The 56,935-nt window shown below is 73.1% G+C and carries 51 protein-coding genes and 1 pseudogene (2 of these 52 only partly in view); 25 read left to right on the top strand and 27 right to left on the bottom strand.

All coding sequences use genetic code 11. From position 1 onward, the window contains the following. Together IO36_RS26420 and IO36_RS47005 are read left to right on the top strand one after the other, a co-directional pair. Positions 1–206, top strand: partial view of a hypothetical protein gene (locus tag IO36_RS26420; RefSeq protein ID WP_037623533.1) — the 3' end only. 433 nt of this gene lie to the left of the window's left edge; only the last 206 of its 639 coding nucleotides appear in the window; the start codon falls outside the window, past its left edge; it ends in the stop codon at positions 204–206. 258 nt (positions 207–464) lie between these two features. Continuing rightward, positions 465–656: a hypothetical protein gene (locus tag IO36_RS47005; RefSeq protein ID WP_158997518.1), complete on the top strand. Its 192-nt coding sequence runs from the start codon at positions 465–467 to the stop codon at positions 654–656. Positions 657–760: 104 nt separating this feature from the next. Here the strand turns inward: IO36_RS47005 and IO36_RS26430 are convergent, their stop codons facing one another. Next, the gene (locus IO36_RS26430) at positions 761–1,093 is read right to left on the bottom strand and encodes a hypothetical protein (protein WP_037623461.1); all 333 of its coding nucleotides are present in this window, start codon (positions 1,091–1,093) and stop codon (positions 761–763) included. A 204-nt stretch (positions 1,094–1,297) separates the two neighbouring features. Here IO36_RS26430 and IO36_RS26435 point away from each other — a divergent pair, with 204 nt between their 5' ends. From IO36_RS26435 to IO36_RS26450, 4 genes are all read left to right on the top strand, one after another. After that, positions 1,298–1,816, top strand: a complete 519-nt coding sequence (locus IO36_RS26435; RefSeq protein WP_051900963.1) for a MarR family winged helix-turn-helix transcriptional regulator — start codon at positions 1,298–1,300, stop codon at positions 1,814–1,816. 89 nt (positions 1,817–1,905) lie between these two features. After that, the gene (locus IO36_RS26440) at positions 1,906–3,351 is read left to right on the top strand and encodes an MFS transporter (protein WP_063764902.1); all 1,446 of its coding nucleotides are present in this window, start codon (positions 1,906–1,908) and stop codon (positions 3,349–3,351) included. 1 nt (position 3,352) lies between these two features. Further along, positions 3,353–3,940 (top strand): hydrolase, encoded by a 588-nt coding sequence (locus IO36_RS26445; protein ID WP_037623462.1) that lies wholly within the window; start codon positions 3,353–3,355, stop codon positions 3,938–3,940. 37 nt (positions 3,941–3,977) lie between these two features. After that, positions 3,978–4,883, top strand: a complete 906-nt coding sequence (locus tag IO36_RS26450; protein ID WP_037623463.1) for a LysR family transcriptional regulator — start codon at positions 3,978–3,980, stop codon at positions 4,881–4,883. 19 nt (positions 4,884–4,902) lie between these two features. On the opposite strand, the gene IO36_RS26455 is transcribed toward IO36_RS26450, so the two are convergent. Continuing rightward, positions 4,903–5,811 carry a ketopantoate reductase family protein gene (locus IO36_RS26455; protein WP_037623464.1) on the bottom strand — a complete coding sequence of 303 codons (909 nt, stop codon included), beginning with the start codon at positions 5,809–5,811 and terminating at the stop codon, positions 4,903–4,905. 146 nt (positions 5,812–5,957) lie between these two features. Beyond that, positions 5,958–6,731 (bottom strand): MBL fold metallo-hydrolase, encoded by a 774-nt coding sequence (locus IO36_RS26460; RefSeq protein ID WP_037623465.1) that lies wholly within the window; start codon positions 6,729–6,731, stop codon positions 5,958–5,960. 102 nt (positions 6,732–6,833) lie between these two features. On the opposite strand from IO36_RS26460, the gene IO36_RS26465 reads away from it, so the two are divergent. Beyond that, positions 6,834–7,070 (top strand): DUF2277 domain-containing protein, encoded by a 237-nt coding sequence (locus IO36_RS26465; RefSeq protein ID WP_037623466.1) that lies wholly within the window; start codon positions 6,834–6,836, stop codon positions 7,068–7,070. Between the two features lie 191 nt (positions 7,071–7,261). Here the strand turns inward: IO36_RS26465 and IO36_RS26470 are convergent, their stop codons facing one another. From IO36_RS26470 to IO36_RS26480, 3 genes are all read right to left on the bottom strand, one after another. After that, positions 7,262–7,900 carry a DedA family protein gene (locus IO36_RS26470; protein ID WP_037623467.1) on the bottom strand — a complete coding sequence of 213 codons (639 nt, stop codon included), beginning with the start codon at positions 7,898–7,900 and terminating at the stop codon, positions 7,262–7,264. A gap of 204 nt (positions 7,901–8,104) precedes the next feature. After that, positions 8,105–9,775 (bottom strand): alkaline phosphatase D family protein, encoded by a 1,671-nt coding sequence (locus IO36_RS26475; RefSeq protein WP_037623468.1) that lies wholly within the window; start codon positions 9,773–9,775, stop codon positions 8,105–8,107. A gap of 142 nt (positions 9,776–9,917) precedes the next feature. After that, positions 9,918–10,562, bottom strand: coding sequence for an HNH endonuclease family protein (locus tag IO36_RS26480; protein WP_037623469.1), 645 nt, complete (start codon positions 10,560–10,562; stop codon positions 9,918–9,920). 575 nt (positions 10,563–11,137) lie between these two features. Here IO36_RS26480 and IO36_RS26485 point away from each other — a divergent pair. Both IO36_RS26485 and IO36_RS26490 read left to right on the top strand, forming a co-directional pair. Beyond that, positions 11,138–11,719, top strand: coding sequence for a TMEM165/GDT1 family protein (locus tag IO36_RS26485; RefSeq protein ID WP_037623470.1), 582 nt, complete (start codon positions 11,138–11,140; stop codon positions 11,717–11,719). A 721-nt stretch (positions 11,720–12,440) separates the two neighbouring features. Then, on the top strand, positions 12,441–13,103 hold the full coding sequence (locus IO36_RS26490; RefSeq protein ID WP_037623471.1) for an HAD-IA family hydrolase: 663 nt from the start codon (positions 12,441–12,443) through the stop codon (positions 13,101–13,103). A gap of 317 nt (positions 13,104–13,420) precedes the next feature. Here the strand turns inward: IO36_RS26490 and IO36_RS43850 are convergent, their stop codons facing one another. Beyond that, positions 13,421–14,755: a peptidoglycan-binding domain-containing protein gene (locus IO36_RS43850; RefSeq protein WP_245173495.1), complete on the bottom strand. Its 1,335-nt coding sequence runs from the start codon at positions 14,753–14,755 to the stop codon at positions 13,421–13,423. A 167-nt stretch (positions 14,756–14,922) separates the two neighbouring features. Between IO36_RS43850 and IO36_RS26500 the strand changes: the two genes are divergently transcribed. Next, on the top strand, positions 14,923–17,094 hold the full coding sequence (locus IO36_RS26500) for an MDR family MFS transporter (protein ID WP_078943451.1): 2,172 nt from the start codon (positions 14,923–14,925) through the stop codon (positions 17,092–17,094). A gap of 30 nt (positions 17,095–17,124) precedes the next feature. Here the strand turns inward: IO36_RS26500 and IO36_RS26505 are convergent, their stop codons facing one another. Then, entirely contained in the window at positions 17,125–17,655 is a 531-nt protein-coding gene (locus IO36_RS26505) for a GNAT family N-acetyltransferase (protein WP_037623473.1), read from the bottom strand. 172 nt (positions 17,656–17,827) lie between these two features. On the opposite strand from IO36_RS26505, the gene IO36_RS43855 reads away from it, so the two are divergent. Together IO36_RS43855 and IO36_RS48380 are read left to right on the top strand one after the other, a co-directional pair. Beyond that, a complete protein-coding gene (locus tag IO36_RS43855) occupies positions 17,828–18,688 on the top strand; it encodes a hypothetical protein (protein WP_037623474.1) in 861 nt (286 codons plus the stop codon). 14 nt (positions 18,689–18,702) lie between these two features. After that, positions 18,703–19,461: a hypothetical protein gene (locus IO36_RS48380; protein WP_245173496.1), complete on the top strand. Its 759-nt coding sequence runs from the start codon at positions 18,703–18,705 to the stop codon at positions 19,459–19,461. Between the two features lie 134 nt (positions 19,462–19,595). Here IO36_RS48380 and IO36_RS26520 read toward each other — a convergent pair whose 3' ends face one another. After that, positions 19,596–20,018 (bottom strand): DnaJ family domain-containing protein, encoded by a 423-nt coding sequence (locus IO36_RS26520; RefSeq protein WP_037623475.1) that lies wholly within the window; start codon positions 20,016–20,018, stop codon positions 19,596–19,598. Between the two features lie 120 nt (positions 20,019–20,138). Here IO36_RS26520 and IO36_RS26525 point away from each other — a divergent pair, with 120 nt between their 5' ends. Continuing rightward, a complete protein-coding gene (locus IO36_RS26525) occupies positions 20,139–20,534 on the top strand; it encodes an FHA domain-containing protein (protein WP_037623538.1) in 396 nt (131 codons plus the stop codon). A gap of 51 nt (positions 20,535–20,585) precedes the next feature. On the opposite strand, the gene IO36_RS26530 is transcribed toward IO36_RS26525, so the two are convergent. Together IO36_RS26530 and proP are read right to left on the bottom strand one after the other, a co-directional pair. Then, the gene (locus IO36_RS26530; RefSeq protein WP_037623476.1) at positions 20,586–21,257 is read right to left on the bottom strand and encodes an O-methyltransferase; all 672 of its coding nucleotides are present in this window, start codon (positions 21,255–21,257) and stop codon (positions 20,586–20,588) included. 230 nt (positions 21,258–21,487) lie between these two features. Then, positions 21,488–22,888, bottom strand: coding sequence for a glycine betaine/L-proline transporter ProP (gene proP / locus IO36_RS26535; RefSeq protein WP_037623477.1), 1,401 nt, complete (start codon positions 22,886–22,888; stop codon positions 21,488–21,490). Positions 22,889–23,333: 445 nt separating this feature from the next. Between proP and IO36_RS26545 the strand changes: the two genes are divergently transcribed. Further along, positions 23,334–25,379, top strand: a complete 2,046-nt coding sequence (locus IO36_RS26545) for a bifunctional glycosyltransferase 87/phosphatase PAP2 family protein (protein WP_037623479.1) — start codon at positions 23,334–23,336, stop codon at positions 25,377–25,379. A gap of 570 nt (positions 25,380–25,949) precedes the next feature. On the opposite strand, the gene IO36_RS26550 is transcribed toward IO36_RS26545, so the two are convergent. Continuing rightward, on the bottom strand, positions 25,950–27,194 hold the full coding sequence (locus IO36_RS26550; RefSeq protein ID WP_037623480.1) for a cytochrome P450: 1,245 nt from the start codon (positions 27,192–27,194) through the stop codon (positions 25,950–25,952). Positions 27,195–27,487: 293 nt separating this feature from the next. On the opposite strand from IO36_RS26550, the gene IO36_RS26555 reads away from it, so the two are divergent. Next, positions 27,488–28,657, top strand: coding sequence for a steroid 3-ketoacyl-CoA thiolase (locus IO36_RS26555; protein ID WP_037623481.1), 1,170 nt, complete (start codon positions 27,488–27,490; stop codon positions 28,655–28,657). Between the two features lie 74 nt (positions 28,658–28,731). On the opposite strand, the pseudogene IO36_RS26560 reads toward IO36_RS26555, so the two are convergent. The 7 genes and pseudogenes from IO36_RS26560 to IO36_RS26590 all read right to left on the bottom strand — a co-directional run bounded on the left by IO36_RS26560 (position 28,732) and on the right by IO36_RS26590 (position 36,623). Continuing rightward, positions 28,732–29,347 (bottom strand): annotated as a pseudogene (locus IO36_RS26560) (YoaK family protein). 485 nt (positions 29,348–29,832) lie between these two features. Then, entirely contained in the window at positions 29,833–30,252 is a 420-nt protein-coding gene (locus IO36_RS26565) for an aggregation-promoting factor C-terminal-like domain-containing protein (protein ID WP_037623482.1), read from the bottom strand. A 379-nt stretch (positions 30,253–30,631) separates the two neighbouring features. After that, complete coding sequence (locus IO36_RS26570; RefSeq protein WP_037623483.1) at positions 30,632–31,465, bottom strand: ECF transporter S component; 834 nt, start codon at positions 31,463–31,465, stop codon at positions 30,632–30,634. Then, a complete protein-coding gene (locus IO36_RS26575) occupies positions 31,462–33,162 on the bottom strand; it encodes an ABC transporter ATP-binding protein (RefSeq protein ID WP_037623484.1) in 1,701 nt (566 codons plus the stop codon). Before IO36_RS26575 ends, IO36_RS26570 begins: the two co-directional genes overlap by 4 nt. Beyond that, on the bottom strand, positions 33,159–34,253 hold the full coding sequence (locus tag IO36_RS26580) for an energy-coupling factor transporter transmembrane component T (RefSeq protein WP_051900970.1): 1,095 nt from the start codon (positions 34,251–34,253) through the stop codon (positions 33,159–33,161). The genes IO36_RS26575 and IO36_RS26580 overlap by 4 nt, the downstream gene beginning before the upstream one ends. A gap of 463 nt (positions 34,254–34,716) precedes the next feature. Continuing rightward, positions 34,717–35,385 carry an SCO2322 family protein gene (locus tag IO36_RS26585; RefSeq protein ID WP_051900964.1) on the bottom strand — a complete coding sequence of 223 codons (669 nt, stop codon included), beginning with the start codon at positions 35,383–35,385 and terminating at the stop codon, positions 34,717–34,719. Next, positions 35,382–36,623 (bottom strand): prenyltransferase/squalene oxidase repeat-containing protein, encoded by a 1,242-nt coding sequence (locus IO36_RS26590; RefSeq protein ID WP_037623485.1) that lies wholly within the window; start codon positions 36,621–36,623, stop codon positions 35,382–35,384. Before IO36_RS26590 ends, IO36_RS26585 begins: the two co-directional genes overlap by 4 nt. A 310-nt stretch (positions 36,624–36,933) precedes the next feature. On the opposite strand from IO36_RS26590, the gene IO36_RS26595 reads away from it, so the two are divergent. Beyond that, positions 36,934–37,596: a phosphotransferase gene (locus IO36_RS26595; protein WP_037623486.1), complete on the top strand. Its 663-nt coding sequence runs from the start codon at positions 36,934–36,936 to the stop codon at positions 37,594–37,596. 115 nt (positions 37,597–37,711) lie between these two features. Here IO36_RS26595 and IO36_RS26600 read toward each other — a convergent pair whose 3' ends face one another. Then, entirely contained in the window at positions 37,712–38,791 is a 1,080-nt protein-coding gene (locus IO36_RS26600) for an MBL fold metallo-hydrolase (protein WP_037623487.1), read from the bottom strand. 201 nt (positions 38,792–38,992) lie between these two features. Between IO36_RS26600 and IO36_RS26605 the strand changes: the two genes are divergently transcribed. Continuing rightward, entirely contained in the window at positions 38,993–40,450 is a 1,458-nt protein-coding gene (locus IO36_RS26605) for an aldehyde dehydrogenase (RefSeq protein ID WP_037623488.1), read from the top strand. A gap of 2 nt (positions 40,451–40,452) precedes the next feature. Next, positions 40,453–40,686, top strand: coding sequence for a ferredoxin (locus tag IO36_RS26610; RefSeq protein WP_037623489.1), 234 nt, complete (start codon positions 40,453–40,455; stop codon positions 40,684–40,686). A gap of 134 nt (positions 40,687–40,820) precedes the next feature. On the opposite strand, the gene IO36_RS26615 is transcribed toward IO36_RS26610, so the two are convergent. Then, the gene (locus IO36_RS26615) at positions 40,821–41,420 is read right to left on the bottom strand and encodes a TetR family transcriptional regulator (protein WP_051900971.1); all 600 of its coding nucleotides are present in this window, start codon (positions 41,418–41,420) and stop codon (positions 40,821–40,823) included. 338 nt (positions 41,421–41,758) lie between these two features. On the opposite strand from IO36_RS26615, the gene IO36_RS26620 reads away from it, so the two are divergent. From IO36_RS26620 to IO36_RS26630, 3 genes are read left to right on the top strand one after another with little or no spacing between them, the layout of a single operon-like run. Then, positions 41,759–43,228, top strand: a complete 1,470-nt coding sequence (locus IO36_RS26620; RefSeq protein WP_037623491.1) for a glycosyltransferase family 4 protein — start codon at positions 41,759–41,761, stop codon at positions 43,226–43,228. Next, positions 43,222–43,971 (top strand): class I SAM-dependent methyltransferase, encoded by a 750-nt coding sequence (locus IO36_RS26625; RefSeq protein ID WP_037623492.1) that lies wholly within the window; start codon positions 43,222–43,224, stop codon positions 43,969–43,971. The genes IO36_RS26620 and IO36_RS26625 overlap by 7 nt, the downstream gene beginning before the upstream one ends. Continuing rightward, positions 43,968–45,050, top strand: a complete 1,083-nt coding sequence (locus IO36_RS26630; protein ID WP_037623493.1) for a prenyltransferase/squalene oxidase repeat-containing protein — start codon at positions 43,968–43,970, stop codon at positions 45,048–45,050. Before IO36_RS26625 ends, IO36_RS26630 begins: the two co-directional genes overlap by 4 nt. 76 nt (positions 45,051–45,126) lie before the next feature. Here the strand turns inward: IO36_RS26630 and IO36_RS26635 are convergent, their stop codons facing one another. Further along, a complete protein-coding gene (locus IO36_RS26635; RefSeq protein ID WP_037623494.1) occupies positions 45,127–45,420 on the bottom strand; it encodes a hypothetical protein in 294 nt (97 codons plus the stop codon). Positions 45,421–45,624: 204 nt separating this feature from the next. Between IO36_RS26635 and IO36_RS26640 the strand changes: the two genes are divergently transcribed. Continuing rightward, positions 45,625–46,188 carry a hypothetical protein gene (locus tag IO36_RS26640; RefSeq protein ID WP_037623495.1) on the top strand — a complete coding sequence of 188 codons (564 nt, stop codon included), beginning with the start codon at positions 45,625–45,627 and terminating at the stop codon, positions 46,186–46,188. Positions 46,189–46,216: 28 nt separating this feature from the next. On the opposite strand, the gene IO36_RS26645 is transcribed toward IO36_RS26640, so the two are convergent. The 5 genes from IO36_RS26645 to IO36_RS26665 all read right to left on the bottom strand — a co-directional run bounded on the left by IO36_RS26645 (position 46,217) and on the right by IO36_RS26665 (position 51,824). Continuing rightward, positions 46,217–47,227 carry an LLM class F420-dependent oxidoreductase gene (locus tag IO36_RS26645; protein WP_037623496.1) on the bottom strand — a complete coding sequence of 337 codons (1,011 nt, stop codon included), beginning with the start codon at positions 47,225–47,227 and terminating at the stop codon, positions 46,217–46,219. 115 nt (positions 47,228–47,342) lie between these two features. Further along, positions 47,343–48,110, bottom strand: a complete 768-nt coding sequence (locus tag IO36_RS26650) for a DUF5336 domain-containing protein (RefSeq protein ID WP_037623497.1) — start codon at positions 48,108–48,110, stop codon at positions 47,343–47,345. A 205-nt stretch (positions 48,111–48,315) separates the two neighbouring features. Continuing rightward, positions 48,316–49,284, bottom strand: a complete 969-nt coding sequence (locus IO36_RS26655) for an N-acetylmuramoyl-L-alanine amidase (RefSeq protein ID WP_037623498.1) — start codon at positions 49,282–49,284, stop codon at positions 48,316–48,318. A gap of 22 nt (positions 49,285–49,306) precedes the next feature. Next, positions 49,307–49,957 carry a class I SAM-dependent methyltransferase gene (locus tag IO36_RS26660; protein ID WP_037623499.1) on the bottom strand — a complete coding sequence of 217 codons (651 nt, stop codon included), beginning with the start codon at positions 49,955–49,957 and terminating at the stop codon, positions 49,307–49,309. Between the two features lie 121 nt (positions 49,958–50,078). Continuing rightward, positions 50,079–51,824, bottom strand: coding sequence for an MFS transporter (locus tag IO36_RS26665; protein ID WP_037623500.1), 1,746 nt, complete (start codon positions 51,822–51,824; stop codon positions 50,079–50,081). A gap of 348 nt (positions 51,825–52,172) precedes the next feature. On the opposite strand from IO36_RS26665, the gene IO36_RS26670 reads away from it, so the two are divergent. The 3 genes from IO36_RS26670 to IO36_RS26680 form a co-directional block, all read left to right on the top strand. Further along, entirely contained in the window at positions 52,173–54,524 is a 2,352-nt protein-coding gene (locus tag IO36_RS26670) for an acyl-CoA dehydrogenase family protein (protein ID WP_037623501.1), read from the top strand. Between the two features lie 9 nt (positions 54,525–54,533). Further along, the gene (locus IO36_RS26675) at positions 54,534–55,727 is read left to right on the top strand and encodes a lipid-transfer protein (RefSeq protein ID WP_037623502.1); all 1,194 of its coding nucleotides are present in this window, start codon (positions 54,534–54,536) and stop codon (positions 55,725–55,727) included. A 134-nt stretch (positions 55,728–55,861) separates the two neighbouring features. Then, positions 55,862–56,935, top strand: the 5' portion of a protein-coding gene (locus IO36_RS26680; protein WP_037623503.1) for an MFS transporter. 354 nt of this gene lie beyond the right edge of the window; only the first 1,074 of its 1,428 coding nucleotides appear in the window; it begins with the start codon at positions 55,862–55,864; its stop codon lies off the right edge, out of view.

Raw genomic sequence — 56,935 nt, forward strand, 5'->3', positions numbered from 1 at the left:
AGGAGATCGCATCGGTCGACAGGACCAGCGGACGCAACCTGCGCCCCGCCACGGCGATCGACGCCGACGTCTGGATGGACGAGAAGGGCCGGATCGTACGCGTACGCCAGGACATCCACTTCGCGTCCGAACCCGATATCCGGAGCACGCTCACGCTGACCGACTTCCGGGACGCCGTCCCGGTGAGCGCCCCGTCCGCGAAGTGAACGACGCCCCGCGGGCGTTGGGGCGCGGCCGGAGCCGGGGGAGCGCGCCTTGAACGTGCGGACATCCTGGCAGGTCAGGCTTTACCCGGTCGTGGGATCTTCCGAACCGGTACGGAGATACCCTCCCGGCGGAGGGGTGTCATGAGCGCGTTGATCATGTTGGCCTGTGGGTTCTTGATGGCGTTTCTCGGGGTGCTGACCTTGAGCGGGCGGCGTCCGGTGCGGACCGTGCGTCCTCGCTGGGCAGGGTGGGGATTCGTGCTGATCGGTGCCGGGTTCGTCCTCGACGGAGTGCCGAGGACGGCCGGTTGGTCCTCCGAGGTGGGCGCTCGGCTCGCCGGTGTGGCCATGGTCCTCATCCTGCTGGGCGGGGTGCTCGGCGTTCTCGGCGGACGGCCCGTGAAGCGCCGCGATGCCGCAGACGCGGACCTGGGGCGTACGACTCCGTAGGAGTCATCGGTCGTGCCACGTCGACTCCGGTCGGCCGGAGCAGGCTCATGTGCCTCGGGCCGGGCGGGGCCGGGGAGCCGCGCCCGGCGCCCCGGACGGGGCCTTCACGACGGCACGTCCCGTGTGTGCTTCAGCCTCATCCGGGCGTCGACCTTCTCCGCCGTGGCGACCTCCGACCAGAAGCGGTGGCCGGAGACGAACACCGTCAGCTCGCGTTCGCGACAGCGGAGTTTCTCCACCTCCGCCTGCTCGTCGTCGGTCCAGCCCGGGGAGGCGGGGCGCTCCACCTTGCGCCAGCCGCCGGTGTCGCTGAAGCCGTCCAGGGGCTCCACCGACCAGGGGAGTCGTTTCAGCAGGGCCAGCAGCTCGGCCCGGACCTGATGCAGCTCCTCCTGACCGGCGAGGAGGTCACTTGGAAAGTCATAGGTCGATGCCACGCGGCAATGCTACGCCTGTTCGATTTTGTGGTGCGAGTTCCTTCGGGGAGTTCACGCGAACGGGTGTTCCGAACGAGTGTTCGGGAAGTGGAGGGTTGGCTGGTTCGGGTGGGGTGAGTGTGGCTGGTGTGAGACGTGAGGTGGACAGGTGAAACTGTGCAGTTTCGACTGGACAGTTTGTGCTGGGTGTTTTAGCGTGGCGCCATGGAACAGAGCGGCGACCGGCCCGGTGACGTGGGCGTCTCGGAATCCGCGGCACGCGCCGCGCAGGACCTTCGCGTCGCCTTCAGCCTGCTCCGGCGGCGCATCCGCGAGGTGTCCGAGACCCCGGACCAGGCGCAGGCGCAGGGGCGGACTCCAGGCGGGGAACGGGGACCGGCGCAGGACCTGACGCCCTCGCAGATCTCCGCGCTCACCCTCGTGAGCAAGAGCGGCGCCGCCACGGCCAGCGCCCTCGCCGCGGCCGAAGGCGTACGACCGCAGTCGATGGCCGCCACCCTCGCGGCCCTCGACCAGTACGGACTCATCCAGCGCAACCCCGACCCCGGAGACGGCCGGCGCCAGCTGGTCACGCTCACGGACGCCGGGCGCGAGCGCGTCGAAGGCACCCGGCAGGCCCGCTCGGAATGGCTCGCCCGAGCCTTCGAGGAGCGCTGCACGGAGGACGAGCGGCAGACCGTCATCGCGGCGATGGCACTGCTGGAACGGCTCACCCGGTCGTGATACCCGCCCTCCGGGACTGGCTCCAGCACCGGCTCACCCCCGCACGGCACCGCCCGCCCGACCGGTTCGACCGCCGCCTGATCGCCCCGATGGTCCTCGGCACCGTACTGAACCCGGTCAACTCCTCCATGATCGCCGTCGCGCTGGTGCCGATCGGCCGGGCGCTCGGCGCGTCCCCCGCGGAGACCGCCTGGCTGGTCTCCGGGCTCTACCTCGCCACCGCCGTGGGGCAGCCCGTCATCGGACGGCTCGTCGACCTGTACGGCCCCCGCCGTCTCTACCTCTTCGGTACGGCCCTGGTCGGCGTCGCCGGGCTCCTCGGCGCCCTCTCCCCGAACCTCGGCGCGCTCGTCGCCGCCCGGGTCCTGCTCGGATTCGGCACCTCGGCCGCGTATCCCGCCGCGATGCATCTGACCCGCAGCGAGGCCGAACGCACCGGGCAGAGCAGTCCGGCCGGCGTCCTGACCGCGCTCGCCGTCTCCGCCCAGACCGTCGCCGTCGTCGGACCCACCCTCGGCGGCCTGCTCATCGGCGTGGGCGGCTGGCGCACCATCTTCCTCGTCAATGTGCCGCTCTCCCTGGCCTGTATGGTCCTCGGCGCCCTGCGACTGCCGAAGACCACCAGGAAGCAGAGGGGGCCGGCGGCCGCCCGTTCCGCTCGTCCCGGGGCGACCGGCCCGACGGCCGACGGGGCGACGGCCGACGAGGCGAAGGCTGCCGGGCCGGCCGCCGAACCGGCCACGCCCTCCCCGGCCTCTCCGTCCGCCACCCCCGGCGTCGACCTCCCCGGCATGCTGCTGTTCGCCGCCCTGCTCGTCTCGCTGATGCTGTTCCTCATGCGGCCGCGCGCCGACGACTGGTATCTGCCGGTGCTCGCGCTCGTCGCGGGCGCCGCCTTCGCGCGGCGGGAACTGCGGGTCCCGGGCCCCTTCATCGACCTGCGGGTTCTCGGCGGCAACGCCCCCATGCTCGCCACCTTCCTGCGCCAGTTCCTCAGCTACACCACCGCGTACGCCTTCCTCTACGGATTCACCCAGTGGATGGAGGAGGGGCGCGGGCTGCACGCGGCGAGCGCCGGACTGGTCCTGCTGCCGCTGTCCCTGAGCGGACTCGTCGTCTCCGGGATCACCGGGCGCCGGGAGGCCGTCCGCGCCAAGCTCGTGGTCGGCAGTCTCGTCCAGATCGCCGGGTGCACGGCCCTGCTGACGATGAACTCGACCAGCGCGATCTGGCTCCTGGCCGGCGTCGGCGCCCTCATGGGTGTCCCACAGGGTCTCAATGGCCTGGCCAATCAGACCGCGCTGTACCGGCAGGCCGAACCCGCCCGCATGGGCTCCGCGGCGGGGCTGCTGCGCACCTTCACCTACCTCGGCGCGATGGCCGCCTCCGCCGCCGACGCCGCCTTCTTCACCCACGGCGCCGACACCGGCGGGCTGCACCGGCTCGCCCTCTTCATGCTCGCCGGAGCCGTGCTGCTCCTGGCGGTGACCCTCATCGACCGATCCCTCCGCGATCCCGCCCCCCGAAAGGCCTGACATGGCAGTCACCACGCTCGACCCCCGCACCGCGCTCGTCGTCATCGACCTGCAGAACGGCATCGTCGGCAACCCCGGCCTCGCCCCCCACCCCGCCGCCGACGTCGTACAGCGCTCCGTCCGGCTCGCCGACGCCTTCCGCGGCCACGGCCTCCCCGTCGTCCTCGTCCGGGTCACCTCGGCCGCCGACGGCGCCGACGCCGTCCCCGGCCGCATCGACGGCCCGCGCCGCGCCCGCTCCTTCCCGGAGGGCTGGGACGTCGTCGTCGACGAACTGGCCGGGCACCCCGGGGACATCACCGTGACCAAGCGGAACTGGGGCGCCTTCCACGGCACCGACCTCGACCTCCAGCTGCGCCGCCGCGGGATCACCCAGATCGTGCTCACCGGCATCGCCACCAGCATCGGCGTGGAGTCCTCCGCCCGCGCCGCCCACGAACACGGCTACCACGTCACCCTCGCCACCGACGCCATGTCCGACCTCGACCCCGAGACGCACCGCAACAGCGTCGAGCGGATCTTCCCCCGCCTCGGCGAGAGCGGCACCACCGAGGAGATCCTCGAACTGCTCGACAAGACCCGGGCCTGACCGGCCAACTCCAGGAATCCGCGGGTACCTTGGGCCCGTGACCCTGGATGATCTTCGTGTGTTCGTCGCCGTCTGCCGGGCCGGGAGCCTGAGCGCCGTCGCCCGGGAACTCGGCTGCACGCAGTCGGCGGTGAGCCAGCACGTACGCCGGCTCGAACGCGAGGTCGGACTCGGGCTCGTCGAACGACAGGCCCGCGGTGTGGTGCCCACCCGCGCCGGGCGCGTCCTCGAACAGGCCGCCGCCGACGGCATCGCCGGACTCGACCTCGCGCTGCGCCGGCTCGACGAGCTGGTGCGCGGGGGCGGCGGTACGGTGCGGATCGCCACCGGCGGCACCACCGTGCGGCACTTCATGGCCGGGGCCGTGGTCGAGTTCCGGGGCCGGTACCCCAAGGTCAGCCTCGAGTTCCAGACCGAGAACTCCAGCCGGAGCTGCTTCGACGCGCTCGCCGACCACGGACTCGACCTCGCCTGGGTCACCCTCGGCCCGCCCGTGCGGGGCATCGAGCAGCGGCTCGTCGCCGAACTCCCCTGGGTGCTCGCCGTGCACGCCGACGACGAACTCGCGGGCCGGGAACGGATCGAGGCGGCGGAACTGGCCGGACTGCGGATCGTGGGGCTGCCCGAGCACTCCACCTCCCGCGCCCATCTCGACTCCGCCTACCGGGAGTTGGGGATACCCGCAAGCGCCTCCGACACCAGCGTCGCCGACTGGGACACCGCGATCCTGCTCGCCGAACTCGGCCTCGGCCACGCCGTCGTCCCCGCCCTGCCGGGCCTGCCCGGACCCGGCCACCCCGGCCTCCGCTTCCTGCCCGTACCGGCCCTGCCGCCCCTCGCGGTCGGCTGGGCCGTACGCCGCTGGGACGCCCTGTCGCCCGCGGCCCACGCCTTCGCCGACACGGTGGCCCGGCACTGCGCGGGGGGCGGGGCGGGCCAGTAGGACGGGCCGTCCGGCGCCCTCAGGCCCCGGCGATCGCCCGCAGGCGCCCGACGAGTTCGCTCGCCACGGGTACCGGCACCCCGGTCCGCTCCGCCGCGCGCAGCAACGCGCCGCCGATCGCGTCGAGTTCGAGGGGGCGGCCCGCCTCGGCGTCCCGTTGCATCGAGGACTTGGTGGCCGCGGGGAAGGCGTCGTACCGGGCGAGGGCGGTCGCCGGATCGGTGGCGGCACCGCACGCGCGGCCCACCGCGGCCGTCTCCTCGACCAGGGCGGCCAACTCCTCGCGGTGCAGGGTGCGTACGTCGCCCACCGGCACCCCGTACCGCGTCGTCAGCAGGGCGAACGGCGCGAGGAACGACATCTTCGCCCACAGCGCCGCCGACTCCCCCTCCTCGACCCGCGCGCGCACCCCGGCCCACTCAAGGGCCCCGGCGAACGCCTCGACCCGGGCCCGGGGGGCCGTCTCGGCGGTCAGGTCGACCTCGGCGAACGGGCTGCCGTGCTCGACCACCCCCGGGGCGATCCGCGTCGACTCCACGCGGATCACGGCGGGGGCCACCTGCCCGGAGCCGTAGCGCTCGCGCAACAGGGCCGGGTGCTCGACGCCGTTCAGGAACGGGACGACCAGGCCCTCCTCACCCAGGGCCTTCGCCGGGAGCCGTTCCAGCGCCGCGTCCAGGGCCGTCGCCTTGACCGCGATCACGCACACGTCGACCGGCTCGCGCAGTTCGGTGTCCGCCTCGACCCGGGCCGTGAAGTCGCCGAAGTGACCGCTGCGCACCTCGATGCCGTCCGCGGCCAGCCTGCCCGCCGTCTCGTCCCCGGCGATGCAGACGACCCGGTGGCCGGCCCGGGAGAGCAGCGCCGCAAGCAGTCCGCCGACCCCTCCCGGACCCAGCACCGCCACCGTCAGCGCGTCGTTCGTCATGGTTCCTCGCTCCTCTCGGCGGGACCCCGGAACGGGCCCCGGAGATCGTCACAAGTCCCGGTCGTCCGAGTCAATCCTCGGAGATCCTTGCCCAACTCCAAGATTTCGCTGGGGTGTTCCGTCGAACGGCGAGGCGGCGGACACCGTCACGGCACCTTGACCGACGCCCCGGGTTCGAGCAGCCGCAGCCGGTCACCGAGCCCGGCCCGCTCGTACGCCGCCGTCAGGGCCGCACCGTCCTCGGTGAAGTGTCCCCAGTGCTCGAAGTGCAGCGGGACCACCCGGGCGGCGCCGAGGATCTCCGCCGCCCTTGCCGCGTCCTCGCTGGTCAGGGTGAGCGGCGCGTCCGGAACCAGCGGGGTCTGCGCCGCACCCGCGAACAGCACGGCGACGTCGAAGGGGCCCTCACAGTCCGCGATCTCCCGTACGACGTCCAGGGACGCGTTGTCACCGCTCACGTACACCCGGGGCAGTCCCTCCCCGGACAGCGCGAAACCGGTCACCTCGCCCACGAGGGGCAGCGAGCCGTCGGGCCCGTGCTGCGCCGGGACGGCCGTCACCCGCAGCGACCCGCCGTCCGGACGCGGCAGCTCGACGGACTCCCAGGGACGAAGGGCCCGTACGGGCGCTCCGATCCGCTCCCGCGCGGACGCCGTCGACAGGGTCACCGGGACGTCCTCGAGGAGCGCGCGCCCGGACGCGTCCAGGTTGTCGGGGTGCTGGTCGTGCGAGAGCAGGACCGCGTCGACCGGTCCGACCTTCCCGGCGGGGAGCGCGGGGCCGGCGGTCTTCACCAGCTTCCGGGTTCCGACGGGGTACTCGCCGGGAGCGTCGAAGGTCGGATCGGTCAGCAGCCGCAGGCCGCCGATCGCGATGAGGGCGGTGGGCCCGCCGACGTAGGTGATCTCCACTGAGGTCATGTTCTGATCAATCCGCCGGACCGGCGGGGCTATTCCCGGCCGTGGCGCGCCCTGTTTCGCGAGCGGTGACCACGACGGCGCCGGACGCGCGAGACTGGACTCATGTGCCGCAGCATCAAGACACTCCGTCCGCCCGCCATCCCCGAGGAAGCGACCGAGGAGGAGATCCGCGCCGCCGCTCTGCAGTACGTCCGCAAGGTCTCCGGGTTCCGCGCCCCGGCCGCCCACAACCGTGAGGTCTTCGACCGGGCCGTCGAGGCGGTCGCGCTGGCCACGGCCGAGCTGCTGGACGACCTGGAGGTACGCGGGGCCCGCTCCGGCGCTCCGGTCGGCGCGTAGCGCGGCCGCCGCGAGCGGAGGGTGCTCGGGGCCCGAGGGTCCTTGCCGCCGATGGGCGGGGCGCGTGCGGGCCCGTCACGCCCGTCGCCCCGGGCCCCGCGGGGCGTGTGTGCCCGTACCGGCCGTGGCCGCGGAGGCCACGGCGTGCGTGCCTGCGTGCTCCGTATCGCCCGTCGCCGGGGTGCCGTCGCTCAGGCGCCGGTCTTCGGCTCCCGGATCGCGGGGCTGCGGACGAGGTAGGCCGCGCCCGCCCCCGCGATGAACAGGGCGCCGACCGAGACGGCCGTCGCCAGCCAGGTCGCGCCCAGCCAGTGGCCGCCGAAATAGCCGAGGGCCACGCTGTAACCGGCCCACGCCAGGCCGGCCAAGACCGACCAGGGCAGGAACTCACGGATCCGGCGGTGCGCGGCACCCGCGCCGAGCGAGACGACCGAGCGGCCCGCCGGGGCGAAACGGGCGACGACCACGAGCAGACCGCGGGCGCCGCCGCCGCGCGCCAGGACCTCGCCGAGACGTTCCTGCGCCCGGGTCAGCCGGCGCGACCGGGCGATGGCGCGATCCAGACGGTCGCCGCCGCGCCAGGCGAGGCGGTACGCCACCATGTCGCCGAGGACCGAGGCCGTGGCCGCGCAGAGGGTGAGCACCAGGATGTCGGGCACGCTGTGGGGGACGGCGCCGGTCGCCGTGGCGGAACCGGCCGCGGCCGTCGCCGCCGTGATGACCAGGACGCCGCTCGGCAGGACGGGCAGGAACACGTCGAGGACGATGGACACGGCGATCACCGCGTAGATCCATGGGCTGCCTGTCAGCGACCCCAGACTCTCCAGCACCGAAACTCTCCCCCGACCGCCCCGCCCCGTGAGTCCGTCCGCGCCGCTCCTCGCGGGAGTGGCGTGGCGGCCTGTGACAGCCATACAGCGTACGCCGCGGATGGGGCTGGAGATCCTCCGGGGACGCATGTGTCGGTCACATCACGTTCACGGTTCCGCACGCTGCGGTATGCGAGCGGGCTTCGGGGACCGTGAGGAAGGCGGTTATTCCGGGGTGATCCGGGACTCCGACACCGTGGTCAGCCGGGCGCGCGCCGCCGTGCGGCCGGCGCCTCCGCCCCGGGTCCGCCGCGCCTGTTCCAGCCGCAGCGAAGCCGAACGGCCTTGCAGGGTCAGGGTCATGAGCTGATTGCCGAACCAAGGGCCGCCGGTCTTGCGCCAGTCGACCGGCGGCGGTGCGCAACGGCCGTGCCGGGCGAGGAGGTTGCCGAGCAGCCGGGCGGGGCGGCTCCAGCCGAAGCGGAAGCCGAGCCGGATCGTGAGCGGGATCGAGTTGTGGACGGGGGAGCAGGTCAGCTGGAGGACCCGGGCGGCGGGCTGCCGGGCGGGGTCGGCCCAGACAGGATCGGCGACGTAGGCGTGGTGCACGTCGCCGGAGAGCACGCACACGGTCGCCGGCGCGTTCTCGCCGGAGCCGGCTTCGGCGATCAGGTCGGCCAGCTCGCCGAACGACTCCGGGAACGCCGCCCAGTGCTCCAGGTCGGCCGCGCGGCGCAGCTTCTCGCCGAACCGGGCCCAGCGCCGGCCCCGCTCGCCCCGGCACAGGGCCGCGTCCCAGGTCTCCGCCCGGTGGATCAGCGGGGGCAGCAGCCAGGGCAGCGACGTGCCGATGAGGAGGTGGTCCCGCGACCGGGGTGACTGGAGGGCCTGCTCGCGAAGCCAGGCCGCCTCCCCGGGATCGAGCATCGACCGGTCCTTCTCCTCCAGGACGCGGGCCGCGCGTGTGTCGAGCATCAGCACCCTGGTCCGGCCGAAGTCGCGGCGGTAGCTCCAGCGGACCGAGGCCGGGTCGGCGTCGGCCTGGGCGGCGAAGGCGCGCAGCACGTCCGTGCCGTCGGGGGTCTCACGTACGGCCGCGTACAGCAGGTCGGCGGCGAGTTCGGCGGGGGAGAGGTTGCCGAGGTGCTGGTGGACCCAGTACGACATCAGACCGCTCAGCACCCGCTCGCGCCACCACGGGGTGGCCCGGATCTCGGCGAGCCAGGCGGCGCTGGTGTTCCAGTCGTCGATGACGTCGTGGTCGTCGAAGATCATGCAGCTGGGCACCGTGGACAGCAGCCAGCGGATCTCGGGGTCGAGCCAGGACTCGTAGTAGAGGCGGGTGTACTCCTCGTAGTCCGCGACCTGATGGCCCGGGGGGTCCTCCAGGCCCCGGCGCGCGGCGATCCACGCGCGGGTCGCCGCGGAGACCTCGTCCGCGTACACCTGGTCGCCCAGCAGGAGCAGTACGTCCGGGCGTTCGTCCTCGGGGGCGGAGGCGATCCGGGCGGCGAGGGTGTCCAGGGCGTCCGGTCCGACCGGGTCGCGCTCGTCCGCGGGCGGGGCGGCCCAGCGGCAGGAGCCGAAGGTGACGCGGACGGCGGTGTCGTCGCCGGCGGGGGTGTGAACCGCCGAGGGCGGGAACGGCGAGTCCGGCAGCGGCCACACGGTCATGCCGTCCAGCAGGATCTCGTACGCGGTGGCGGTGCCCGGTGTCAGTCCGCTCACCGGAACCAGTGCGTAGTGGTGGCCCGCGATCTGGAAGGTCCGGGCGGCTCCGCGGGTACCGTCCGCGCAGCGCACCTCGGCGGTGCACGGGCGGCTCGTCTCGACCCAGAAGGTCGCCGACGAGTTGTCCACGTACCTCAGCAGCGGTCCCAGGCGCAGTTCGGCCATGGCGGCCCCCCTCCTCCGTCGCCCCGTACGGTACGGAACGACGGAGGCTCCCGGGGAGGTTCCGGACACCGTGAACATCGTGGGGGGCGGTGTCCGGAACCGGGCGGCCGCGGCCGCCGTCCGTGCCGGGAGCGGGGGCGGGTCAGCAGCCGTTCAGGACCGAGGTCAGCTTGGTCTTCTCCGCGGAGTCGACCTTCAGGTTGTAGTAGTACTTCACCTGCACCCAGGCGCGGGCGTAGGTGCAGGCGTACGAGCTGAGCGGCGGCATCCACTCGGCCGGGTCCTTGTCGCCCTTGGACTGGTTGACGTTGTCCGTGACGGCGAGCAGCTGCGGGCGGGTCACGTCGTTGGCGAAGGCCTGGCGCTGGGCCGTGGTCCAGGCGCTGGCGCCGGAGTCCCAGGCCTCGGCGAGCGGCACGAGGTGGTCGATGTCGACGTCGGAGGCGGCGGTCCAGGTGGCGCCGTCGTAGACGGAGTACCAGCTGCCGCCGGTGGCCACACAGGCGGAGTCGGTGGTGACGCCCGAGCCGTCGCGCTTGAGGATGTACTCACGGGTGTTGCAGGTGCCGCTGATCGTGATCCACGTGGGGAACAGGCTGCGGGCGTAGCCGGTGCGGTTCTCCGTCGCGACGGTGAGGGACGCGAGATAGGTGCGGGCGGTGGCCGCGCTGACCGGGGTGGGGAGGGCGGCGGAGGCGGTCGGGCCGTTGAAAACTCCGGCCAGGGCTATCAGTCCGGTGAAGGCCGCGAGTATGCTCAGCCGTCGACGCGCGTAGACCTTTGGCATGCGAACTCCCTTGGTTTGTGGGGGTGTTGGAGTACGGGCGAACGAATGCTCGCGGCGTCGTGTAGCCGTGAGGTAAGTGCGCGGTTAGAAAATAATGACGCGTTCATGACATGACAAGGTTCGGGACTGAACTTTCTCCGTGAGGCGGGGTGCGGGCTCGTCGCGAGGCGGGGTGCGGGGTCCTCCGTGAGGCGGGGCGCCGGGCTCGTCGCGAGGCGGGGTGCTGGGTCTTCCGTGAGGCGGGGTGCCGGGCTGCGGGACCTTCGGCCCTGGGGGGCGCTTCGGGGGTCGCGTACTATGGGCGGTGCAGAAGGGGAGTAGCTCTTCGCCGGACCGTCGACATACTGCTCAGCTCGTCTGAGCCGGCGCCCGGAGGCAGACCTCGGTCACGAGGCCGGCCAGCGAGACCTTCGGCAAGCAGTGCACGTGCCCTGCCGGGCCTTTCCGGCGTGGGCGCTTCTGCCCGCGCCCATCGGCGCGGGCGTCGCCGTGTGCTGCCGTGCCGAGGTGTCGCGCAGTCACAGCACGCGCAGTCGCAACACTCTCGGTGGGGCAGCCCGACCGATTGAGGGATTTTGATCAGCTTCAGCGTGATGGCGCTCGTCTTCGGTGTCGTCTTCCTTGCCGAGCTGCCGGACAAGACCGCGCTCGCCGGACTCGTCCTCGGTACGCGCTACCGCGCCTCGTACGTCTTCGCCGGTGTCGCCGCCGCGTTCGCCCTCCATGTGGCGCTCGCGGTCGCGGCGGGCAGTGTGCTGACGCTGCTGCCGCAGCAGATCGTGCATGCCGTTACCGGTGTTCTGTTCCTCGGCGGTGCCGCGGTGCTGCTGATGAAGAAGGACGAGGACGAGGAGGAGGTCCGCAAGCCGGAGAACCAGACCTTCTGGAAGGTCTCCGGGGCGGGCTTCATGCTCATCCTCGTCGCCGAGTTCGGTGACCTCACCCAGATCATGACGGCGAACCTCGCGGCGCGGTACGACGATCCGCTGTCGGTGGGGCTCGGTGCGGTGCTGGGGCTTTGGGCTGTGGCGGGGCTGGGGATCGTGGGCGGCAAGGCGCTGATGAAGCGGGTGCCGTTGTCTTTGATCACCAAGGTGGCGGCTGTGCTGATGATGGGGCTCGGGGTGTGGAGCCTGTACGAGGCTGTGGCGGGCTAGTGGCTGGTCGGCGGCGCCGGCTTTCCCCGCTCTCTTTGGTCGGCCGGGGTCGGGGTGCGCGGATTCGCGTGTCCCGGCCCTCTGCGGTTCGGGTCCGGTGGGTGGGTCGGGGCCGTGCCGGTGCATCAGCCCGTCGCCGTCGGACAGAGATGTGAGCGTTAGTGGCGACGGGCATCGATGCGTGGTGTCTGACCATTCCGGTCCCGGATGCTTCAGTCCCTCGCGCCGGATGCCGGGTGCCGGTGAGTCGTGGCTGCGGTTCTGCCCCCGGCACCGGGTCCCGGCTGCGGGAGGGTGGGTGTGGGGGACCGGGGTGGCGGCTTGGGTGAGGGTGCCCCCGTGCACGTCCATCCTCGTCCGTGGTCCATCTGTGTCTGTGGGGTCTGGGGGCGCTTCGACGTGGCGAGGTTGCCTCGAAGTGTCGGCGTGAGCGTCACTTTGGTGGACCTCGGAATGTGTGTGGACCCTGGGGTGTGTGGGTTCTGGGGTGCGGGTGGGCGATGAGGTCTGGATGGGCCCCGCTGTTGATCCTTTATGGCCCTGACACGGCTCTGAAATGCTTGCGATGGGGCTCTGACGTGCTGTGGTGGCGTTGTGGGGCATTGTTTTGTATCGTGTAGGAACAAAGTGGTTCCCGTCCGCGACTCCCTGACCGGCGGGCGGGGCCGCCTTGTTTTCCGGGGGTGTACTGGGTCCCCTCTTTGCGTTTTGGAGCTTGCCGATGACCACGGCCACCACTGTTCTGACCGCCCGCGCCCTCCTGCTCGACATGGACGGCACCCTCGTCAACTCGGACGTCGTCGTCGAGCGCTGCTGGCGGGGCTGGGCCGATCGGCACGGGCTGGACGGGGACGAGGTCATGAAGGTCGTCCACGGCAGGCAGGGATATGCGTCCATGGCGGTGCTGCTGCCGGACCGTCCGATGGAGCAGAACTACGCGGACAACGAGCGGATGCTGGCGGAGGAGACCGCCGACATGGACGGTGTCGTCGCCATCCCGGGAGCGCCGGAGTTCCTCGCCTCCCTGGCCGGAGTGCCGCACGCGCTCGTCACCTCGGCGGACGTGGCCCTGTCCACCGCGCGCATGGCGGCGGCCGGGCTCGGACTTCCCGACGTACGGATCACGGCCGAGTCCGTCGGCGCCAGCAAGCCCGACCCCGAGGGCTTCCTCAAGGGGGCGGCCGAGCTGGGGATCGCACCCGAGGACTGCATCGTCTTCGAGGACTCCTCGGCCGGGATTGCCGCAGGCCAGGCAGCCGGTATGCGGGTCGTCGGCATCGGCCCCCGCGCACCTTTCCACGGCCCGGACGCCGCCGTACGCGACCTGACCGAAGTCCGCGTCGAGATCGTCGGCGACGGCACCATCCGCCTTCACATCGCCTGAGGCAGAAGATCGAATGCGGATGATCAGATGATCAAATGCAGATGATCTGCTGTTGCGCCGGCTGATCTTTCGGTCGGATCGCGGTCCGGGCCGGTCCGGGATCCGGGGGCCCGGGCCGCCACCCCCAACCCCCACCCCCACGCACCCGCAGCCGGGTGCGAACGCGAGGGGCCGTGCCGGTACATCGATGCCCGTCGCCACTAACGTCCACATCTCTGTCCAACGGCGACGGGCTGATGCACCGGCGCGGCCCCGACCCACCCACCGGACCCGAACCGCAGAGGGCCGGGACAGGCCGAAGCCGGCGTCGGCGGTGCTCAGGGCTGGGACGTCTCCGCCTCCAGGCTCGCCCGTGTCGCCGGTCCGTACACACCCGGATCGTCTCCCGAGATGCCCCGCGCCCACTGGTACCAGCGCACCGCGTCCTCGAGGTGACGGTCGAACTGGCCGTCGGCCTGGTGCCGGTACATGTGGAGCTGGCCCAGTCGCAGCTGGAGCTCGGTCACCTCGGACCCGCTGTCCCCGCGCCGCAGGGTGGGCCCGGCCGCCACGTTCGTACCGCCGCCGCCCGTCGTGGCCGGGGCCGTCGCGGTCGCGGTGGGGCTCGGCCGGGCGGAAGTCGGCGACGCGCTCGCCGAGGAGGACGGTGACGCCGACTCGGACACGGACGCCGACGGCGACGGGCTCTCGCTCGCCGAGGCGGACGCGGACGCCGACGCCGAAGCGGACGAGGACGCGCTCGCCGAGGGCACCGCGGAAGCCGTGTCGGACAGGATGTCCGGTGCTGTGGTCCGTACGTCCTTGGGCTGGGCCTCGTCCCGCGAGGGCGGGTCGGAGGAGAGCAGTCCGCTCACGGCCCCCGCCGCGGCCACCACGGTCACCACGACGCCGGTGACGGCGAGGACCCCGGCGCGCCGACGGCGCTTGGGGCGCTCCGCGCCCGAGCCTCCGCGGCCGGACTCCGGGCGGCGCGAGCTATCGGGGAAGGGGCCGCCGGCGCGCGCATCCGAGGGGACGGCCTTCAGCTGCATGGTGGCGTCGGCCGGCGTCGGAGCCGACGCGGGGGTGACCTCCGGCGGCAGCGGAACGGATCGCGGCGCCGCGTCCCCCGGTACGGGGGCCAGCCGCATCGTCGCGTCGGCCGGGATCGCGGCCAGTCGCATGGTGGAGGCGGCCGCGTCCTGACCGCTCGCGGGCGGCATCGGCATCCCGCCGCCCTGCGCGGCCCCGTACGCGGAACCCGCCGGCTCGGCACCGGCGTACGGTGCGCCGCCGAGGAGCATCGGGTCGCCGCCGTGGCCCGGAGCGGGGTGCGCCGAGGCGCCCTCCGGTGCCCAGGCGCCCTGGGCGGCCGCCCAGGGCTCTCCGGCGGCCGGGGAGGCGTGCCAGGACCCCGGGGCCGCGCCGGCCCCGTCAGGACCGCCTGCGGCCTCGCCCGGGGCCGGGCCGGCGCCGGTGAGCCCGGCGTCCTCCGTGCCCAGCTCCACATAGGGCCGTATCCGCAGCGGGTTGAAGTCCTCCGCCGCGGCCTGCGCCGCGCGCTTGTCGCGCAGTGCGTCGGACATCGTGCGGGCACAGCCGCAGGACGGGGTGCCGTCCTGCGTCCGGTGCGCGCCGCACGCGGGGCAGACATGCCCGGTCGGTTCAGTCACGAGTGGGTCCCTCCCCCCTGAAAACTCCAGTGATTATGCGGAGGACCTTCATACAACCTTCAAGCAGCCCCCCTGAATCGCGAATTCCGGCCGCTTCGACAGGCCATAACCGGACACACCGCTCAGGATGGAGGGTGACCGGGACCCTCGGGGCTCAGGGAGGCCGCATGACCGGGGACGCGCACGGTTCGGACGCTCCGTCCGGCCGCGGGCCGGAAGGGGCGGAGACGGGCGGCGACGGTCCGGGCGAGCCGTCGGGAGCGCACGGCTCGGTCGAGCTGAGCGAATCGGCGCTGCGCCGCCGCAGCGCGGCCGCGGCCGACGCCCGGGACTCGGTGCACGGCAGCGTCTTCGTGTCGATCGGCGCCCTTCTGCTCGGCATGCTGCTCGCCGCACTGGACCAGACGATCGTGTCCACCGCGCTGCCGACCATCGTGAGCGACCTGGGCGGTCTGGAGCACCTGTCCTGGGTGGTCACCGCGTATCTGCTCGCGTCGACGGCGGCGACCCCGCTGTGGGGCAAGCTCGGCGACCAGTACGGGCGCAAGCGGCTCTTCCAGACGGCGATCGTGATCTTCCTGATCGGCTCGGCGCTGTGCGGGATGTCGCAGAACATGGGCGAGCTGATCGCGTTCCGGGCGCTGCAAGGACTCGGCGGCGGCGGGCTGATGGTGCTGTCGATGGCGATCGTCGGCGACCTCGTCCCGCCGCGGGAACGGGGCAAGTACCAGGGGCTGTTCGGCGCGGTGTTCGGCGCGACGAGCGTGCTGGGGCCGCTGCTCGGCGGGCTGTTCACGGAGCACCTCAGCTGGCGCTGGGTGTTCTACATCAACCTGCCCGTGGGCGTGGTGGCGCTCGCGGTGATCGCCGCGGTCCTGCACATCCCGAGGAAGTCGGCCCGGCACGTGATCGACTACGCCGGTACGTTCCTGATCGCGGCGGTCGCCACGTGTCTGGTCCTGGTGGCCTCGCTCGGCGGCACCACCTGGGACTGGGGCTCGCCGCAGATCATCGGGCTCGTGGTCCTCGGCGTGGTGCTGGGCGTCGCCTTCGTGGCGGTGGAGCGGCGGGCGGCCGAACCCGTGCTGCCGCTCAAGCTGTTCCGGGTCCACACGTTCACGCTGTCCGCGATCATCAGCTTCATCGTGGGCTTCGCGATGTTCGGGGCGATGACCTATCTGCCGACGTTCCTCCAGGTGGTGCAGGGCATCTCGCCCACGATGTCGGGCGTGCACATGCTGCCGATGGTGCTCGGACTGCTGCTGTCGTCCACGGTGTCCGGGCAGATCGTCAGCCGTACCGGCCGCTGGAAGGTGTTCCCGGTCGCCGGTACGGGGATCACGGCGCTCGGTCTGCTCCTGCTGCACCAGCTGGACGAGAACAGCGGCACCGGGCTGATGAGCACCTACTTCTTCGTGTTCGGGCTGGGCCTCGGCCTGGTCATGCAGGTGCTGGTGCTGATCGTGCAGAACGCGGTGTCGTACGAGGACCTCGGCGTCGCGACCTCGGGGGCGACCTTCTTCCGGTCCATCGGCGCCTCGTTCGGCGTCGCGATCTTCGGCACGGTCTTCGCGGGCCGGCTCGGCGACAACCTGACGAAGGCGCTGGGCGGGCAGCAATTGCCGCCCGGCATCACCACGGACTCCCTGAAGGCCGATCCGAAGGGGATCGCTCAGCTGCCCGCGGACCTCCAGCCGCCCGTGCTGCACGCCTTCGCGACCTCGATCACGGACGTCTTCCTCTACGCGGCCCCGGTCGCCCTGCTCGGGTTCGTGCTGGCCTGGTTCCTGCGCGAGGACCGGCTGCGCGGCTCCGTCACCACCCCCGACGTCACCGAGACCCTCGCCAGCAACCCGGTCGAGCGGTCCTCGTACGACGAGGTGTGCCGGGCGCTGTCGACGCTCGGCACCCGGGAGGGGCGCCGCGAGATCTACGAGAAGATCACCGCGCGGGCCGGCTACGACCTGATGCCGGCGGCGAGCTGGCTGCTGCTGCGGATCAAGAAGTACGGGTGGGCGGAGCCCGCCCTGCTGGCCGAGCACAGCGCCGTACCCCTGGACGTGGTGCTGGCCGCCGCCCGGCAGATCGAGGAACGCCGGCTCGCCCGCCGGGAGGGTCTGGACCTGGTGCTGACCGACGAGGGGCGGCTGACCGCCGGGAACCTGTCCAGGGCCCGTGAGGAGTCCCTGGCCGAGCTCCTGGGCGACTGGTGGACACCGGACCGTCCGACGGACCTCACCCGGCTGGTCGCGGAGCTGAACGAGGAGATGTGCGGTTCCGACGCGGAACGCCCGCACGAGGGCGCCCCGGCCGCCCGTACCCAGGGAGGACCCGCCTGAGCGGGCGGCGAGGCCCGGAGCCCTCGTCCCTCAGCCGGTCAGCTCCTTCCGGAACCAGTGCTCGGCGTACGGGTCGTCGTTGTGCGCGGCGGTCTCCTCGTAGCCGTGCCGGGCGTACAGGGCCCGCGCCTCGACGAGGTCGCCGCGGGTGTCGAGGATCAGCGTCCGGGCGCCCAGCTCGCGGGCGGCCGCCTCGGCCGCCGTGAGCAGGAGGGGCGCCGCGCCCCTGCCGCGCAGGTGCGGACGGACGAACACCCGGCTCAGTTCGCCCGTCGTGGCGTCGAGCATCCGTACTCCGGCCGTGCCGCCGGGTTCCCCGTCGTGGCGGGCGACGAGCAGCACACCCGTCGGCGCCGCGAACTCGGATCCCGTCCGCGCGGCGATCTCCCGCTCCAGCTCGTCGGGATCCGTCGTACGTCCCTCGTGCAGCTGGTACCAGCGGTCGCTGACCTCCGTGTAGTACGCCCGCCACAGTGTCGCGGCGGCGGGGGAGTCGAAGGGCTCGGGGGCCACGCTCCAGGTACTCGGCGTGCGGGCAGGCGATCGGGTCATGCCGGCCATTGTCGGCGGGCGTTGCCCCCGGTGCGCAACCGGATTCGGGGCGCGCCGGGCGAACAGCCGACCGGAGGACTGGTGTTGACGGTCCGTGCGGTCGGGGGGCCGTTTGAGGCGAGGGTTCCGGGCAACCCGGTCCAGGAACCGGCCCGTTGGGTCGAGAACCGGGAAGGCACCCATGTCCACAGGCGTGATCATCGCTCTGATCATCGTGGCGGCCGTTGCCGTTGTCGCGGCCGCCCTGACCCTCCGCGCCCGAAGGCCGCCGGGCGGGCGTGCCCTGCGGCGGCGCTTCGGACCCGAGTACGACCGGACCGTCGCCCGGCACGACGGCGACACCCGGGCCGCCGAACGCGACCTCAACGAGCGCGTGAAGCGGCACGGCGACCTGCGCGAGCTCCCGCTCGACGCGGCGGACCGGGAACGGTACGCGGCCGGCTGGACGGCCGCCCAGGAGCGGTTCGTCGACTCGCCCCAGGAGGCGGTGGCCGAGGCCGACCGGCTGCTCGGCGAGCTGGCCGGAGCGCGTGGTTTCCCCGACGGCGACCGTTACGAGGAGCAGGTCTCCGCGCTCTCCGTGCACCACGGGCACCATGTCCACGGCTACCGCCATGTGCACCGGGCCGCGCTGGCCCGCTCCGGCGGCGGCCGGGACGGCGGCGCCGACACCGAGGGCCTGCGCTCGGCCATGTTGGAGGCCCGCGACCTCTTCGACGACCTGCTGGCCCCGACCCGTCAGGACGCCTCGCCCCGCCGGACCCGTGACACCGAGGACACGAACGGGTCCCCGGAGGGCCGGCCGGAGCACACCCGGCGGTTCGCGCTGACCAAGGCCTCCCGGAGCGCCGAGCCGGCCGGGACGACGGACACCGCCGGGCGCACAGGGGAGCCGGAGCCGGCGCAGAGTGCCCCCCGCGCCGGGCGCGACACGAACGCCGAGGGCGCCGAGAACGCCGAGAACGGCACCAGGACTTCCACCCCCGACACTCGCTCCTCCCTGCCCTGGTCGTTCACCAGGCGGCAGGCGAAGGGGAGTTGAGAAAGGTGAGCGCCATGAAGCCGGAGCAGGATCCCGAGCGCGCCCCGTCCCGCGAGGGCGCCGCGACGAAGGGCCCGGTGACACCGGGCCGCACCGAACCGGGAGAGGCCGCGATGAAGGGCCGGGTGACCCCGGTACCGCCCGAGCGTTCTCCCGACGACCTGGCGCACGAGGGCGACGGCGGCACCGGTGAGGTGTCGCGCCGCGAGGCCCTGAAGGGCCGGGCCGAACCCCCGTCCACCGCGCCCGGCCCGGACAGGGCCGGAGCCCCGGACAAGGACGGAGCCCCGGACAAGGACGGCGGCTTCGAGAGGAACGGTGACGGCCGGGCGGACCGGCCGGCCGGGACCGGGACGACGGGCCGCGGCGCCGCCGGGCGGGACGCCCGGGGCGACGGCGAGGACCGGACTCCGGGCGGCCGCCCCGCGTCCCGTACGAAGGGTTCCCCGGACCTGCCCGCGCCTCCGCCCGTACCCCGGGACGGCGGCACCGGGCGCGACGAGCGGATGCTGCCGCTGGACCTGCAGGACAAGTTCTCGCTGCGGATGCGGCACGCGGTCGGCGGGTTCATCGACGGGCCGCAGGCCTCCGTCGAGGAGGCCGACCAGGTGCTGGAGGAGCTCGCGGGCCGGTTCACGGAGGCCGTGACCCGGCGGCGGCGTGACCTGCGCACGTCCTGGCAGTCCGGCGAGGCGGCCGAGTCCGACACCGAGCGGCTGCGGCTCGCCCTGCGCGACTACCGCGAGATGACCGAACGGCTCCTGCGCATCTGAGCCGGCCCGGACACCTTCCCCGGTGAGAAGTGAGGCCGCGCCCCGGACCATGCCCCGGGGCGCGGCCTCACGTCCTTCTCCGGCGCGGACGCGGTCGGGCGCCCTCGCGGATCAGGTGTCGCCGGCCCGTGGGGTTACGGGGCGTCCGGGGGCCGGGTCTCGCGGGCCGCGTGCCACTCCTGGACGATCTTCTCCACGTCGTACGGCTTGAGGCCGAGGGGAGGGCCCGGCGGGGGCTTGAACATGACCTCGCGGATCTTGGCGTTGATGTCCTCGATCGTCCGCCGCACGGCCCGCTCCGAGGGAAGCGCCGGAACGGCCGCGATCACGTCCTCCGCCTCCTTGCGCAGGGCCAGGGTGGGCGGCAGCACGGAGAGGCCCTCGCGGGCCATCTTCCGCTTGATCCACCAGAGTTCGTCGTACGGCGTGTCGGTGACCTCCGGCAGCGGTTTGCCCGCGCCGGGGAGCCGGCTGAAGTCCTCGGCGGCCTCCGCCTGGCGGATCTGCCGGTCGACCCAGGACTCGAAGCTGACACCGGGTGGCTTGCGCTCGGTCATGCGTCCATTGTGCAGGAGGTCACACAGCGAGGGGAAAGGTCGAATTATCATGCGGCGGCGACGGGGCAACCTCGTTCCCCGGCAGGACCATTGGACCAGCACCTCACGAAGGAGCGCGCGTTGCTCGAACTCACCATGGCCTCGGTGTCCGGAGGGGATGCCGGAGCGACGGCCGGGATGCAGATGGCCGACGCGCCGAGCGACCCCGGAGCCATGCTGCGGGTGGGCAGGGACCGGGCCGTGTGCCGTCTCGCGACCCCCGACGACTGGCTGTTCGTCTCCCGGGTCCACCTGGAGTTCCAGTGCGGCCCGGACGGCTCCTGGCAGGTCACCTGGCTCCGGGGCTCCCACGCGGAACCGTCCTCCGAGGTCCGGCTGATCCTCACGGGGCTGCAGCCGCAGCCGCTGCCGTACGGCGGGACCGCCAGACTCCCGGCGGGCGGCTCCGGCGAGCTCGTCATCCAGGACCGCACCGGACCCCACACCGTGAACGTGGGCTTCTACCACGAGGTCTAGGGCGGACCGGCCGGGCGGTGCGGGGCGCGGTGGGAAGTTTCCGGCGGTCGGTCAGGCCCGTACGCGGGCCAGGGCGAAACCGTCGTAGCCCTTGCTGCCCACGGTCTGCACCGCCGTGCCGTCCAACTTCGGGTGGGAGGCGAACAGTTCGAGCGCGGCCCGGGTGCCCAGCACGCTCGGGTCGGTGCTCGTCGCGTCGGTGACGGCTCCGCCGCGGACCACGTTGTCGAGGACGATCACGCTGCCGGGCCGGGTGAGCCGGACCGCCCACTCGACGTAGTGCGGGTTGTTCACCTTGTCCGCGTCGATGAACACGAAGTCGAACGGCTCCGGATTCTCGTCGGCCAGCTTCGGCAGGGACTCCAGGGCGGGGCCGACCCGCACCTCGGCGATCTCGTCGAGGCCGGCCCGCGCGAGGTTGGCGCGGGCGACCTCGGCGTGTCGGGGGTCGTACTCCAGGGTGATCAGCCGTCCGTCCGCGGGCAGCGCGCGGCCCAGCCAGATGGTGCTGTAGCCGCCGAGGGTGCCGATCTCCAGGATGCGGCGGGCGCCCTGGATCTCGGCGAGCAGCCGGAGCAGCTTGCCCTGGTTCGGCGCCACGTTGATGGGGGGCAGTCCGGCCGCGTCGCTGTCGCGCAGCGCGGCGGTGAGGACCTCGTCGGCGGGGGCCAGGAGGGTGGTGAAGTGGTCGTCGACGTCGTTCCAGAGCTGCGACTCGCTCATGCACCGGGCCTTTCATATGCCTAGTTAGATGCGCTAAGGACTTCCGGTGTCGAACCTATCCGCCGCCGCCCGCCCGTGCCAGCGGGATTCGGGCCGCCTGCCGCGCGGATGACGCGCCCCGGCAGCGCGCCCCCGCCGACGACGGCGCCGGGGCCCGGCCGAAGGGGTGCCGGGCCCCGGCGGAACCGTTCGCGGGACGGGGTGGGCGCGATGGCCGGGGGAGGGGGATGTCAGCGGTCCCCGGGTTCCACGGCGGGCGCCGAGCCCGGCAGCGGCCGGCCCGCCGACTCCTTCATGAACCAGACGGCCGCACCGCCGACGACGGCCGCGGCCATCATGTAGTACGCGGGCATCATCATGTTCCCGGTCGCCCCGATGAGGGCCGTGACGACCAGCGGGGTCGTGCCGCCGAAGAGCGAGACGGAGACGTTGAAGCCGATCGACAGCGAGCCGTAGCGGACCCGGGTCGGGAAGAGCGCCGGGAGCGCGGCGGGCATCGCCGCGGTGAAGCAGACCAGCAGCAGGCCGAGGGCGCCCATGCCGAGCGCGACGGCGAGCAGACTGCCCTGGCGGATCAGCAGCAGGGCCGGGACGGACAGGGCGAGGAAGCCGGCGCAGCCCGCGGCGATCACCGGGCGGCGGCCGATCCGGTCGGTCAGGGCGCCCGCGAACGGCTGCACGATCATCATCAGCGCCATCACGCCGAGGACCACGAGCAGACCGTGCGTCTCGTCGTACTTCAGCTCGCTGGTCAGATAGCTCGGCATGTACGACAGCAGCATGTAGTCGGTGACGTTGAAGACCAGCACCAGGCCCATGCACAGCAGCAGGGTGCGCCACTGGCCGGCGATCATCTCGCGCAGCGGCACCTTGGGGCGGCCGGTCTCGGACTTCTCCAGCTCCGCGGCGAACGCCGGGGTCTCCTCCAGACGCATCCGCAGATAGAGGCCGACGACGCCCATGGGGCCCGCGATCAGGAACGGGACGCGCCAGCCCCAGGACAGCAGGTCCTCGGTGGAGAGCAGGGCGGTCATGAGGGTCACCAGACCGGCGCCGCCGATGTAGCCGGCCAGCGTGCCGAACTCCAGCCAGCTCCCGAAGAAGCCGCGCTTCTTGTCGGGGGCGTACTCGGCGATGAAGGTCGAGGCGCCGGCGTACTCGCCGCCGGTGGAGAAGCCCTGCACCAGACGGGCGACGAGCAGCAGGACGGGGGCGCCGACGCCGATCGCGGCGTACGACGGGATCAGTCCGATCGCGAACGTGCCCGCCGCCATCATGATCATGGTGAGCGCGAGGACCTTCTGGCGGCCGATCCGGTCGCCGAGCGGGCCGAAGACCATGCCGCCGAACGGGCGGACGAGGAAGGCCGCGGCGAAGGCTCCGAAGGTCGACAGGAGCTGGGCGGTCGGGTTGCCCGAGGGGAAGAAGACCTTGCCCAGGGTCACGGCGATGTAGCTGTAGACGCCGAAGTCGAACCATTCCATCGCGTTGCCGAGTGCGGCCGCCTTCACGGCACGCCTGACCAGCGCGGGATCGGTGACGGTGACCCCGGGGGCGGTGACCTCGGGGGCGGGGCGGCGGGCGGGAGCCGCGGCCCGTACGGAGGGGGCTGTCGGGGTGGCGGTGGGCAAGGGCCTTCCTTTCGCCGGGGACAGGGACGGGTCCGTCCGGAAGCGGCAGGGGGCGCGCACGGGGGCGGCTCCCGGGGCTCGCGGGGTGGACCGGCGGCCCGCCCGGAGACGGGCCGAAAAGCGACCTTAGGACGGTTCGTGCACGTCACGTGGAGTGGGCGGACCACCACGCAGCGCACATAAGGACCGCGTACGCAGGGGCGACGGAGGAGCCGGAGGCGCTCTCGAGGAGGGCCGTCTGTGATCCATCTCGCGAGCCCGCGAGGGAACCGGACCCTCCGCCGGCGGTCGCGATCCGGACAAAGGCGGTGAAGTCCGACGGGGCGATCCGGGCCTCCCGCTCCTTCCGGGCAGGGTGGCCCTGTCGCACCCGGTCCTGATATGGGTGGACATAAGGGATCTGTGAGCAGCGGGCCGACCAAGGGGCCGGGAGGGTCGACAAGGCGTGGCGAACGTGGAGCACGGCGGACGACCGGGCGACGGCTTCGTGAGGGCACCGGAGACGGTGCGGGCGCGGCTGCACGCTCTGCGCGCCGGGCTCTGGGCCGTCGCCGCGATACTCGCCGTACGGCAGGTCGCCACCGCCCTCGGTACGCCCCGGGCGGAGCGGCTGACCGATCTGGGGACCTGGGTCGGCCCGAACGGCGTAGCGCACGTGACGGGCTCGCTCTACGACGGAACGCGCTTCAGCGGCACCCCGTTCGGCGGCCTCGTCCTCAGACCCCTCACCCGATCGGCCGAACAGGCCCTCGGCTGGGGATGGACCTTCGGCACCCTCCTCCTCATCGTCGCCCTCGGCCTGGTCGCCGCCCGCGCGCTGCCGCCCCCCGTGAGCCGGCGGACCGCGCTGCTCGCCGCGCCCGTGGCCGTCAGCCTGCTGATGCTCTCCCTCCCCGTCCGCAACGCCCTGAGCCTCGGCCAGACCGGAATCATCCCGGTGCTGCTCGTCCTGCTCGGCTGCTTCGCCGTCCGCGGGGAGCGCGCCTGCGGGGTCCTCGTCGGGCTCGCCGCAGCCCTCCAGCCGACCGTCCTGCTCTTCACCCCGCTGCTCTGGTGCACGGCACGCCGCCGCGCCGCCGTCTCCACCGCGGTCACCTTCGCCACCCTCACCGCGCTCGCCTGGGCCGCGATGCCCCGGGACTCGGCCGTCTACTGGGCGCACCACCCGGCGGGCGTGGGCCTCGGCGGGGGCGCGGACGATCTCGCCAACCAGTCGCTGCACGGCGCGCTGCTGCGGTTCGGCCTCACCGGGCCGCTGGAGATCGGGCTCTTCCTGGCCCTCGGCGCGGTCGTCGCCGTCGTCGGACTCCGGCGCGCGGTGCGCTACGCCCGGGACGGGCAGCTGCTGCTCGCCGTCGCGGTGACCGGCTGCGTGGCCGTCGCCGTCTCGCCCGCGACCTGGCAGCACCAGGTGCTGTGGGTACTGCTCGCCGTCGTCGGCCGGGCCGGCCGCAAGGCCTCGGACCGCCTCGTGTGGCCCGTCGCCGTCGTCCTCGTCATGACGCTGCCGACCCGCATGATGCTGCCGGACATGCCGATGCTGGACCCGCTGCGCGACAACACGGTGCTGATCGCCGCGCTGGCCGCCGCCGCCCTCGTACCGTTCCTCTCCCGCGCCTCCGCCCACTACCGGGCCCCGCTCCCCGCCGAGCGGGCTTCGCCCGTCCCGAGCCGGTTCAGGCGGATCCCGCTGCTGCCGTCCGGCCGGGTCCTCACCCGCCCGAACCTGCTGCTCGAACTGCTCCTGATCCGCGTCGGCTACTCCGCCTACCAGCAGGTCCGGCTCGCCGCGACGGGCGGCACCGTGGCCGGCGGACGGGCCGGCGCGGAACGCCACGGCGGCCAGGTCGCCGCCGTCGAGCGCTTCCTGCACCTGGACATCGAGCGCTGGGCCAACCACGCCGCGGTGCGCACGCCCTTCCTGCGGGACCTGTTCGACTTCTACTACGAGTCGTTCCACTTCGTCGTCCCGCTCACCGTCCTCGCCGTCCTCTACGTCCGGCGCCCCGCCGACTTCCGCTGGGCCCGGTCCGCCCTCGCGTTCGCCACCCTGCTCGCGCTCGTCGGCTTCTGGCTCTACCCGCTGGCCCCGCCGCGCCTGATGCCGGGCCTCGGCATCGTCGACACCGTGCACGGCGTGCAGGACTTCTCCAAGCCGGACTACGGCACGCTGACCGCGCTCACCAATCAGTACGCGGCGATGCCCTCGCTGCACTTCGGCTGGTCCCTGTGGTGCGGGGCCGTCGTCGTGGTGCTGGCGCCGCGCCGGTGGATGAAGGCGCTGGGTCTGCTGCACCCGCTCCTGACGCTCTCCGCGATCGTGGCGACCGGCAACCACTGGGTCCTGGACGCCGTGGGCGGCGCGGCCGTGGTCGCCGCGGGCTTCGCGCTGACCCGGCTCGCCCAGGGGCCGCGACCCCGGACGGCGGTGGCGGGGGCCGAGGAGGCGGTGAGACCGGCTGTGGGGGCGGGGGATCGGGGGCCGGGGTGATGGGGTGATGGGGTGATCGCGTGAGGGGGCGGGTCCGGTCCGGTGGGTGGGTCGGGGCCGTGCCGGTGCATCAGCCCGTCGCCGTCGGACGGGGATGTGGACGTTAGTGGCGACGGGCATCGATGTACCGGCACGTCCCCTCGCGCCGGATTCCGGGTGCAGCTGAATCGTGGCCGGGGCCAGCCCGTCGCGTGCGTGGCCGGGTGTCGGTGAATCGTGGCTGAGTTCCAGACCCCTGCGCCGGATCCCGGCTGCGGGAGCGTCGTGGTGGCGACGGCCTGTGATGTACCGGCACGGCCCCTCACGTGCGTCGCCGAGTGCGGCTGCTTGGTGGCTGACACCGTGGGCTTCGCGGGGTGGTGGGTGGTGGTGGGTGGCGCGGGGTGCGGGGGTGCGGGTGCGGTGCGGGTGGTTCGTGGTGAGGGGCGTCGGGGTGTCCGGGGGCGGGCGGGGCGTGTGGGCGGCGCGGGTCTCGGGGGAGGCAGGGGGTGAGCGCGGGAGAGTGCCCCTGCCTCCCCCGGGACGGGCCGGCGGCGCCGGGAGGCCGCCGGCCCGAGCGTGCGCGGCGCCCTAGCCGTGGGCGACCCGGAGTTCCTTCACCCCGTTCAGCCAGGCGGACCGGAGACGGCGGGGATCGCCCGCCAGCCGCAGGTCCGGCATCGCGTCCGCGATCGCGTTGAAGATCAGGTCGATCTCCAGCGTGGCCAGGGACTTGCCGAGGCAGAAGTGCGGACCGCCGCCGCCGAAACCGAGGTGCGGGTTGGGGTCACGGGTGATGTCGAAGACCTCGGGGCGCTCGAACACCTCGGGGTCGTGGTTGGCGGAGGAGTAGAAGATGCCGACCCGGTCGCCCTTCCTGATCCGCTGCCCGCCCAGCTCGGTGTCCTGGGTCGCGGTGCGCTGGAAGGCGACGACCGGCGTCGCCCAGCGGACGATCTCCTCGGCGGTGGTCCTCGGCCGCCGACTCTTGTAGAGGTCCCACTGGTCGGGGTGGGTGAGCAGGGCGTGCATCCCGTGCGTGATCGCGTTGCGGGTCGTCTCGTTGCCGGCCACCGCCAGCAGCAGGACGAAGAACCCGAACTCGTCGGAGGCCAGGTTCCCCTGGTCCTCCGCCGCCACCAGGGTGCTGACGATGTCCTTGGCGGGGCACTGCTTGCGGTCCGCCGCCATGTTCATCGCGTACGAGATCAGCTCGGTGGCCGACTCGGCGCCGATCTCCTCGGTGATCGCGTACTCCGGATCGTCGTACGCCACCATCTTGTTGGACCAGTCGAAGATCTTGACGCGGTCCTCCTGCGGGACGCCGATGAGCTCCGCGATCGCCTGCAACGGCAGTTCGCAGGCGACCTGGGTCACGAAGTCGAAGGTGCCGTCGGGGGCGGCCCCGGCGAGCGCGTTCGCCACGATCGAGGCGGCGCGGGCGCGCAGCGCGTCCTCCAGCGAGCGGATCGCCCGCGGGGTGAAGCCGCGCTGCACGATCTGGCGGACCCTCGTGTGCTCGGGCGGGTCCATGTTCAGCATGATGAGCCGCTGGACCTCGATCTGTTCCCGCTGGATGTGCTCGTTGAAGCGGATCACGGCCGTGTTGAGGAACGAGGAGAACAACTCGGGGTGCGTCGAGACGTACTTGACGTCCGAGTGCCGGGTGACGGCCCAGTAGCCGTCGTCCTCGAACCCCGCGACACCGGGCTGCTGCGGGACCCAGTGGACCGGTTCGGCTCGGCGCAGCTCGGCGAACTCCGGCAGGGGCACACGCTGGTGCAGCACATCGGGGTCGGTGAAATCGAACCCGTCGGGCAGCGCTGGACAGGGCATCGGCAACTCCAGGTCGCTTCTGACGGTCCATCAGAATAAGAGAACCGCCGTGAAGGTAGTAACGGGTTCTACAAGTGGCAAGAGGCGCGGGACCTCCAATTGCGTGCGGGATGCGTGCAGATCACGACTTCGGGAGCTGCACGACCCTTGCGGCGCGGGGGGTTCGCTCAGCAAACTGCACGCAGAACTGGTACGCGTTCTAGTTCTGCGCGGTGGGTGGGCCGGGACGCCCCGCGCTGCGCGGGTCAGCTGGGCCTGGCCGCCGGGCAGGCCTGAGGAGAGGACGAGCCCCCATGGCCGCGGAACCCGTGATCGTCGAAGCCGTACGGACCCCCATCGGCAAGCGCGGCGGCGCGCTCGCCAATCTGCACCCCGCCTATCTCCTGGGCGAGACCTACCGTGAACTCCTCGGCCGCACCGGCATTCCCGCCGACTGCGTCGAGCAGATCGTCGGCGGCACGGTGACCCACGCCGGCGAGCAGTCGATGAACCCCACCCGCACCGCCTGGCTGACGGTCGGACTGCCCTACGAGACGGCGGCCACCACGGTCGACTGCCAGTGCGGCTCCTCGCAGCAGGCCTCCCACATGGTCGCCAACATGATCGCGGCCGGTGTCATCGACGTCGGGATCAGCTGCGGTGTCGAGGCGATGTCGCGAGTGCCGCTGGGCTCGGGGTCCAAGCACGGACCGGGCAAGCCGTTCCCCGACGAGTGGAACGTCGACCTGCCGAACCAGTTCGAGGCGGCCGAGCGGATCGCCCGGCACCGCGGGCTGACCCGCGAGAACGTCGACTCCCTCGGGCTCATCTCGCAGGAACGGGCGGCCGTCGCCTGGTCCGAGGAACGCTTCAAGCGCGAGACGTTCGCCGTGCAGGTGCCCACCACCGAGGACGAACAGCGGGCCGGGCAGGGCATGTGGCGGCTCGTCGACCGGGACGAGGGGCTGCGCGACACGTCCATGGAGGCGCTGGCGAAGCTGAAGCCCGTGATGCCGACGGCCGTTCACACCGCCGGCAACTCCTCCCAGATCTCCGACGGTTCGGCGGCCATCCTGTGGGCCTCCAAGCGGATGGCGCGTGCGCTGAAGCTGCGGCCGCGGGCGCGGATCGTGGCGCAGGCGCTGGTGGGGTCCGACCCGCACTTCCACCTCGACGGGCCGATCGACGCCACCCGGGCCGTGCTCGGCAAGGCCGGGATGACGCTGAAGGACATCGACCTCGTCGAGATCAACGAGGCTTTCGCTTCCGTGGTGCTGAGCTGGGCCCAGGTCTTCGGGCAGGACCTGGAGAAGGTGAACGTCAACGGGGGCGGGATCGCGCTGGGGCACCCCGTGGGGGCCACCGGGGCGCGGCTCATCACCACCGCGCTGCACGAGCTGGAGCGGGCGGACAAGGAGTTCGCGCTGGTGACGATGTGTGCGGGTGGGGGGCTGGCCACGGGGACGATCATTCAGCGGGTTTGAGTTCGGGTGGGGATGGGGGTGGGGTGGGGCCCGCTTGGGTGTGGGTGTGGGTTGTCAGGGGTGGGTGGTGGTCTTCACTCGCGGCCCGAGACCGTTGCCGCCAGGGTCGCCGGGACCAGTGCGGCGATCAGCAGGGGGAGCGCCAGCCCCTGGTGCAGGACCAGCCACGCGCCGAGCAGGGCGCCCACCGCCATCGCCAGTACGGAGGCGGTCCGGCGCGGGGAGTGACGGCCCGCGCCGCCGGAGCCGGCGGACCGTCGCGTTGCGCAGGCCCATCGCGAAGGCCGTGACCGCGATCACGGTGTACGTGGTGGCGGTGGCGTGCGGGGCGGCGAAGGCGACCGCCGCGCAGGCGGCCGTCAGGAGGGCCTCGGCGGCGAAGGTGGCGCGGGCCCAGGTGCGGCGGGGGCCGGCGCCGAGGCGGACGGAGGTGCGGCCGCCGGTCGCCGCTCCGGCGACGAAGCAGCACAGGGAGGTGAGGGTGTGGGGGACCGAGAAGCCGGGGGCGCCGGCGGCGGCGAAGCCGAGGACCACGACGTTGCCGGTCATGTTCGCGGTGAAGACGTGGCCCAGGCCCAGGTAGCTGACCGCGTCGATGAGTCCGCTGACCACGGTCAGTGAGAGCAGCGTGGGGACGAGTCGCAGGCCTCGTGACTCCGGGTCGATGGGTGGGTCCGTCTGCGTGGTCATGGAGGTCAGTCCACCACGGCTCGGTCCCGGTCCGGTGGTGGGTCGGGGCCGTGCCGGTGCATCAGCCCGTCGCCGTCGGACGGAGATGTGGACGTTGGTGGCGACGGGCATCGATGTACCGGCACGCGCGCCGGATCGGCGGGTGCCGGTGGATCGTGGCTGAGTTTCAGCCCCTCGCGCCGGATCCTGGGTGCGGGTGCGCTGTGGTGCCTGGCCATGCAAACCCCGGCCGGCGAAGTTCCAGCCCCTCCGGCCCACCTTTCGGGTGCGGGGGAGATTTCAGCCCCTCCGGCGTTTGAGGAGCGGGGGTCCGGGGGCGGAGCCCCTGGTGCAGGACCAGCCACGCGCCGAGCAGGGCGCCCACCGCCATCGCCAGTACGGAGGCGGTCCGGCGCGGGGAGTGACGGCCCGCGCCGCCGGGGTGCCGGGGTACGGGAAAGGCGGCAGCCCCGGGGTGGGGGTGCCGCCTTGGGATTGCGGGCTGATCAGTACCAGCCGTTGGCCTGCCAGAAGCTCCAGGCCGCGGTCGGGCTGCCGTAGCGGGAGTTCATGTAGTCCAGACCCCACTTGATCTGGGTCTTGGGGTTGGTCTTCCAGTCGGAACCGGCGGAGGCCATCTTCGACCCGGGCAGCGCCTGGACCAGGCCGTACGCACCGGAAGACGAGTTGGTCGCGCTGACGTTCCAGCCGCTCTCGTGCTCGACGATCTTGCTGAAGGCGTTGAACTGCGAGGCGTCCGGAATCATCTCGTGAGCGATCGACTTCGCGGCGGAGGCGGTGGTCGGCGTGGCGGCCTGGGCGGGCGCCGCGGCCAGGACCATGCCGGCGGTGGCGGCGGCCACAGCGGTACCGGCGAGGGCCTTCTTCGGGGAGGAGACGATGCGGCGGAGAGCGGAGACGGACACGGAGAACCTGTTTCTTCGGGGACATGGAGTCGCTGGTGCGCCGTGGCCACGTGGTGTGTGGCAGGAGCGGCGTACGTCGGCGCCGCGGCCCGTGGGGGCTCGTGGTGCCTGGCGACGTCCCCAAGACAAACAGGATCCGAACCCGTCCGCAATGACCCTTTTTACTAGTTGTGGTCGCATGTGGGGGGAACGTCTGCCGTGTGACCTGGCTCTCAAACCGCAGGTCAGGGGGCGGATTGGTGGGGCCATGACATCCACTTCAGGCTACTAGGGCGCCTCGTATGTGACCTGCGCCCTGTGGGCCTCTTCACCCCGGGTCTGACGGACGGTGCGGGGCGGGCCACGCGGTGCTGCCGGGTGATGTGACCTGGGTCCCGGATCAGGGGGTGTCGAACGTGACCGGGCTCTCGAAGGCCGCCCGGCGCGTGGCCCGGCGCAGGGCCTTGAGCAGGGTCGTGCCGACCGTCAGGGTCAGGACGACGGTGACGACCGCCCGTCCCAGGTCCCAGCCGAGGGACGTGGCCAGGCAGTACGCGACGAAGCGGGCGAGGTTGGCGGGCAGGGCGGCGTGCGGGTCGAAGGCGATGTTCGAGGCCAGCGCGCTCATGAAGGGCCAGCCGGCCAGGTTCATGACCGTGCCGTACGCGAAGGCCGCCAGGAAGCCGTATCCGGCGAGCATCAGCAGCTCCGCGCGGCCGCGCAGCCGGTCGGGGCCCGGCAGGAGACCCGCCCCCATCGTGAACCAGCCCATGGCCAGCATCTGGAACGGCATCCAGGGCCCCACCCCGCCGGTCAGCAGGGCCGACGCGAACATCGTCACGGACCCGAGGACGTAGCCGAACCCCGGCCCGAGCACCCGGCCGCTCAGCACCATCAGGAAGAACATCGGCTCGATGCCCGCGGTCCCGGCCCCGATCGGGCGCAGCGCCGCGCCGGTCGCGGCCAGCACGCCGAGCATCGCGACCGCCTTCGGGCCGAGTCCCGACTCGGAGATCGTCGCCGCGACCACCGCGACCAGCAGGACGAGCAGGCCCGCGAACAGCCAGGGAGCGTCCTGGGCGTGCGCGCTGACCTGGGAGCCGGGCCCGGCGAACAGCGGCCAGGCGAATCCGGCGGCGCCGGTCGCGCTGACCAGGGCCAGGGCGGCCACGGAACGCGGGCCGAGGCGGACGGCCCGGGCCTGGGCCTGGGGGCGGGCGCCGGAGGCGGTCATGCGAGGGCCCTTCCGACCTGGGCGACGGTGAGCCACCGCGCGGGGGCCAGGATCTTGGCGACCTGCGGGGCGAAGGACGGGGACGCGACGACCACCTCGGCGGTGGGGCCGTCGGCGACGATCTCGCCGTCCGCGAGGATCAGCACCCGGTCGGCGAGTTCGGCGGCCAGTTCCACGTCGTGCGTGGCCAGCACGATCGCGTGCCCCTCGGCCGCGAGGCCGCGCAGCACGGTGACGAGGCGCGCCTTGGCCGCGTAGTCGAGGCCGCGTGTCGGCTCGTCGAGGAGCAGCAGCGGGGGGCGGGCGGTGAGGACGACGGCCAGCGCCAGGGCCAGCCGCTGTCCCTCCGACAGGTCACGGGGGTGCGTGTCGTCCGCGATGTCCGGCAGCAGCCCGGTCACCAGCGCCCGGCAGGTTCCGGCGGCGGCCCCGGCGTCCTCGTCGGCCGCCGCGCATTCGGCGGCCACCGTGTCCGCGTACAGCAGGTCCCGCGGTTCCTGCGGTACGAGTCCCACCCGGCGCACGAGGTCGCGGGGTGCCGTCCGGTGCGGTGCCGCCCCGCCGACCCGTACGGAGCCGGCGGCCGGTTCGACCAGCCCGACCAGTGCCGCGAGCAGGGTCGACTTCCCGGCGCCGTTGCGGCCCATCAGCGCGACGGTCTCGCCCGGCCCAGCGGTCAGGGAGACCCGGCGCAGTGCTTCGACCCGTCCCCGCCGGACGGCCAGCGACTCCACCACGGCCACCTCGGAGGAGGGCGGGACGGGGGCCGGGCCGCGGCCGCGCAGGAGGCGGGAGAAGGTGGAGCGGGGAGGAAGGGGGGAGGGGGCAGCGGTGGGGCTCGCGGGTGCCGGAGGGAGGGGGGAAGGGGAAGCGGGCGGTGCCGCGGGGAGGCGGTCGCGCAGGGTGGGCGCCCGGCGGCGGGCGTCGCGCACGGTCAGCGGGAGCGGGGACCAGCCGGCCAGCCGGCCGAGTTCGACCACCGGCGGACAGACCGGGGACACGGCCATGATCTCGGACGGGGTGCCGAGCGTCAGGGGTTCGCCCGGCGCGGGCAGGAGGGCGATCCGGTCGGCGTACTGCACGACCCGCTCCAGACGGTGTTCGGCCATCAGGACCGTGGTGCCGAGGTCGTGGACCAGGCGCTGCAGGACGGCGAGGACCTCCTCGGCGGCGCCGGGGTCCAGTGCCGAGGTGGGTTCGTCGAGGACCAGGACCCGCGGGTGCGGGGTGAGCACCGAACCGATCGCGACCCGCTGCTGCTGGCCGCCGGACAGCGTGGCGATCGGACGGTCGCGGAGGTCGGCCAGCGAGAGGAGGTCGAGGGTCTCCTCGACGCGGCGGCGCATCACGGCGGGCGCGAGACCGAGCGACTCCATGCCGTAAGCGAGTTCGTCCTCCACCGTGTCCGTCACGAAGTGGGACAGCGGGTCCTGGCCCACCGTGCCCACCACGTCGGCGAGTTCGCGCGGCTTGTGGGTACGGGTGTCCCGCCCCGCGACGGTGACCCGGCCGCGCAGCGTTCCCCCGGTGAAGTGCGGGACCAGCCCGCTCACCGCGCCCAGCACCGTCGACTTGCCGACCCCGGACGGGCCGGCCAGCAGCACCAGTTCGCCCTCCGGGACCTCGAAGTCCACGCCCCGGACGGAGGGTCCGGCCGCTCCCGCGTAGGTCACGGAGACGTCCTCGAAGCGGATCACGATGACTCCTCGGGGGCAGGGCGGCCGGGGACGGCGGCGGGGGCGGGCCGGGAGGCCGGGGCCGCGAAGGCGGGGAGCAGGCCGAGCAGGACCGCCGCCGCCGGCAGCAGCGGGAGGGCGGGGGCGACCAGCGGGATCACCCCGGGGCTCAGCCCCGCGGGGTCCTGGGAGGCGGCGAGGATCATGAGGGCGGCGACCGCGACGCCCGATCCGGCGACCAGCCAGGCCCGCACGCCCCAGCGGTCCGGGCGGTAGCGCGTCCGCGGGGTGCGGCGGCCGCCCAGCCACAGTCCGGCGAGCGCCGCGCCGAGTCCGGCCAGCAGCACCGGCAGGCCATAGGTGTCGCCCGCCGCGGTCAGCAGTCCGTACGTGCCGGCGCAGACGCCGAGCAGTCCGCCCAGGGTGAGGGCCCCGGTGGTCCGGCGGACGGCCGGCGGGACCTGGGCCGTGCGGCCGTACCCGCGCGCGTCCATCGCCGCGGCAAGCGCGACCGAACGCTCCAGCGCGCCCTCCAGGACGGGAAGTCCCACGTGCAGCAGTCCGCGCAGCCCCCGGTCGGGACGGCCGCGGAGCCGGCGCGCGGCGCGCAGCCGCTGGACGTCGGCGATCAGATGCGGAGCGAAGGTCAGCGCGACGACCACCGCGACACCCGCCTCGTACAGCGCCCCCGGCAGCGACTTGAGCAGGCGCGCCGGGTTCGCCAGGGCGTTGGCCGCGCCGACGCAGACGAGGAGCGCGGCCAGCTTCAGCCCGTCGTAGAGCGCGAAGAGCAGCCCCTCGGCGGTGACCCGGCCGCCGATGCGGACCCCCTGGGCCCAGTGCGGGAGGGGGATCTCGGGGAGGGTGACGATCACGTGCGTACCGGGGATCGGGGAGCCGAGGAAGACGGCGAACGCGAGCCGGATGACGAGGACGGCCGCGGCCAGCCGGACGAACGCGCCGTAGGAGCGGGCCCAGGGGGCGTCGGTGCGGTGGGTGGCCACGACGAAGCCGGCCACCGCCATCAGCAGCCCGAGCAGGAGCGGGTTCGTGGTGCGGGAGGCCGCCGTGCCGAGCCCCAGCGCCCAGACCCACCAGGCCCCGGGGTGCAGGGAGTTCGCCCGGCTCGCGGCAGGGGCGGCGAGGCGGGCCGCGGGAGCCGCAGGGGTGCGGGTGGTGCGGCCTGTGGTGCGGGTGGCGCGGCTCGTGGTGTCCGGGAGGGGGCGGGTGGTGCGGCTCGTGGTGTCCGGGAGGGGGCGAGCGGGGGAGCGCGGCGGTCGGCCCGCCCGGTCCCCGGGCGGTGAGGATCCGGCCCGGGGCGACGGTCCCGGGCGGCCGAGGCGCGGCGATCGTGTGCGGTTTTCGGCCGGCGACGCCTCCGTCGGCCCGGCGTCCGTCGGGCGCGGGGCCGGGGCGGCGACCGGGCCCGACGACGCCTCGGGCGTGGCCGGGTCCGGGTGCCGGGAGTCCTGCTCCCCGGATGTCCGGGGTTGTGCGGGCAGGCGGGAACTCCGCCCCGTCGCGGGGCGGTCGTCCATGGAGGCGGTCGGGCGGTCGGCGTCGCTCATGACCTGGCTAGCCCTTGCGCCGGCGGGCCTGCCAGACGGCCGCCGCGCCCAGCGCGGCCACCGCCGCCGCTCCCGCCAGCACGCCCACGGAGGGGCCGTGCCCGGCCGGCGCGGAGGCGTGCGGCTTCGTGGTGGCGGCCGGTGTTCCGGTCGGGCCGCCGGCCGCGACCGGGTCGCCACAGCCCGTTCTCGGATAGCCCGTGATGGCGCACAGCAGGGCGTTGGTGTCGTAGCGCAGCGGAGCCGCGACCGCGGCCAGGGCCTCCGCGGTGCTCGCGTCGGGGGCGACCCGGGCGCAGGCGGTGCGCGCGGCCGGGGGCGTCTCGCCGGACGGCGCGTCCGCGGCCGTACCAGGGTCGATGACCAGGGCGATCCGCTTCGTGCCGTGCCGGGCGGGCGTCTTGGCGCATATCGCCGCGAACTCCCGCTCCCCGCGCGGCTGTACGGCGTGCTGTGAGTCCTCGCTCACCGCGAAGCGGAATCCCTGGACGTCACCGTCGGACGGCCGCGCGGTCGACGGGCCCTCGGTGGCGTACGTCCACTTCCCGCCGGTCAGGTCCCAGAAGGACCAGTAGCGGTAGCCGACGGCCCGGGCCTGCCCCGCGCCGCCGAGGACGAGGAGCAGGAGGGCCAGCGCGAGGGCCAGGGCGGGCGCGGCCGTCCGACGGGTGGTCACAGCTGCTGCTTCTTGTTGCGTCCGCTGAGCAGGAAGCCGATTCCGATGCCCGCGACCAGGCCGATGCCGACGATCCACCAGACGCCGAGCCCGTTGCCGTCGTCCTTCTTCTCGTCGTTCTTCTTCTCGCTCGGGCTCGCTGTGGCGCCGGCCGCGACCGGGGCCGGGCCCGTGGCGGCGAGCCGGGCGACCAGGTCCTCGCCGCCGAAGTGGCGCGGGTCGGTGCCGCTGGTGTGCGCGGCGAAGATGAGCTGCGCGTACGCGGCGGGACCGGACTTGGCGGCCCAGTCGGCGGAGTTCTTCTCCAGCCAGGCGAGCGGCTTCTTCGCTTCCTTCGTCGCGCCGATGGCCGACAGCGCCACGACCGCGTCCGCCGTGTTGCCGTAGTCGGGCTGGTCCGCGGCGCCGGGGAGCGCGGACTTCAGGTACGAGGTCTTCGCCATGGTCTTGACGAGGTATTCGGCGCCGTTGGCCGCCGCGTCCGCCAGGTCGGGCTTGTCGGCGATGTGGCAGCCGGTGAGGGCGAACGTGTTGCCGGGCTCCGCCGCGAAGCCCTGGCCCATGCCGGCGGTCACGCCGGCCGCGGTGGCGTCCGCGTTGGCGGCCAGCTTGCCCTTCTTGTCGGGCTGGTAGGCGAAGGCGCCGTCGCCCTCCGCGTCGCAGGCCGTCGACAGCTTCAGCAGGGCGTCGGTCGGCGACTTGCCGTCCTTGGTGACGCTCGCGGGCTTCTCGCCGACCGCCTTCAGCGCGCCGATCACGACGGACGTCGAGTTGGTGTCGCTGGGGCCGCCGGCCATGTAGCCCCAGCCGCCGTCCTTGTTCTGTACGGACTTCAGCCAGGCCACGGCCTTGCCGGTGGCGTCGTCGTGTCCGCCGAGGGCGCCGAGCGCCTGGACGGCGGCGGCGGTGCTGTTGGTGTCGATCTGCGTCTTCGCGTCGCACGCGGCGCTCGCGTCGGCGCGGTACGCGGCGAAGGCGCCGTTCGCGCACTGCTGGCCGGTCAGCCAGCCCACCGCCGAGGAGGCGGGGCTCTGGCCGACGGTGTGCTGGGCGAGCAGCGCGAGCGACTGGCGCCAGACGCCGTCGTAGGTCGGGTCGGCGGTGCCGAACAGGCCCGAGGGGAGGGCCGCCGAGGGCGACGGCGAGGGGGACGAACCGGCGGCGGACGCGGCCGGTGCGACGACCGCCCCGATGACGGCGGTGGCGGCCAGTACCGCTGCGGTGCGGCGAACAAACATGACTCTCCCTGCGGGGAGCCGGGCAGCACCGGGCACGCTCAGGCATCCGGGCGGCTCCGGCTCCGTATGCCTCGACGGTGCCGGCCGTCGGCGGGCTGCCGAGGGCACGAGCCGGTCACGTCCCGTGCGAGGCGATCCGGCTCACCACCGAAGTGGCTCACGGTTGCGGGTCAGCGCCGGATTTGCACCGGCTTCTCCTCGTAAGGGTGTGATGACGACGCGCTCACTCTACCGGCCGCCCCGAATCCGCCGGGTGTTGCCTGGGGCACGGGCCCACAGTGACCTGGGCGACATCCGCTAGGTTCGGGTCATGCGTACGGGGAGACTGCTCGGCTCGGGACGTTCGGCGGACGTCTACGAGGTGGACGAGGCGTGGGTGCTGCGGCGGGATCGCGGCGGCTGGGGTGACGCGACGGCCGAGGCGGCGGTGATGCAGCACGTGCGCTCGCACGGCTATCCGGTGCCGGGCGTGCGGGCCGCGACCCGCGGGGACCTGGTGATGGAGCGGCTGTCCGGGCCGACCATGCTGGAGGCGTTCGGACAGGGACTGCTCTCCGCCCAGGAGGCCGGGCTCACCCTGGCGCGGCTGCTGCGCAAGCTGCACGCCCTGCCTGCCCGGATCTCCGCCGACCCCGCGGTCCGGATCCTTCATCTGGATCTGCACCCCGACAACGTGATGCTCACCCCGGACGGGCCGAAGGTCATCGACTGGTCCAACACCGAGGAGGGGGCGCCCGGTCTGGACTGGGCCATGTCCGCCGTGATCCTCGCCCAGGTCGCCGTCGGCGGCGAGACGATCGGGGACGTGGCCGAGGAGACGCTGGAGGCGCTGCTCGACGGGAACGAGGACCAGGTGACCGAGGCCGGGCTCGTGGAGGCGGGCGCGCGCCGGGCGGCCAACCCGACCATGAGCACGCGGGAGGTCGAACTCCTGGGGCCGGCCGACGAGTTGATCCGGAGCCTGCTGGGTTGAGCCGTCGGGCGTCGGGTCTCGGGCGTCGGGTGGCGGGTGGTCGGCCGTCGGTGGGTCGGAGGGTCGGTGGTCGGCCCTCGCAGGTCGGTGGGTGCCGGCCGTGGGTGCCGGGGGCTCACACCGCCGCGTACGTCACCGGGTCGCTGCCCGGCACCGCCTCCGCCCGGCCCAGTTTCACCAGCCGGCGGATGTGCGCCTCGGCCTCGGAGACGGCGATGTTGCGGGATCCGTAGGGGATCTCGGCCCAGGGGCGGTTCCACTCCATGCGCTCGGCGAGCTGCCAGGGCGTGAGCGGGGTCGAGAGCAGCGTGAGCAGTCCGTCGAGCCGTTCCTCGTGGTGCGCGAGCAGTTCCGTGACCCGCGAGGGGGCGTCGGTGAAGACGTGCTGGTGGGCGGGGAGCACCTCGGCGGGGGCGAGGCGTCCGACCCGCTCCAGGGAGTCGAGGTAGTCGCCGAGCGGATCGGCGATCTCGCCGAGGCTCTCGATGCCGTTCGCGGTGGGAGGGCGGCCGTGGGTGTCCGGGTCCTCGTAGAGACCGATGTGCGGGGTGATCCGCGGGAGCAGGTGGTCGCCGGAGAACAGCCGCCCGTTGCCCGGCAGTCGGGCCGGGTGGGCCTCCTCCAGGTGCAGGCACACATGTCCGGGGGTGTGGCCGGGGGTCCAGATCGCGCGCAGTCTCCGGCCGGGGAGGGGCAGGAGTTCGCCGGGGACGATCTCGCGGTCGGGCAGGGCGGGGGAGAAGCCGGGCAGCGTGCCGGGGCGGCGGGACGGCCGGTCCGTCTCGCGCAGCGGGGCGATGTGTTCCTCGGGGGCGCCGGAGGCCTCCAGTTTGGCGGCCATGTAGGCGAACCAGCGCTCGGGCCGGTTCTCCCGGGTGCGCCGGACGATCGCGGTGTCGGCGGCGTGCATCGCGATCCAGGCGCCGGACGCCTCGCGGACCCGGCCGGACAGTCCGTGGTGGTCGGGGTGGTGGTGGGTGATGACCACGCCGTGGATCTCCTCGACGGAGGTTCCGCAGGCGGTGATCCCCCGGGTGAGGGTGTCCCAGGAGGCGGGGTCGTCCCAGCCGGTGTCGACGAGGACGGGTCCCGCGTCGGTGGCGACCAGATACACCAGCGTGTGGCCGAGCGGGTTGTCCGGGATGGGGACCCTGATCGACCGTACGCCCCCGCCGTGATCGGTCACCTGCGTCATGCGCTTCCACCCATCGCCGATTCCCGCCACTATAACTAGAACGGGTTCCAATGGGAGCCCAAGTCGACTGTCCCGTCCGGGCGGAGGGGTGGACGGCGGTGTCAGCGCCGTGGACTCGTCCGGCTGGAACTGGTATCAGTTCTGGTATCTGATGAACCGTCAGACATGGCGCGGGAGCGCGCTCTGGGGAGGCAGTCGGCCATGACCGAGCTCGTGGAACACGGACAGCTGTTCATCGGCGGGGAGTTGACCGACCCGCTCGGCAAGGACGTCATCGAGGTGATCTCCCCGCACACCGAGGAGGTCATCGGCCGGGTGCCGCACGCCTCGGCCGCGGACGTCGACCGGGCCGTCGCCGCGGCGCGCCGGGCGTTCGACGAGGGGCCCTGGCCGCGCATGGACCTCGACGAGCGGATCGCGGTGGTGACCCGGATCAAGGACGCCATCGCGGTGCGCCACGAGGAGATCGCCCGGGTCATCTCCTCGGAGAACGGCTCCCCCTACTCCTGGAGCGTCCTGGCGCAGGCCCTCGGCGCGATGATGGTGTGGGACGCCGCGATCACGGTCGCGCGCGGCTACCCGTACGAGGAGAACCGCGACGGGGTCCTCGGCAAGCTGCTGGTCCGGCGTGAGCCGGTGGGCGTGGTGGCGGCCGTGGTGCCCTGGAACGTCCCGCAGTTCGTGGCGGCGGCCAAGCTCGCGCCCGCGCTGCTGACCGGCTGCACCGTCGTGCTGAAGCCGTCGCCCGAATCGCCCCTGGACGCCTATCTGCTGGGCGAGATCGCGCGGGAGGCCGGACTGCCCGAGGGCGTGCTGTCGATCCTCCCGGCCGACCGTGAGGTCAGCGAGTACCTGGTCGGACACCCCGGCGTCGACAAGGTCTCCTTCACCGGCTCGGTCGCCGCGGGCAAGCGGGTCATGGAGGTCGCCGCCCGCCGTCTCACGCGCGTGACGCTGGAGCTGGGCGGCAAGTCGGCGGCCGTCGTGCTGCCGGACGCGGACCTCACCACCGCGGTCCCCGGGATCGTCTCGGCGGCCTGGATGAACAACGGCCAGGCGTGCGTGGCCCAGACCCGCATCCTCGTGCCCCGCTCCCGCTACGACGAGTTCGCGGACGCCTTCGCCACGGCGGCGAACGCGCTGGTCGTCGGCGATCCGCTCGACCCGGCCACCCAGGTCGGACCGCTCGTCGCCGAGCGCCAGCAGCGCCGCAACCTCGACTACATCCGCATCGGCCAGGAGGAGGGCGCCAAGATCCTCGCCGGCGGCGGGCGCCCCCAGGGGCTGGACCGCGGCTGGTACGTCGAGCCGACCCTGTTCGGGGACGTCGACAACGCGATGCGGATCGCCCGGGAGGAGATCTTCGGCCCGGTGATCTGTCTGCTCCCCTACGGCGACGAGGCCGAGGCCGTGAAGATCGCCAACGACTCGGACTACGGGCTGAGCGGCAGTGTCTGGACGGCGGACGTCGCCCATGGCATCGACATCGCCCGGCAGGTCCGTACCGGCACCTACTCGGTGAACACCTTCAGCCTCGACATGCTGGGCCCCTTCGGCGGCTACAAGAACTCGGGCCTGGGGCGGGAGTTCGGACCCGAGGGGTACGGCGAGTACCTGGAGCACAAGATGATCCACCTGCCGGCCGGCTGGGAGGCCTGAGGATGGGCGACCGCTGGCAGGTCGGGGTCGACCGTTCCGTCTGCATCGGCTCGGCCCAGTGCGTCCACCTCGCCCCGGACGCCTTCCGCCTCGACTCCGCCATGCAGTCCCATCCCGTCGAGCCGGAGACCGACGCCAACGAGAGGATCCTCGAGGCGGCCGAGGGCTGCCCGGTCGAGGCGGTGATGATCGCCCTGCTGGGCAGCGGCGAGCCCGTGTTCCCGCCGGAGGAGTGACCCGCGCCGGGGGCGGCGCGGGGGCGTCGCCCGGGGGACCGGCCGGCGTGCGCCCGCCGGCCGCCCGGGCCGGGGAGGTCGCGGAGGCCGCCCGGGCCGCGGAGGCCGCCCGGGCCGTGGCCGTCGGCGCGGACCTAGCCGTCGGCCGGGTCGGTCAGGTCGATCAGGCGGCAGACCGTCTCGATGTCTATCTTGACCTGCGCGATGGAGGCGCGGCCGGACAGCCAGGTGATCAGGGCCGAGTGCCAGGTGTGCTCGATGACCCGGACGGCGGAGAGCTGCGCCGGCGTCGGGTCGTCGAGGCCCATCGCGTCCAGGATGATCACGGTGGTCTGCCGGGAGACCTGGTCGACCTCGGGGCTGACGCTGCGGTCCGCGAACGTGAGCGCGCGGACCATGGCGTCGGCCAGGTGCGGCTCGCGCTGGAGGGCGCGGAACGCCCGCATCAGCGTCTCCGCCACCCGCTCCGCCGCGCTGTCACCGGCCGGCGGCTTCTTGCGGAGCGTCCCGTGCATGTGCTCCAGCTGGTCCTGCATCGTGGCGACCAGCAGGTGCACCTTCGAGGGGAAGTAGCGGTACAGGGTGCCGAGGGCCACCTGCGAGGACTCCGCGACCTCGCGCATCTGCACCGCGTCGAAACCGCCCCGGCTGGCCAGCTGCGCGCTCGCGTGCAGGATCCGGCGGCGGCGCGCCTCCTGCCGCTCGGTGAGCGGGGGAGAGGCGGGTTGCGACATGGAGTGCGGCCGGGTGTGCGCGGCGTGGGACGGTGCGGCGGGCGTGCCCGCCCCCGGCGCCGGTCGCGCGCTGTTCGAGTCGGCCTTGGCTTCCGCAGGCATGGGTCCGTTCCGTGACATCAGCGAGGAGCGAGAAGCGGGTACGACAGGTGCGGCACCACCGAGTGGATCAGTCGATTCCGCCGCGCCGTCGTGGCGTGAATCACCTGATCCACCGCTCACAGCGGCGCTACCTGCCGGTAGATTCAGTGCTCCGTGAACGATCAAGTCTGAAACTTGTTCTAGATTAGCGTCCCGGCGTAATCTCGCGGGAAAGTGCAGGGAGAAGGGGACCGGAAGTGACCGCTGAGGCCATGGATGCGGACCCCGGGAAGGGCGCGGCAGCCGACGGGGAACGACCCCTGCGCATCGCGCTCCTGACCTACAAGGGAAACCCGTTCTGCGGCGGCCAGGGTGTCTACGTACGGCATCTCTCGCGCGAACTCGCCCGCCTCGGCCACCGTGTCGAGGTCATCGGCTCCCAGCCCTACCCCGTGCTGGACGAGGGACTCGACGGGCTGAGCCTGACCGAGCTGCCGAGCCTGGACCTCTACCGCCAGCCCGACCCGTTCCGCACCCCCGCGCGCGACGAGTACCGGGACTGGATCGACGCCCTCGAGGTCGGCACGATGTGGACGGGCGGCTTCCCCGAGCCGCTCACCTTCTCGCTGCGGGCCCGCCGTCATCTGCGCGCCCGGCGCGGCGAGTTCGACGTCGTCCACGACAACCAGACCCTCGGCTACGGCCTGCTGGGGGACGTCGGCGCCCCGCTGGTGACCACCATCCACCACCCCATCACCGTCGACCGGCAGCTGGAGCTGGACGCCGCCGAGGGCTGGCAGCGCCGCGCCTCGGTCCGCCGCTGGTACGCCTTCACCCGGATGCAGAAGCGCGTCGCGCGCCGCCTGCCGTCCGTCCTGACCGTCTCCGGCACCTCCCGCCAGGAGATCGTCGACCACCTGAAGGTGGACCAGGACCGCATCCACGTGGTCCACATCGGCGCGGACACCGACCTCTTCTCGCCGGATCCGTCCGTGCCCCAGGTGCCGGGCCGCATCGTGACCACGTCCAGCGCCGACGTGCCGCTCAAGGGCCTGGTGTTCCTCGTCGAGGCGCTCGCCAAGGTGCGCACCGAACACCCGGGCGCGCACCTCGTCGTCGTCGGCAAGCGCGCCGAGGACGGTCCGGTCGCCCAGGCCATCGAGCGGTACGGCCTCGACGACGCCGTCGAGTTCGTCAAGGGCATCTCCGACGCCGAGCTCGTCGACCTCGTCCGCTCGGCCGAGGTCGCCTGCGTCCCCTCCCTCTACGAGGGCTTCTCGCTGCCCGCCGCCGAGGCGATGGCCACCGGGACCCCGCTGGTGGCCACCACCGGCGGAGCGATCCCCGAGGTCGCCGGCCCCGACGGCGAGACCTGCCTCGCGGTGCCGCCCGGCGACCCGGGTGCGCTGGCGGCGGCCCTCGGCCGGCTCCTCGGCGACCCCGCGCTGCGGGCCCGGCTCGGCTCGGCCGGGCGCGAGCGCGTCCTCGCGCGCTTCACCTGGGCCAAGGCCGCCGAAGGCACCGTGGCCCACTACCGTGCCGCGATGGCCCACTCCGCGTCCCGGCCCCGCCCGCGCGCGGCCGGCGCGGGCACCGACGGGCGCGGCGGCGCGCCGGACGCCGGCTCCCCGGCGACCCCGGACCCCGACCGCGCCGAGGCCGCGGACACCCCTCCCGCCGCCGAAGAACTAGTTGCAGCCAACCGCGAAAGCAGGGCCACGTGCTGACCGTCGACTTCTCCCGGTTCCCGCTCGCCCCCGGCGACCGCGTCCTGGACCTCGGATGCGGTGCCGGCCGGCACGCGTTCGAGTGCTACCGACGGGGAGCCCAGGTCGTAGCCCTTGACCAGAACGCCGACGAGATCCGCGAGGTCGCGAAGTGGTTCGCGGCGATGAAGGAGGCCGGGGAGGCGCCCGCGGGTGCCACCGCGACCGCCATGGAGGGCGACGCGCTCGCGCTGCCCTTCCCCGACGAGTCCTTCGACGTCGTGATCATCTCCGAGGTCATGGAGCACATCCCGGACGACAAGGGCGTCCTCGCCGAGATGGTCCGGGTGCTCAAGCCGGGCGGGCGCATCGCGATCACGGTGCCGCGCTACGGCCCGGAGAAGGTCTGCTGGGCGCTGTCCGACGCCTACCACGAGGTCGAGGGCGGCCACATCCGCATCTACAAGGCGGACGAACTGCTCGGGAAGATCCGCGAGGCCGGTCTGCGGCCCTACGGCTCGCACCACGCGCACGCGCTGCACTCGCCGTACTGGTGGCTGAAGTGCGCGTTCGGCGTCGACAACGACAAGGCGCTGCCGGTGCGCGCGTACCACAAGCTGCTGGTCTGGGACATCATGAAGAAGCCGCTGGCCACCCGGGTCGTCGAGCAGGCGCTGAACCCGCTCATCGGCAAGAGCTTCGTGGCCTACGCGACCAAGCCGCACCTGCCGAAGACGGCCGCCGCCGAGGCGGACGCCACGTGACCACTCCCCGGCGGACAGAACACCTCGTCCTGCCCGGGGTCCTCACCGCCGAGGAGGCCGCCGCCACCGTGCGCGGAATCCTCGCGGTGCAGCGCCCCGACGGAGCCATCCCGTGGTTCCGCGGCCACCACCTCGACCCGTGGGACCACACCGAGGCCGCCATGGCGCTCGACGCGGCCGGCGAGCACGAGGCGGCCGAGCGGGCCTACGAGTGGCTGGCCCGGCACCAGAACGAGGACGGTTCCTGGTACGCGGCCTACGCCGACGGGGACTTCGAGGACGTCACCGACCGCGGCCGCGAGACGAACTTCTGCGCCTACATCGCGGTCGGCGTCTGGCACCACTACCTGGCGACCGGCGACGACGTGTTCCTGGACCGCATGTGGCCCGCGGTCTCCGCGGCCGTGGAGTTCGTGCTGCGGCTCCAGCAGCCCGGCGGACAGATCGGCTGGAAGCGCGAGGACGACGGACGGGCGGTCGAGGACGCGCTGCTGACCGGCAGTTCGTCCGTCCACCACGCGCTGCGCTGCGCGCTCGCCATCGCCGAACAGCGCGAGGAGCCGCAGCCCGACTGGGAACTCGCGGTCGGCGCGCTGCGGCACGCGATCCGTCGGCACCCGGAGCGGTTCCTGGACAAGAACCGCTACTCCATGGACTGGTACTACCCCGTCCTCGGCGGCGCCCTGACGGGTGCCGAGGCCAAGTCCCGTATAGAGGAGGGCTGGGAGCGCTTCGTCGTGCCCGGCCTCGGGGTCCGCTGCGTGGTGCCCAACCCGTGGGTGACCGGCGGCGAGTCGGCCGAACTGGCCCTGGCCCTGTGGGCGGTGGGCGAGTCCGACCGGGCTCTGGAGATCCTCCAGTCCATCCAGCACCTGCGTGATCCGAAGTCCGGTCTGTACTGGACGGGTTACGTCTTCGAGGACCGGGCCGTGTGGCCCGAGGAGCTCACCAGCTGGACGGCGGGCTCCCTGCTGCTGGCGGTCGCCGCGCTCGGCGGCGACGAGCCCACCTGCGCGGTCTTCGGCGGCGAGCGCCTGCCCGCGGGCCTGGACCCCGACTGCTGCACGTCCGCGCGCTGAAGGCCCGGACGGTCCCGGCCGCCGGGACCGTCCGGACCTTCGGCACGCGCCCGGTGCTCCCGGCCGCGGGTGCCCGTCAGTGGCGGTGGATGCGGTTGGCCACCGCGTGGCCGATGAACAGGTAGACGACGGCGGCGAGACCGTAGCCGGCGACGACCCGCGCCCACTCCTTGTCGAAGGTGAACAGGTCGCGCGACCAGCCGGCCAGCCAGGCCGCTGTGCTGTGGATGAACTGCACGAGATCGTTGCCACGATTGGCGTCGAGCAGATACATCAGGATCCAGAGACCGAGGATGACGGCCATGACGTCCGCGACGATCGCGATGACCGTCCCCGCCTGATTCGAGCCGTTGCGATATCTAGGGGACATGTCCAGCGGATTGCCCGTCCGCCCCGGATGAAACCCGAACGGTCCCGCCGGGTGGCGCCGTTGCCGGGGCCGGGTGAGGCTGCGGGGGAGAGCCGCGTCCTGCCGCGCGGGGTGAGCACCGGCGGACCGGGGAGAAGCCGTGTCCGCCCCTTCCCGGCGGGACCGGCGGACCGGGGAGAACCGTCCCCTCATCCGGAGGATCCCGTGCCCCTACCGATACGGCGTCTGATCGTGGCGCTGACCCTCTCCTGCGCGCTGATCGCCGGTGCCACGGCCTGCGGCGGCGGATCCGGCGGCCGGGACACGGCCGCCGTGGCGCAGATGGCCGCCACCCCCTCGCCGACCACGTCGGCCCAGAAGCAGAAGTTCGCCAAGACCCGCTTCGTGGCGAACGCCGGGCTCGCGGCCGGGGCCACCTACCAGTGGATCGTGAAGCCCTGGAAGGCCGGCAAGTTCAAGAAGGGCGCCAAGGGCCGCCGACTGGCGCTGGTGAAGGCCGGACTCGCCGGTGTCTTCGCCTACAACCGGCTCAAGGCCGCCTCGAAGAACGCCGAGGGCGACCCCGCGCTGTCCAAGGCCGTCGCCCCGCTCGCCGCGGGGATCGCCGCGCTCAAGGGCCTGCCCGCCAAGCTGCGCAAGGGCGAGTCCACCGACTCCGTCGTGAACTCCTTCGACGACGTCATCAACCAGGTCAAGGCGGCGGGGAAGAGCGCGGGCGCCGAGGTCAAGGACAAGGTGCCGTCGGCCTCGCAGCTCAGCGGTGGTTAGCGGCCGGGACCGAACAGGTGGACCCGCCCTAGGAGTTCAGCTCGGCCAGTACGCGCAGGGTGCGCTGGTCCGGGGACAGGACCAGCAGGTCGGTCACCGGGCCCTTGCGCCACAGCTCGAGCCGCTCGGCGATCCGTTCACGCGGTCCGACGAGCGAGATCTCGTCCGCGAAGGCGTCCGGGACGGCCCGTACGGCGTCCTCCCGGCGCCCCTCCAGGAAGAGCCGCTGGATCCGGCGGGCCTCCTCCTCGTAGCCCATCCGGGCCATCAGGTCGGCGTGGAAGTTGCGGGCCGCGTGCCCCATCCCGCCGATGTAGAAGCCGAGCATCACCTTGACCGGCAGCAGCCCGTCGGCCACGTCGTCGCAGACCTGCGCACGGGCCATCGGCGCGACGAGGAAGCCCTCGGGCAGCTCGGTCAGCGAGGCCTCGTACGCCTGCGGGCGCGTCGGCGACCAGTACAGCGGGAGCCAGCCGTCCGCGATCCGGGTCGTCTGCGCGATGTTCTTCGGCCCCTCCGCGCCGAGCAGCAGCGGCAGTCCGGCCCGCAGCGGGTGTGTGATCGGCTTCAGGGCCTTGCCGAGCCCGGTGCCGTCGGCGCCCCGGTAGGGGTGGGAGTGGAAGCGTCCGTCGAGCTCGACCGGCCCCTCGCGCCTGAGGACCTGGCGCACGACGTCGACGTACTCCCGGGTCGCGGTCAGCGGGGACTTCGGGAACGGCCTGCCGTACCAGCCCTCGACGACCTGGGGCCCCGACAGGCCGAGGCCGAGCATCATGCGCCCGCCCGAGAGATGGTCGAGGGTGAGCGCGTGCATCGCGGTGGTGGTGGGGGAGCGGGCGGCCATCTGCGCGACGGCGGTGCCGAGCCGGATCCGCGTGGTCCGCGCGGCGATCCAGGTGAGCGGGGTGAACGCGTCCGAGCCCCAGGACTCCGCGGTCCACACCGAGTCGTAGCCGAGCCGTTCCGCCTCCACGGCGAGCGGTACATGGTCCGCCGAGGGGCCGCGTCCCCAGTAGCCGAGCGCGAGACCGAGCCGCATGTCGCCTCCAGAGGCAGCGTTCTGACGAACCGTCAGTCACGGGGTGCGCTGCGACTGTACGACAACGGCCCCCCGCCGGAAAGGGCGAGGGGCCGAAGCGCGAGGGGCGGGCGGATCAGCCGCGCTGGATCCCTGAGGTGTCCTGGAGCACACCGCGGCGGCCGTCCTGCGTCTGCGCCACGATGGTCGCGCCACGCTGCTCGACGGCCAGGTACCAGGTGCCCGGCGCCAGTTCGGCGATCGGCGACTGCGCGCCGTCCTCCGAGAACAGCGGCCGCGCGACCGGAACGGCGAACCAGAACGGCGAGAAGTCCTGGGCCGGGGTCTGCGTCTGCGGCGCCGACGGCTGGCTCGGCTGTCCGCCGAACGGCTGCGCGGGCTGCGAGGGCTGACCGCCGAAGGACGGCTGGCCGGGCTGGCCGGGCTGGCCGGCGCCCGGGTAGCCGTAACCGCCCCCAGGCTGACCGCCGTAGGGAGCCGGGGCGTGCGGGGCCGGGGCGCCCACGAGGGCGGCCTGCAGGGCGGGGACGAGCGGGGTCGCGACGGCCGCGCCGGCCAGGGCCAGGGCGGCGATGAAGCCGAGGATGATACCCGCGGCGGCGTCCATCCGGTCCGGGGTGTCGACGATGGTCCAGAACATGATCCAGGCGACCAGCACCGTGAAGGCCACGCCGATGGCACCCAGGTCGAGGCCGAGGACCTTGCGCGGCTGCGGCAGGCAGCGGTTGACGACGATCAGGGCGGCGCCGACGACTCCACCCATGTAGACGCCCATGCCATCGCCGAGGCTGTCCCAGGCGTTCGCGTCGTAGGTGAACCCGGAAACGGAGTAGGGGTGCAGGAACGACGCGATGAAGAGCAACACCGCTGCTCCGATCACCACGCCGTCGCCTCGAGTGAGGGAGCGGATATTCACTTCAGGTCCTTCGTCAGTCGTCTCGTCATCGGTGAGGCATCGCTGTGCGCCGTGTCGCCGACATGGTGCCCGTTGTCAGGACTCGGTGTGAAGCGCGGGGGTGGCCCTTTATCGTACGGACGACACTATCGCCCGGACGATCAGGGTGTCGCCGGGTTGGATCCGTAGATCACTACCCGTGCAGGAAACCAACGATTCCTTCAGAGATCCCCCGTGCCGCTTTCTCACGCCAGGCGCCACTGGTGAGCAGCGCAGCGTCCTTCGTATCGCGCATGTTGCCGCACTCGATGAACACCTTCGGAACCGTTGACAGATTGAGACCGCCGAGATCCTTACGGACCACCAGTCCGGTGCCGTCGCCGACGTAGTTGGAGGGTGCGCTGCCCGTCTCGCGGACGAACAGACCCGCGATGTGCTCGCCCAGGTCGCGGGAGGCGGCCGCGATCGGGCGGGTGTCGGCGGCTCCGGCGTGCACGGACGCCGGGAGGATCACATGGAAGCCGCGATTGCCGGCCGCCGAGCCGTCGGCGTGGATGGACACGACGGCGTCCGCGTGCGCCGCGTTGCCGATGCGGGCCCGCTCGTCGACGCAGGGGCCGAAGGACCGGTCGCCGTCCTGGGTCAACTTCACGGTGGCACCCTGCTTTTCGAGGATGTCCCGCATCCGGTGCGCCACGTCGAGCGTGAACCGGGCTTCCGTGTAGCCCGCGTTGGTCGACGTCCCGGTCGTGTCGCACTCCTTCCAGTTCGTTCCGATGTTCACCTTGCGGTTGATCTCGGACGCGTGCTGGAAGTTGGCCGGGTTGTGGCCCGGGTCGATGACGACGACCTTGCCCTTCAGGGAGCCGGAGACGACGGGCGCCGAGGAGGAGGCCGCCGGGGCGGAGGGCGTGCCCGGTTTGGTGTCGTCCGTCGCCGAGGCGGACGGACGCGAGGGGGAGGGGGAGGCGGAGCGGGGGGTGGAGGACGACGCCGCGGAGGCGGTCCGGTCGGACCCGCCCTCCTTGTGGTCTCCCACGGCCTGCCACACCAGCCAGCCGGCCAGTGCGCCGGGCACGAGCGCGGCGAGCGCGACGGTGAGCGGTCCGCGCCGGGAGCGGCGCGGCTGGGGCGGTTCGAAGTCTGGGCCTACGTACGACACGTCAGCGACTCTAACCGTGCGCTCAGATCCCTGCTCCGGTTCGCCGCAGGACGCGCAGCGAGCCGGTCACCGCGATCTCGGTGAAGGCGCCCGATTCCAGGGCCCGGAGCCAGACGCGATAAGGGGCCTGGCCGGTGAACTCGTCCACGGGGTCCGGGAACACGTCGTGGATGACCAGGAGGCCGCCCTCGGCGACGTGCGGCGCCCAGCCCTCGTAGTCGCCGCTCGCGTGCTCGTCGGTGTGGCCCCCGTCGATGAAGACGAGGCCGAGGGGGGTGCCCCAGAACGCGGCGATCTGCGGGGAGCGGCCGACCACCGCGACCACGTGGTCCTCCAGGCCCGCCCTGTGCAGTGTGCGGCGGAAGGTGGGGAGCGTGTCCATCAGGCCGATCTCCGGGTCGACCGTGGAGGGGTCGTGGTACTCCCAGCCCGGCTGCTGCTCCTCGCTGCCCCGGTGGTGGTCGACCGTGACGGCGGTCACCCCGGCCTCGCGGGCCGCGTCGGCGAGCAGGATCGTGGAACGGCCGCAGTAGGTGCCCACCTCCAGGAGCGGCAGCCCGAGCCGTCCTGCCTCGACGGCGGCCGCGTGCAGCGCGAGTCCCTCGTCGCTCGGCATGAACCCCTTCGCGGCCTCGAAGGCGGCGAGGATCTCGGGCTTGGGTGCCGCGGGCATGGGGTCTCCTCCGACGGGACGGACAACGGGTACGCCGAGCATCGTGCACCACACCCCCGCCGCGTGGGCGGCGGGGGTGGCGATGATCACTTCGGGTGGGGCGGGCGCCCGGGTGCGGGCGTCAGGCCGTGACGTCGGCGTTTTCGCCCGGCAGCGACAGGTCGAGGGCGACCGGACGGTCGTCGCCCGTGTGCGTGGCCGACGCGGCGAGCGGGCCGTGGCCGGCCGCCCGGGCGGCGAGCACGTACGCACCCCGGGCCGGCACGGCGAGCGCGTAGCTGCCGTCCTCGCCGGAGTGGGTGGCACCCGCCTGGCGGCCGTGCCGGTCGATCAGGGTGACCTTGGCGCGGGCGACAGGGCCGCCGTCGGTGTCCAGGACCCGGCCGTGGAAGCCGCCGAGGATCTCGTGCGCCCGCTCCAGGGCCGCGTCCTCCTCGCTGCTGGCGACGAGGGAGGGCTTGGTTGCGGGGCGGCGGCCCGGGAGGAAGAGTGCCATGAGCAGACCGGCCGCGACGGCACCGGTGGCGATCATGAACGACACGCGGAAGCCGTGCATCGTCGGGATCGCGACCCCGCCGGCGTGGTGGGCGGTGTTGGCGAGCACCATGCCGATGACGGCGCTGGAGACCGACGTGCCGATGGAGCGCATCAGGGTGTTCAGACCGTTGGCCGCGCCCGTCTCCGAGGCCGGGACGGAGCCGATGATCAGGGCCGGCAGCGAGGAGTAGGCGAGGCCGATGCCCGCGCCGAGGATCACCGCGATGACCAGGGACTGCCAGGCGGCGCTCATCAGGCCGAGGCCGGCTCCGTAGCCGATCCCGATGATCACCATGCCGATGATCAGGGTGACCTTCGGGCCGTACTTCGCCGACAGCCGGGCGTACACGGGGGCGGTGAGCATCATCGTCAGACCGAGCGGGGCCACGATCAGGCCCGCCCGCACCATCGACTGGCCGAGGCCGTAACCGGTGGCCGTCGGGAGCTGGAGGAGCTGCGGCAGGACCAGGGAGACGACGTAGAACGAGACGCCGACCATGATCGAGGCGAGGTTGGTGAAGAGGACCGCGGGCCGGGCGGTGGTGCGCAGGTCGACCAGCGGGGCCTTCAGGCGCAGCTCCATCACGCCCCACAGCAGGAGGACGACGGCCGAGGCGGCGAACAGGCCGAGCGTGGTCGGGTCGGTCCAGCCCCAGTCGCTGCCCTTGGTGATCGGCAGCAGGAAGAGCACCAGTCCGGCGGACAGGCCGATCGCGCCCAGCACGTCGAAGGTGCCCTCGGCGCGCATCGGGGACTCCGGTACGACGAGGAGGGTGAGGGCGATGGACAGGACGCCGAGCCCGGCGGCGCCGTAGAAGAGGGCGTGCCAGTCGGCGTGCTGGGCGACGAGGGCCGCGGCGGGCAGCGCGAGTCCGCCGCCGACGCCGATCGAGGAGCTCATCAGCGCCATCGCGGAGCCGAGCTTCTCGCGGGGCAGCATGTCGCGCATCAGGCCGATGCCCAGCGGGATCGCGCCCATCGCGAAGCCCTGGAGGGTACGGCCGGCGATCATCGGCAGGAGGGTGCTGCTCAGCGCGCTGACCAGGGCGCCGGCCACCATCACGGCCAGGCTGGTGAGGAGCATGCGCCGCTTGCCGTAGAGGTCGCCGAGGCGGCCCATGATCGGCGTGGCCACGGCGCCCGAGAGCAGGGTCGAGGTCAGGACCCAGGTGGCGTTGCTGGGCGCGGTGTCCAGCAGCGTCGGCAGGTCCTTGATGACCGGGACGAGCAGGGTCTGCATGACCGCGACGACGATGCCCGCGAAGGCGAGCACCGGCACGGTCGCGCCGCCCGGCCTCCGTGCGGGTCCGCCGTTCGTCGTGTGCGTCATTGCGGGGGGCCTCCAGGCCGTAGGAAAGCGAGCTCTCGGGAGAGAGGAGGGGTGGGGTGGTCCGTGCGGAATGCGGGGACGGTCGGTCGGGTGATCCAGGGGGATGCGGTGACGTCGGTCGGGTGATCCACGCGGGTACGTGCAGGGGGAACCCGGTGCGCCTGGGCAACTATTCCGATGCTTCGGCGTACTAACGAATTCTTGACCGATCCATGGGTATCTGACCTACCGTCAGAATGGAACGTGTTCTAGTCTGGCGCGGATCCGCGCACCTCGGGTCGCCGGTGGACCCGCGCGCCGCCTCGGGTCCAGTGGATCCACGCACCTTGGGCCTTTCGGGAGGCACACATGGGCATCGCGGTCACACCGGAGCAGGGGGAGCTGGCCGAGGCCGTGCGCGGGTGGATCGCCCGCGCCGTGCCGGCCGAGGAGGTCCGCAAGCTCCTGGACGCCCCGGTCGGCGGCAGGCCGCCGTTCTGGGACGCGCTCGCCGCGCAGGGGCTGCTCGCCGTGCACCTTCCCGAGGTCTGCGGCGGGGGAGGCGGCGATCTCGTCGACCTCGCCGTCGCGGTGGAGGAGGCGGCACGGGCCGCGCTGCCCGGGCCGTTCGTGGCGCACGTCCTGGCGTCCGCGGTGCTGATCGCGGAGCGCGGTGGCGGGCCGGGCGAGGCGGCCGGGTCCGTACGGGCGCCGGGCCGCGTCGGCCTGTTGCGTGAGCTGGGCGGCGGGGAGCGGATCGGCGCCGTCGCGTTCGGCGCAGGGGCGCTGACCGCCCGGGCGGTGGACGGCGGCTATGTCCTGGACGGGATGGCGCCACCGGTCCTGTCCGGCGCCGACGCGGACGTGCTGGTGCTGGCGGCGAGGTGCGACGAGGGGGGATCGACCTGCTCTCCTGGCGCCTCCGGCGACAGTGCCGTGTCCGGCGAGGTTCTCGGCGGGGGTGCCGGGGTCGTGCGGGCGACTGGTCGGAGTGGCGGGCCCATGGGGGCCGCTGCTGGGGGTGTCGGCTCCGCGGAGGGCGCCGGGGGCGGTGGGCGCGTTCTCTGGTTCGTCGTGGACGTCGGCGGGCTGGACGTCCGGGCGCACGACTGTGCCGATCCGACCCGGGCGACCGCGGAGGTCCGGGCCCGGGGGCTGCACGTCCCCGGGGACCGCCTCCTCGCGGTCGATTGCTCCCTGGTCGGGGACCTCGCCGCCGTCGTGCTCGCCGCGGACGCCTGCGGCACCGCGGCCTGGTCGCTGGACACGGCCGCGGCGCACGCCCGGACCCGTGAGCAGTTCGGCCGCCCCATCGGACACTTCCAGGGCGTCAAGCACCTGTGCGCCGACATGCTGTTGCGGCTGGAACAGGCGCGGGCGCTCACCTGGGACGCGGCGCGCGCCGCCCAGGAGAGCCCAGAGGTACGGGAGTTGGTGTCCTCGCTGGCCGCCGGCACCGCCCTCGAGGCCGCCTGCTCGTGCGCCAAGGACTGCGTCCAGATCCTCGGCGGCATCGGCTTCACCTGGGAGCACGACGCCCATCTGTATCTGCGCCGGGCCCTGGTGGCACGGCAGTTGCTCGGGGCCGGGAGCACGCACCTGCGGCGGGCGGTACGGCTCGCGCGCGACGGCGTGCGCCGCGAGCTGCGCCTCGAACTGCCCCCGGAGGCGAGCGGCTACCGGGACGAGGCCCGTGCGGTGATCGACCGGGTGCGCGGGCTGGGTCCGGCCGAGGCCCGCAGGGAACTCGCGCCCACCGGGTACGCGGCCCCGCACCTGCCCCCGCCCCACGGCCTCGGCGCGGGGCCGGTCCAACAGCTCGCCGTGCAGCAGGAGCTGGCGGCGGCCGGCGTGCGGATCAGCGACCTCGGGATCGCGACCTGGGTCGTGCCCTCGCTCATCGCGCACGGGAACCCCCGGCAGCTGGAGCGCTATCTGCTGCCCACCCTGCGCGGCGACCTGCGGTGGTGCCAGCTCTTCTCGGAGCCCGGCGCCGGATCCGACCTCGCCTCCCTGCGGACCCGCGCCGAACGCACGCCCGACGGGCGCTGGCGGGTCAACGGACAGAAGGTGTGGACGAGCGCGGCACAGTGGGCCGACCACGGGATCCTCCTCGCCCGCACCGACCCGGCCGCGCCCAAGCACCGGGGACTCACCTACTTCGTCGTCGACATGAAGAACACGGCGGGCATCGACATCCGCCCGCTGAAGGAGATCACCGGCGACTCCCTCTTCAACGAGGTCTGGTTCGACGACGTGCTGCTGCCGGCGGACGCCGTCGTCGGCGCGGTCGACGACGGCTGGCGGGTCGCCCGCACCACCCTGGGCGACGAACGCATCCACATGGCCGACCAGTTGACCTTCGACACCGGACTGGAGGCACTGATACCGGCCGACGTGGACACCGCCCGGCTGGGCGCGCTGCTGGCCGAGGCGCACGCGCTGGCCTGCGTCACCCTGCGCACCACGCTCCGCCGGGTCGCCGGCGCGGAGCCGGGCGCGGGGGCCTCCGTCCGCAAACTCGTACAGACCGCGCACCAGCAGAAGGTCGCCGAGCTCGCCCTCGAACTCCTCGGACCCGAAGGCGCGTTGTGCGAGGGCCCCGGCGCCCGGGCGGTGCACGGATTCCTGCTCTCCCGGTGCCTGACCATCGCGGGCGGCACCACCCAGGTCCAGCTCAACGTCGTCGCCGAGCGTCTGCTCGGCCTGCCGCGGGACTAGGAGCACGCCATGAGGACGTACGTCGTCGGGGTCGGCATGACCAGGTTCGAGAAGCCCGAGACCCGGGAGTGGCAGTACTGGGACATGGTCCGCGAGGCCGGGACCGCCGCCCTCGCGGACGCCGGGATCCAGTACACCGACGTGGAACAGGTCCCCGTCGGTCACTGCTTCCAGCCCTCCACGGCCGGCCAACGTGCCGCCTACGAACTCGGCCTGACCGGTGTGCCCGTGTACAACGTCAACAACAACTGCGCCACGGGAGCCAGTGCGTTGATGCTGGCCCGGCAGTTCGTGGAGGGCGGCCTCAGCGACTGCGTCCTCGCGGTGGGCTTCGAGAAGATGAAACGCGGTTCGCTCGGATCGGGCGCCGACGGCGGGGACTTCGCCGCCTCGCCCGTCGCCCGGCACTACGGGGTCATGGCCGCCCGGCACGGCTTCGAGATGTCCCCGCCCACCGCGCAGATCTTCGGCGACGCGGCTCGCGAGCACATGGAGCGGTACGGCACGACCGAGGCCCAGCTCGCCGCCGTCGGCGCCAAGAACCACCGGCACTCGGCGCACAACCCGTACGCGCAGTTCCAGGACGTGTACTCCGTGGACGAGGTCCTCGCGGCCAAGGCCGTGCACCGGCCGCTCACCCGGCTCCAGTGCTCGCCCACCTCGGACGGGGCCGCCGCGGCCGTCGTCGTGTCCGAACGGTTCGCCGAGCGGCGCGGTCTGGAGGCCCGGGCCGTCGAGATCGTCGCCCAGGCGATGACCACCGACACCGAGGAGTCCTTCGCCTCGGGCTCCTGCATCGACGTCGTGGGCCTCCCGATGTCGAGGGAGGCCGCGCGCCGCGTCTACGAGCGCTCCGGGCTCGGCATCGAGGACGTGGACGTCGTGGAGCTCCACGACTGCTTCTCCGTCAACGAACTGCTGACCTACGAGGCGCTCGGCATGTGCGCGGAGGGCGCGTCGGGCCCGCTGGTCGAGTCGGGAGCGACGACCTACGGCGGACGCTGGGTGGTGAACCCCTCCGGCGGGCTGATCTCGAAGGGGCATCCGCTGGGAGCGACGGGGATCGCCCAGGTGGCCGAACTGGTCTGGCAGCTGCGGGGCCAGGCCGGAGCGAGGCAGGTCCCGGACGCCCGGGTCGGACTCGCCCACAACATCGGCCTGGGCGGCGCGGCGGTGGTCACGCTGCTGCGCGGGGGAGCCTGAGGGGGTGGAGGGCCGGTGACTCGGGTCTCCGGCCACCCCGGACGGGCGCCCGCATCCACCCAGGTCCTAGGTCCCCTGCCGTACGCCCGCCTGGGCCGAAATCCTGATGCAAGGACCGTAACCGGGTTGAGAGCATGACGGTCATGCTCCGTGCCGCCGAGGACACCCGGACCCCCGCCCGTACCGCCCCGCCCACGTGGATGGTGATCGCGCTCGCGTGCGCCGGACAGTTCCTGGTCGTGCTGGACGTGTCCGTCGTCAACGTGGCCCTGCCCTCCATGCGGACCGACCTCGGGCTGAGCGCCTCCGGACTGCAGTGGGTGGTGAACGCCTACTCGATCGCCTTCGCCGGGTTCATGCTGCTCGGCGGGCGGGCCGGCGACCTCTACGGGCGCAAGCGGATGTTCCTGGTGGGGCTCGCGCTGTTCACGCTCGCCTCGGCGGCCGGGGGACTCGCCCAGGAAGGCACCCAACTCCTGCTCGCGCGCGCCGCGCAGGGCCTGGGGGCCGCGGTCCTCGCGCCCTCGACCCTGACGATCCTGACGTCGGCCGTTCCCGAGGGGGCCGCCCGGGCGCGGGCCATCGCGACCTGGACCGCGGTGGGCGCCGGTGGCGGCGCGGCGGGCGGACTCGTCGGCGGACTGCTGGTCGACGGGCTGTCGTGGCGCTGGGTCCTCCTCATCAACGTGCCCGTCGGCGCGCTCGTGCTGGCCGGGGCCGCGTCCCGGCTGGTGGAGAGCCGGGCCGGGGACCGGCGACGGCTCGACCTGCCGGGCGCGGTCCTGGTGACGGCGGGGCTCGCGACCCTGGCCTACGGGATCGTGCAGACGGAGGCCGAGGGCTGGGCCGCGCCCCGGACGCTCGTGCCGCTGTGCGCGGGCGTCGCCCTCATCGGGCTCTTCCTGGCCGTCGAGGCCCGCACCGAGGCGCCGCTGATGCCGCTGAAGCTGCTGCGGCTGCGGTCGGTGGCGTCGGCGAACAGCGCCATGTTCGTCTCCGGCTCGGCGATGTTCTGCATGTGGTTCTTCATGACGCTGTACGCGCAGAACGTGCTCGGCTACTCGCCGCTGGACGCGGGCCTCGCCCTGGTGCCGAGCTCGCTCGCCGTGGTCGTCGGCTCGAAGTCGGCGCCCCGTCTCATGCCGGTCGTCGGCGCGCGCAGCACGGCCGTCCTCGGCACGCTGCTGGCCGCGGCCGGCTTCTTCTGG

It is taken from the genome of Streptomyces aureus (genome assembly GCF_000725495.1).
In the GTDB taxonomy this organism is placed as follows: Bacteria; Actinomycetota; Actinomycetes; order Streptomycetales; family Streptomycetaceae; genus Streptomyces; species Streptomyces aureus_B.

Bases quoted from the DNA above. Each gene is read 5' to 3' on its own strand.
- IO36_RS48380 (WP_245173496.1), top strand. From the start codon at position 18,703: ATGAAGCCGGAGCAGGATCCCGAGCGCGCCCCGTCCCGCGAGGGCGCC.
- IO36_RS26460 (WP_037623465.1), bottom strand. From the start codon at position 6,731: ATGACCTCAGTGGAGATCACCTACGTCGGCGGGCCCACCGCCCTCATC.
- IO36_RS26445 (WP_037623462.1), top strand. From the start codon at position 3,353: ATGGCAGTCACCACGCTCGACCCCCGCACCGCGCTCGTCGTCATCGAC.
- IO36_RS26660 (WP_037623499.1), bottom strand. From the start codon at position 49,957: ATGCCCGCGGCACCCAAGCCCGAGATCCTCGCCGCCTTCGAGGCCGCG.
- IO36_RS26530 (WP_037623476.1), bottom strand. From the start codon at position 21,257: ATGAGCGAGTCGCAGCTCTGGAACGACGTCGACGACCACTTCACCACC.
- IO36_RS26610 (WP_037623489.1), top strand. From the start codon at position 40,453: ATGGGCGACCGCTGGCAGGTCGGGGTCGACCGTTCCGTCTGCATCGGC.
- IO36_RS26590 (WP_037623485.1), bottom strand. From the start codon at position 36,623: ATGTTTGTTCGCCGCACCGCAGCGGTACTGGCCGCCACCGCCGTCATC.
- IO36_RS26440 (WP_063764902.1), top strand. From the start codon at position 1,906: ATGGTCCTCGGCACCGTACTGAACCCGGTCAACTCCTCCATGATCGCC.
- IO36_RS26570 (WP_037623483.1), bottom strand. From the start codon at position 31,465: ATGACCGCCTCCGGCGCCCGCCCCCAGGCCCAGGCCCGGGCCGTCCGC.
- IO36_RS26665 (WP_037623500.1), bottom strand. From the start codon at position 51,824: ATGACGCACACGACGAACGGCGGACCCGCACGGAGGCCGGGCGGCGCG.
- IO36_RS26505 (WP_037623473.1), bottom strand. From the start codon at position 17,655: ATGGCCGGCATGACCCGATCGCCTGCCCGCACGCCGAGTACCTGGAGC.
- IO36_RS26475 (WP_037623468.1), bottom strand. From the start codon at position 9,775: ATGGCCGAACTGCGCCTGGGACCGCTGCTGAGGTACGTGGACAACTCG.
- IO36_RS26670 (WP_037623501.1), top strand. From the start codon at position 52,173: ATGGGCATCGCGGTCACACCGGAGCAGGGGGAGCTGGCCGAGGCCGTG.
- IO36_RS26675 (WP_037623502.1), top strand. From the start codon at position 54,534: ATGAGGACGTACGTCGTCGGGGTCGGCATGACCAGGTTCGAGAAGCCC.
- IO36_RS26490 (WP_037623471.1), top strand. From the start codon at position 12,441: ATGACCACGGCCACCACTGTTCTGACCGCCCGCGCCCTCCTGCTCGAC.
- IO36_RS26600 (WP_037623487.1), bottom strand. From the start codon at position 38,791: ATGACGCAGGTGACCGATCACGGCGGGGGCGTACGGTCGATCAGGGTC.
- IO36_RS26500 (WP_078943451.1), top strand. From the start codon at position 14,923: ATGACCGGGGACGCGCACGGTTCGGACGCTCCGTCCGGCCGCGGGCCG.
- IO36_RS26635 (WP_037623494.1), bottom strand. From the start codon at position 45,420: ATGTCCCCTAGATATCGCAACGGCTCGAATCAGGCGGGGACGGTCATC.
- IO36_RS26455 (WP_037623464.1), bottom strand. From the start codon at position 5,811: ATGACGAACGACGCGCTGACGGTGGCGGTGCTGGGTCCGGGAGGGGTC.
- IO36_RS26595 (WP_037623486.1), top strand. From the start codon at position 36,934: ATGCGTACGGGGAGACTGCTCGGCTCGGGACGTTCGGCGGACGTCTAC.
- IO36_RS26645 (WP_037623496.1), bottom strand. From the start codon at position 47,227: ATGCGGCTCGGTCTCGCGCTCGGCTACTGGGGACGCGGCCCCTCGGCG.
- IO36_RS26555 (WP_037623481.1), top strand. From the start codon at position 27,488: ATGGCCGCGGAACCCGTGATCGTCGAAGCCGTACGGACCCCCATCGGC.
- IO36_RS26480 (WP_037623469.1), bottom strand. From the start codon at position 10,562: ATGCCAAAGGTCTACGCGCGTCGACGGCTGAGCATACTCGCGGCCTTC.
- IO36_RS26550 (WP_037623480.1), bottom strand. From the start codon at position 27,194: ATGCCCTGTCCAGCGCTGCCCGACGGGTTCGATTTCACCGACCCCGAT.
- IO36_RS26465 (WP_037623466.1), top strand. From the start codon at position 6,834: ATGTGCCGCAGCATCAAGACACTCCGTCCGCCCGCCATCCCCGAGGAA.
- IO36_RS26615 (WP_051900971.1), bottom strand. From the start codon at position 41,420: ATGTCGCAACCCGCCTCTCCCCCGCTCACCGAGCGGCAGGAGGCGCGC.
- IO36_RS26605 (WP_037623488.1), top strand. From the start codon at position 38,993: ATGACCGAGCTCGTGGAACACGGACAGCTGTTCATCGGCGGGGAGTTG.
- IO36_RS43855 (WP_037623474.1), top strand. From the start codon at position 17,828: ATGTCCACAGGCGTGATCATCGCTCTGATCATCGTGGCGGCCGTTGCC.
- IO36_RS26520 (WP_037623475.1), bottom strand. From the start codon at position 20,018: ATGACCGAGCGCAAGCCACCCGGTGTCAGCTTCGAGTCCTGGGTCGAC.
- IO36_RS26435 (WP_051900963.1), top strand. From the start codon at position 1,298: ATGGAACAGAGCGGCGACCGGCCCGGTGACGTGGGCGTCTCGGAATCC.